48 protein-coding genes (1 of these 48 running past the window's edge) are annotated in these 57,671 nt (G+C 47.6%); 11 read left to right on the top strand and 37 right to left on the bottom strand.

Annotated elements, in window-relative coordinates; translation table 11 throughout:
- The 3 genes from nikA to cyoE form a co-directional block, all read right to left on the bottom strand.
- Nucleotides 1–966 carry the 5' portion of a nickel ABC transporter substrate-binding protein gene (gene nikA / locus C7R94_RS07930; protein ID WP_106779733.1) on the bottom strand. Its footprint begins 660 nt before the window's first position, so only the first 966 of its 1,626 coding nucleotides appear in the window; its start codon is at nt 964–966; the stop codon falls past the left edge of the window.
- A 164-nt stretch (nt 967–1,130) separates the two neighbouring features.
- Nucleotides 1,131–1,841, bottom strand: coding sequence for an alpha/beta hydrolase (locus tag C7R94_RS07925; protein ID WP_106779731.1), 711 nt, complete (start codon nt 1,839–1,841; stop codon nt 1,131–1,133).
- Between the two features lie 292 nt (nt 1,842–2,133).
- Complete coding sequence (gene cyoE, locus C7R94_RS07920) at nt 2,134–3,051, bottom strand: heme o synthase (RefSeq protein WP_106779728.1); 918 nt, start codon at nt 3,049–3,051, stop codon at nt 2,134–2,136.
- A gap of 180 nt (nt 3,052–3,231) precedes the next feature.
- Here cyoE and C7R94_RS07915 point away from each other — a divergent pair, with 180 nt between their 5' ends.
- Nucleotides 3,232–3,831, top strand: a complete 600-nt coding sequence (locus C7R94_RS07915; protein ID WP_047069198.1) for a TetR/AcrR family transcriptional regulator — start codon at nt 3,232–3,234, stop codon at nt 3,829–3,831.
- A gap of 13 nt (nt 3,832–3,844) precedes the next feature.
- On the opposite strand, the gene C7R94_RS07910 is transcribed toward C7R94_RS07915, so the two are convergent.
- The 5 genes from C7R94_RS07910 to C7R94_RS07890 are packed head-to-tail and all read right to left on the bottom strand — an operon-like array spanning nt 3,845 to nt 7,496.
- Nucleotides 3,845–5,041 carry an MFS transporter gene (locus tag C7R94_RS07910; RefSeq protein WP_106779727.1) on the bottom strand — a complete coding sequence of 399 codons (1,197 nt, stop codon included), beginning with the start codon at nt 5,039–5,041 and terminating at the stop codon, nt 3,845–3,847.
- A 23-nt stretch (nt 5,042–5,064) separates the two neighbouring features.
- Nucleotides 5,065–5,439, bottom strand: a complete 375-nt coding sequence (locus C7R94_RS07905) for a hypothetical protein (protein ID WP_106779724.1) — start codon at nt 5,437–5,439, stop codon at nt 5,065–5,067.
- 5 nt (nt 5,440–5,444) lie between these two features.
- Nucleotides 5,445–6,155: a DUF4274 domain-containing protein gene (locus C7R94_RS07900; protein ID WP_106779721.1), complete on the bottom strand. Its 711-nt coding sequence runs from the start codon at nt 6,153–6,155 to the stop codon at nt 5,445–5,447.
- 50 nt (nt 6,156–6,205) lie between these two features.
- Nucleotides 6,206–6,541: a hypothetical protein gene (locus tag C7R94_RS07895; RefSeq protein ID WP_047069194.1), complete on the bottom strand. Its 336-nt coding sequence runs from the start codon at nt 6,539–6,541 to the stop codon at nt 6,206–6,208.
- 10 nt (nt 6,542–6,551) lie between these two features.
- A complete protein-coding gene (locus C7R94_RS07890) occupies nt 6,552–7,496 on the bottom strand; it encodes a helix-turn-helix transcriptional regulator (RefSeq protein ID WP_106779718.1) in 945 nt (314 codons plus the stop codon).
- A 114-nt stretch (nt 7,497–7,610) separates the two neighbouring features.
- Between C7R94_RS07890 and C7R94_RS07885 the strand changes: the two genes are divergently transcribed.
- The gene (locus tag C7R94_RS07885; protein WP_106779716.1) at nt 7,611–8,426 is read left to right on the top strand and encodes an alpha/beta fold hydrolase; all 816 of its coding nucleotides are present in this window, start codon (nt 7,611–7,613) and stop codon (nt 8,424–8,426) included.
- 76 nt (nt 8,427–8,502) lie between these two features.
- Here C7R94_RS07885 and C7R94_RS07880 read toward each other — a convergent pair whose 3' ends face one another.
- The 23 genes from C7R94_RS07880 to C7R94_RS07770 form a co-directional block, all read right to left on the bottom strand.
- Nucleotides 8,503–9,993 carry an MFS transporter gene (locus C7R94_RS07880; protein ID WP_106779714.1) on the bottom strand — a complete coding sequence of 497 codons (1,491 nt, stop codon included), beginning with the start codon at nt 9,991–9,993 and terminating at the stop codon, nt 8,503–8,505.
- 83 nt (nt 9,994–10,076) lie between these two features.
- Nucleotides 10,077–10,856: a TrmB family transcriptional regulator gene (locus C7R94_RS07875; protein ID WP_106779712.1), complete on the bottom strand. Its 780-nt coding sequence runs from the start codon at nt 10,854–10,856 to the stop codon at nt 10,077–10,079.
- Nucleotides 10,857–10,925: 69 nt separating this feature from the next.
- Nucleotides 10,926–11,333, bottom strand: coding sequence for a nuclear transport factor 2 family protein (locus tag C7R94_RS07870; RefSeq protein WP_106779709.1), 408 nt, complete (start codon nt 11,331–11,333; stop codon nt 10,926–10,928).
- A gap of 163 nt (nt 11,334–11,496) precedes the next feature.
- Complete coding sequence (locus C7R94_RS07865; protein ID WP_158264658.1) at nt 11,497–12,369, bottom strand: helix-turn-helix domain-containing protein; 873 nt, start codon at nt 12,367–12,369, stop codon at nt 11,497–11,499.
- A 126-nt stretch (nt 12,370–12,495) separates the two neighbouring features.
- Nucleotides 12,496–13,842, bottom strand: coding sequence for an acetyl-CoA carboxylase biotin carboxylase subunit (accC, locus tag C7R94_RS07860; protein WP_106779705.1), 1,347 nt, complete (start codon nt 13,840–13,842; stop codon nt 12,496–12,498).
- A gap of 14 nt (nt 13,843–13,856) precedes the next feature.
- Nucleotides 13,857–14,306 carry an acetyl-CoA carboxylase biotin carboxyl carrier protein gene (locus tag C7R94_RS07855; protein ID WP_106779702.1) on the bottom strand — a complete coding sequence of 150 codons (450 nt, stop codon included), beginning with the start codon at nt 14,304–14,306 and terminating at the stop codon, nt 13,857–13,859.
- 20 nt (nt 14,307–14,326) lie between these two features.
- The gene (locus tag C7R94_RS07850) at nt 14,327–15,892 is read right to left on the bottom strand and encodes an acyl-CoA carboxylase subunit beta (protein WP_106779699.1); all 1,566 of its coding nucleotides are present in this window, start codon (nt 15,890–15,892) and stop codon (nt 14,327–14,329) included.
- Between the two features lie 4 nt (nt 15,893–15,896).
- A complete protein-coding gene (meaB, locus tag C7R94_RS07845; RefSeq protein ID WP_106779697.1) occupies nt 15,897–16,949 on the bottom strand; it encodes a methylmalonyl Co-A mutase-associated GTPase MeaB in 1,053 nt (350 codons plus the stop codon).
- Nucleotides 16,946–19,117, bottom strand: coding sequence for a methylmalonyl-CoA mutase (gene scpA, locus C7R94_RS07840; protein WP_106779695.1), 2,172 nt, complete (start codon nt 19,115–19,117; stop codon nt 16,946–16,948). Before scpA ends, meaB begins: the two co-directional genes overlap by 4 nt.
- Nucleotides 19,117–21,240 (bottom strand): methylmalonyl-CoA mutase family protein, encoded by a 2,124-nt coding sequence (locus C7R94_RS07835; RefSeq protein WP_106779692.1) that lies wholly within the window; start codon nt 21,238–21,240, stop codon nt 19,117–19,119. Before C7R94_RS07835 ends, scpA begins: the two co-directional genes overlap by 1 nt.
- A 31-nt stretch (nt 21,241–21,271) precedes the next feature.
- A complete protein-coding gene (accB, locus tag C7R94_RS07830; RefSeq protein ID WP_106779689.1) occupies nt 21,272–21,787 on the bottom strand; it encodes an acetyl-CoA carboxylase biotin carboxyl carrier protein in 516 nt (171 codons plus the stop codon).
- Between the two features lie 235 nt (nt 21,788–22,022).
- The gene (locus tag C7R94_RS07825; protein WP_197245082.1) at nt 22,023–22,670 is read right to left on the bottom strand and encodes a TetR/AcrR family transcriptional regulator; all 648 of its coding nucleotides are present in this window, start codon (nt 22,668–22,670) and stop codon (nt 22,023–22,025) included.
- Nucleotides 22,671–22,750: 80 nt separating this feature from the next.
- A complete protein-coding gene (locus tag C7R94_RS07820) occupies nt 22,751–23,653 on the bottom strand; it encodes a M15 family metallopeptidase (RefSeq protein ID WP_106779684.1) in 903 nt (300 codons plus the stop codon).
- 96 nt (nt 23,654–23,749) lie between these two features.
- Complete coding sequence (locus C7R94_RS07815; RefSeq protein ID WP_106779682.1) at nt 23,750–25,327, bottom strand: glutathione ABC transporter substrate-binding protein; 1,578 nt, start codon at nt 25,325–25,327, stop codon at nt 23,750–23,752.
- A gap of 96 nt (nt 25,328–25,423) precedes the next feature.
- Complete coding sequence (gene msrA / locus C7R94_RS07810) at nt 25,424–26,395, bottom strand: peptide-methionine (S)-S-oxide reductase MsrA (protein ID WP_106779680.1); 972 nt, start codon at nt 26,393–26,395, stop codon at nt 25,424–25,426.
- 173 nt (nt 26,396–26,568) lie between these two features.
- Complete coding sequence (locus tag C7R94_RS07805) at nt 26,569–27,948, bottom strand: M20/M25/M40 family metallo-hydrolase (RefSeq protein WP_106779677.1); 1,380 nt, start codon at nt 27,946–27,948, stop codon at nt 26,569–26,571.
- A gap of 14 nt (nt 27,949–27,962) precedes the next feature.
- Nucleotides 27,963–29,996: a S9 family peptidase gene (locus tag C7R94_RS07800; RefSeq protein WP_106779674.1), complete on the bottom strand. Its 2,034-nt coding sequence runs from the start codon at nt 29,994–29,996 to the stop codon at nt 27,963–27,965.
- Nucleotides 29,997–30,001: 5 nt separating this feature from the next.
- Nucleotides 30,002–31,804: a S9 family peptidase gene (locus C7R94_RS07795; RefSeq protein WP_106779672.1), complete on the bottom strand. Its 1,803-nt coding sequence runs from the start codon at nt 31,802–31,804 to the stop codon at nt 30,002–30,004.
- A gap of 80 nt (nt 31,805–31,884) precedes the next feature.
- Nucleotides 31,885–33,513 (bottom strand): peptide ABC transporter substrate-binding protein, encoded by a 1,629-nt coding sequence (locus tag C7R94_RS07790; RefSeq protein ID WP_106779670.1) that lies wholly within the window; start codon nt 33,511–33,513, stop codon nt 31,885–31,887.
- 36 nt (nt 33,514–33,549) lie between these two features.
- Nucleotides 33,550–34,497 carry an ABC transporter ATP-binding protein gene (locus tag C7R94_RS07785; protein ID WP_106779668.1) on the bottom strand — a complete coding sequence of 316 codons (948 nt, stop codon included), beginning with the start codon at nt 34,495–34,497 and terminating at the stop codon, nt 33,550–33,552.
- Complete coding sequence (locus C7R94_RS07780) at nt 34,498–35,517, bottom strand: ABC transporter ATP-binding protein (protein ID WP_047069171.1); 1,020 nt, start codon at nt 35,515–35,517, stop codon at nt 34,498–34,500.
- 28 nt (nt 35,518–35,545) lie between these two features.
- Complete coding sequence (locus C7R94_RS07775; RefSeq protein ID WP_106779666.1) at nt 35,546–36,490, bottom strand: ABC transporter permease; 945 nt, start codon at nt 36,488–36,490, stop codon at nt 35,546–35,548.
- A 3-nt stretch (nt 36,491–36,493) separates the two neighbouring features.
- The gene (locus C7R94_RS07770) at nt 36,494–37,426 is read right to left on the bottom strand and encodes an ABC transporter permease (protein ID WP_106779664.1); all 933 of its coding nucleotides are present in this window, start codon (nt 37,424–37,426) and stop codon (nt 36,494–36,496) included.
- 396 nt (nt 37,427–37,822) lie between these two features.
- Between C7R94_RS07770 and C7R94_RS07765 the strand changes: the two genes are divergently transcribed.
- The 3 genes from C7R94_RS07765 to C7R94_RS07755 all read left to right on the top strand — a co-directional run bounded on the left by C7R94_RS07765 (nt 37,823) and on the right by C7R94_RS07755 (nt 40,705).
- A complete protein-coding gene (locus C7R94_RS07765) occupies nt 37,823–39,133 on the top strand; it encodes a helix-turn-helix domain-containing protein (protein WP_106779662.1) in 1,311 nt (436 codons plus the stop codon).
- Between the two features lie 76 nt (nt 39,134–39,209).
- A complete protein-coding gene (locus tag C7R94_RS07760) occupies nt 39,210–40,148 on the top strand; it encodes an alpha/beta hydrolase (protein WP_106779659.1) in 939 nt (312 codons plus the stop codon).
- 29 nt (nt 40,149–40,177) lie between these two features.
- On the top strand, nt 40,178–40,705 hold the full coding sequence (locus tag C7R94_RS07755; RefSeq protein WP_106781216.1) for a GNAT family N-acetyltransferase: 528 nt from the start codon (nt 40,178–40,180) through the stop codon (nt 40,703–40,705).
- Between the two features lie 71 nt (nt 40,706–40,776).
- Here the strand turns inward: C7R94_RS07755 and C7R94_RS07750 are convergent, their stop codons facing one another.
- Together C7R94_RS07750 and C7R94_RS07745 are read right to left on the bottom strand one after the other, a co-directional pair.
- Complete coding sequence (locus C7R94_RS07750) at nt 40,777–41,664, bottom strand: DMT family transporter (protein WP_047069166.1); 888 nt, start codon at nt 41,662–41,664, stop codon at nt 40,777–40,779.
- Between the two features lie 173 nt (nt 41,665–41,837).
- A complete protein-coding gene (locus tag C7R94_RS07745) occupies nt 41,838–43,913 on the bottom strand; it encodes an acyltransferase family protein (RefSeq protein WP_106779657.1) in 2,076 nt (691 codons plus the stop codon).
- Nucleotides 43,914–45,226: 1,313 nt separating this feature from the next.
- On the opposite strand from C7R94_RS07745, the gene C7R94_RS07730 reads away from it, so the two are divergent.
- Nucleotides 45,227–46,843 carry a multicopper oxidase family protein gene (locus tag C7R94_RS07730; RefSeq protein WP_106779654.1) on the top strand — a complete coding sequence of 539 codons (1,617 nt, stop codon included), beginning with the start codon at nt 45,227–45,229 and terminating at the stop codon, nt 46,841–46,843.
- A 43-nt stretch (nt 46,844–46,886) separates the two neighbouring features.
- Here the strand turns inward: C7R94_RS07730 and C7R94_RS07725 are convergent, their stop codons facing one another.
- Nucleotides 46,887–48,851, bottom strand: a complete 1,965-nt coding sequence (locus tag C7R94_RS07725; protein ID WP_106779651.1) for an ATP-dependent DNA helicase — start codon at nt 48,849–48,851, stop codon at nt 46,887–46,889.
- Between the two features lie 169 nt (nt 48,852–49,020).
- Here C7R94_RS07725 and C7R94_RS07720 point away from each other — a divergent pair, with 169 nt between their 5' ends.
- Nucleotides 49,021–49,380 (top strand): Lin0512 family protein, encoded by a 360-nt coding sequence (locus C7R94_RS07720; RefSeq protein ID WP_106779649.1) that lies wholly within the window; start codon nt 49,021–49,023, stop codon nt 49,378–49,380.
- Here C7R94_RS07720 and C7R94_RS07715 read toward each other — a convergent pair.
- Both C7R94_RS07715 and pepF read right to left on the bottom strand, forming a co-directional pair.
- Nucleotides 49,377–49,706, bottom strand: a complete 330-nt coding sequence (locus tag C7R94_RS07715; protein ID WP_106779647.1) for an MGMT family protein — start codon at nt 49,704–49,706, stop codon at nt 49,377–49,379. The two genes, C7R94_RS07720 and C7R94_RS07715, sit on opposite strands and share 4 nt — an antisense overlap.
- A gap of 81 nt (nt 49,707–49,787) precedes the next feature.
- A complete protein-coding gene (pepF, locus tag C7R94_RS07710; RefSeq protein ID WP_106779644.1) occupies nt 49,788–51,587 on the bottom strand; it encodes an oligoendopeptidase F in 1,800 nt (599 codons plus the stop codon).
- 247 nt (nt 51,588–51,834) lie between these two features.
- Here pepF and C7R94_RS07705 point away from each other — a divergent pair, with 247 nt between their 5' ends.
- Complete coding sequence (locus tag C7R94_RS07705) at nt 51,835–53,061, top strand: aminopeptidase (protein WP_106779641.1); 1,227 nt, start codon at nt 51,835–51,837, stop codon at nt 53,059–53,061.
- Nucleotides 53,062–53,164: 103 nt separating this feature from the next.
- Here C7R94_RS07705 and cdaS read toward each other — a convergent pair whose 3' ends face one another.
- Entirely contained in the window at nt 53,165–53,779 is a 615-nt protein-coding gene (gene cdaS / locus C7R94_RS07700) for a sporulation-specific diadenylate cyclase CdaS (RefSeq protein WP_047069158.1), read from the bottom strand.
- 155 nt (nt 53,780–53,934) lie between these two features.
- Between cdaS and C7R94_RS07695 the strand changes: the two genes are divergently transcribed.
- The 3 genes from C7R94_RS07695 to C7R94_RS07685 are packed head-to-tail and all read left to right on the top strand — an operon-like array spanning nt 53,935 to nt 57,659.
- Nucleotides 53,935–55,410: a spore germination protein gene (locus tag C7R94_RS07695; protein ID WP_106779638.1), complete on the top strand. Its 1,476-nt coding sequence runs from the start codon at nt 53,935–53,937 to the stop codon at nt 55,408–55,410.
- Nucleotides 55,411–55,460: 50 nt separating this feature from the next.
- Complete coding sequence (locus tag C7R94_RS07690) at nt 55,461–56,504, top strand: Ger(x)C family spore germination protein (RefSeq protein ID WP_233220495.1); 1,044 nt, start codon at nt 55,461–55,463, stop codon at nt 56,502–56,504.
- Nucleotides 56,505–56,525: 21 nt separating this feature from the next.
- A complete protein-coding gene (locus tag C7R94_RS07685) occupies nt 56,526–57,659 on the top strand; it encodes a GerAB/ArcD/ProY family transporter (protein WP_106779634.1) in 1,134 nt (377 codons plus the stop codon).
- Nucleotides 57,660–57,671: the final 12 nt, after the last annotated feature.

The following is a 57,671-nucleotide window of genomic DNA, read 5'->3' as shown; positions in this document are numbered from 1 at the left end:
GATGCCTTCCACCATTGCTTGCTTGTTAAATCCGTGCTGGAGGGCCATGCGTACCCTCAGGTCAGCTAGCTTTTCATTGGAGGTATTCAAAAGCAAGCTTCTCGTTCCGACAGGGTCGGATAACTCCGTCACATATTTTCCCGATTCTTTCAGTTGATTAAAGGAATCCATGCTGATGGCTCCTTCACCATATATCAAATCCAACTCACCTTTTTCAAAAGCCATTACGCGCGTCTCTGCATCGGGAATGATCTTTACGGTTACTTTATCAATTCTTGGATTCTCGCCCCAGTAATTTGGGTTTCGGGTAAACACAGCATATTCGTCTTTCTTGTAGTCGGCCAGCACCCACGGACCGGTCCCAATCGGCTTTTTTAAGCCCTTGGAAGTGTCGCTGTCATCCGGAAAACCCGCTTCACCCAGGAATCGAACCGGACGGACTAGCGCCAAATCCTGCAATGTAGGGTAATAGGGTTCCTTCAAAGTCATTTTGAAAGTTTGCTCGTCCACTACCTCTGTCTTGTCAAGAGCATTAATAACGCCAAGCCAACTATGTAATTTGGGGTTCTTCATTACAGCATCAAAGTTTTTTTTCACAATAGCTGCGTTAAACGGGGTTCCGTCCGAAAATTTTACATTTTGACGGAGCTTGAAGGTATACTCTTTGCCATCCTTCGAGATCGACCATGATTCTGCAAGATAGGGTTCAATTTTGCCCCCTTCCTTATAGCTAACCAACGGTTCATAGATCATCGATTGAGCAAATAATTGTGAAGGGTTATATGTATGAGGATTCATCGGTCCGATATCCCTCGGCCAAGATAATGTGATTACCTTTTCCGCTGAAGCCGCCTTGTTTTCACCATTTGACTCTGTTTCCTGTTTCGTGCACCCCAATAGAGTTGTTGATAAGAGTAGAATAACAGCTACCATCAATAAAACGGCCTTCTTAGTTGATCCAAACATAAAGTGGTATCTCCATTCTTATATGTTAATAATGATTATCATTTACGTTTATATTAGTGAAGGGCACATTTTCTGTCAACAGAAAACATTTTCATATTTCGATTGACTTAAAATAATGTTGAAATTATATAACTTTTAAGGGAAGCCATTTTGACTTCCCTTAATCATTTAACGTATATATTCTTTTTTAACCATTGTCTGAAATACTGCAATTGTTCCGGAGTATGGAAATAGTGTTCTCCATTCTCCATTAGTTGCAAATTACAGTTAAAGCGGTTAGCAAATTCAGATACAATGTCAAACTCACATAAGCTATCTCCTGAACCATAGAGAATTGAAGTCGGATTATTCCAAGCTACAATAGGATGTTCTTTCACATAACAGTAGTAATCCCAATAGAGAGTTTGTCCAATAGGTGTTGAAATTTCTTTCTCTATTTTTAGTCTACTCTCACTTATGTTAAACCATGTCATCATGTTATCTATTATACGTTCCATATTTACCACAGGAGAGAGAAACAAACACTGATTCAATGGCTCATGGCAATATTCTAATAGGCTGAAATATACTCCCATGCTACAAGCAAAAATGCTTATATTGTTTGATAACGATTTTGCATATGTCATAATTTTATTAAGGTCTTGAACACAGTTTTGAACTTTACAAAGATAAGTATCATCTTTACGTTCACCATGTTGAGGCAAATCAAAACTAAGAACTTGATAACCTACTGCTGTCGCTTCTTCTGCAAATACAACAATCGAGTCATCTGCCTTATTTGACATGCTACCATGCACAACTATAAATAACTTATCTGATTTGTCCCCCCACAAAATTGCTGGAATATTTCCTATCACTAAATTATGTCTTATCATTACGTCTATCCTCCATGAAATATAAATAATTCGTGATTCCTAAATCCCGTCGTGCACATCCATGTATCTTAATGAATTGATTCTCGGTTCCGATTTGTACGTTGTACCGAGTTTGAGCTTTCCACTTCCCAAACAAGCTAAAGAAATTTTGTGTCCTTACTCTTTTCAAGCAAAAAAAAATGACACCGATGAGAAACTTATCGGGTCATCTTACTTTTATATTATAATATTTTCCAAATCTACATCAATCGATAATTATATACATATTTCGACATGCTTAATCTATTCATCTCTACAACTTGAAAATAATCCCCATCAGCGAGTAAATAATCACCGTTGAGAACAGCACCGTCATATGAATCAGCGAATAAATAAACATCGTTTTCGACCATTTCTGTGAATCCATTTTCCGGTATCCAAAAACACTCAGAACCAGCCATAAAACATTCAGGAGCAGGGCCATAAATGTAAGACCAGCGCTTAATGACCAAAATAGAAAACTGCTGGCAATTAAAATGACCAAATAAACATTTGTTTGAATGTAGGTACGTCTTGCACCTTTGACCACCGGCAGCATCGGAACCCCAGCCGCCTTGTACTCATCATGCTTGCGAATCGCAATCGCATAGAAGTGAGGCATTTGCCAAATGACCATGATGATAAAAAGACCGAGGATAGCTGGATGCGTGATATCCGGGTGAATGGCAGCCCAACCGATGAGCGGCGGCATTGCGCCAGAAATACTCCCTACCTCCGTGTTGTAAACCGTCCTTCTTTTGGTCCACATCGTATAAGGCACGACATAAAAAAACAGTCCGAGAAAACCCATGATAGCAGCCAACGGTGTTGCCAAGACAAGAGCCGCCAAGCCAAAAATCGTCATCAAGGAGGCGAGCCATAAAACAGTCTTCGTTGATATATCCCCTGTCACCGTAGGTCTGTTCTTCGTCCGCTCCATGATCGAATCGATATCGCGATCATACACGTTATTAAAGGCACCCGCTGCACCCATGATTAAAATAGAGCCGATTGTAGCAAATAAGATTTCTGGTAGCTTATCTAAAAGACTGAAGTGATACGTATATAAAGCCAATGTTAATCCGGCAAACATCGGAATCAAATTCGATTTGATAATCCCCGTCTTTACCGTTTGCGCCAAAATATTGGACATAGGCCGATTCCGCGTTGCTACGCTTTCTTCCCTCTGCATTCGTACACTGTCCCCTCTTACTAGATGATCTATATCTATCGTACTCCAAAATAGCATGACATAGTAGACGGTTAAATCCTACAAAACTGCCATTTGTATCTTACATACCGATAAGCATTTAAATACTATATGGAATGTTAATTCTATATGGTATGATTGTCAAGAGAAGGAGGCGGACGAATGAACAGACGCAGATTAACCCAAGCAGAGCGTAAACAGGAAACACGCCAATTGCTCATTGACTCAGCCATTGAGATTTTTGCTCAGTTAGGCTTCCACGGGGCTTCCGTTGATAAAATCGCAGACCATGCTGGTTTTACCAAAGGAGCTGTTTATGCTCATTTTCAGTCCAAAGAAGATCTCTTTCTCGCTATTTTGGAAGGGCAGATGCAATTACATGTGTCGAATATCCATCACGTAATTGATCACCAGCCATCATTATCGCATTTTATAGAAGCCATGGACGCCTATTTTATGTCCGTTCAGCAACAAAATCGCACGTGGAACATGCTGAACCTGGAATTTTTGCTTTATGCCATGCGCGAAGAGTCTGTTCGAAAGCGATGGTCGAACATGATCATCGAGTCGGTACAGCATCTTTCCAAGGCCATACAGACATTGATGCCAAAAGAAAGTGACTCTACTCTATCTGCTGATGAAATGGCATGGACGATTCTTGCTTTAGAGAATGGCATGGCCATCTTTTATTACATAAGCGGCGACCAGATGCCCCTGTCTTTATACGGAAAAGCTTTGCAAAACATGCTATCGTCAAAATAGCGAGTGCCTCAAGCTAGATCGTTTCTGACTGGGCAATCCGTTGCTTCATGATTCGATTGACTCTCTCTGAACCATATAGCATGAACACAATGTAGAAGGCTATAAAAAACGGTAAAATCGAAACGGTCGTCTGTGCAGCAAGCCACCCTAGCAACGGAGGCAGAAACGTGGCTCCCGTATACGCTACAGCCATCTGATAGCCCATAAGCTTTTGCGTTTGCTCTTTCCCAAAGCGTTCCGGGGTATCATGCAGCATACAAGGATAAATCGGAGCGAAGCCTAACCCGAGCAACAGTAAACCGATCAGCGAATAGTAGGTTGGTAATGGCAACATCAACAGCGATGCCCCGGCGAAAGATACGAGAAGTCCACTGCGAATCAGGACGCGGTTGCTCACTTTGAAGGTTACAAAGCCCGTGATAAATCGCCCAACAGTGATGCCACCGTAATACATGGCTACCCACACCGCTGCCAATGCCGCAGGTAGCTCTTTCACATTTACCAAAAAGCTGCTCCCCCATAATCCCACCGAAGCTTCAGCCCCACAATAGAAGAGAAAGGTCAGTAAAGTAAGCTTAACACCTTTCGTTTGTAACGGTTTTTCGCTCCGCCCACGAGACGGCTGAGCCTGTGACTCTTTGACTGCATGGCTCTGTATGTTCTCCATCCGCTTCCACAAAGGAAGTGTAAACGCTAGAAGTACGACTAATGCAAATTGAATAAGAGAAATGGTCAAGTAGCCATTCCGCCATAAATCATGATCCCGCATAAAGCCAGACATAATAATAGGACCAAGCGTAGCACCCACTCCCCAGAAGCAATGCAGCCAGCTCATATGATGGGCTTGATAATGCGTGGCGACATAATGGTTCAGTGCAGCATCTACAGAGCCAGCACCTAGTCCCAGCGGTAATGCCAATACCAGCAACCATAAAATCGAAGGGGCAAAAGAAAAGCCGAGCAAGGCTGCCGCCGTCATGAAACAGCTGATCAGCGTGATCTTTCCTGTCCCCAGTCGTTTTAATAATACACCGCTCATCAAGCTAGATACGATCGTTCCAGACGCAATCACAATGTTGACCACACCAGCCATACCAAATGCAGCCCCATATTCTGCTTGCATGACCGGCCAAGCTGCCCCCAGTAACGAATCGGGAAGTCCCAAGCTGATAAACGACAAGTAAATCATGATCAAAAAGAAGGTTGCCACGATCCCCCGCCCCCTGCTCGTTTTTACATTCTTACAGTGAGTCTATTCAGCAATTTCTCTCCCTCTGTGTTGAACCGCTTGTTCTTTTCAAGAAATTCGTTCACTTCCTGTAATTGGGCTGGCCGATAGCCTGGTCCACCACAGCCACAGGAATGATAGGTAAACCCATGCTCATAGAGGATTTCAACCTTTTTCCACTGCTTCACATCCGTTTGCTTTGGAGCCTTGAAATCATGCCCCATATCCTTCATTCCCTCACCGCATTGCGGGCAGCTATGCTTAATCTTGTTCCATTCTTCCTCCGTCATCTCAAACTTGGAGGTTTGCTTGAACACTTTTCGGCAAGGAAAACAGGCGTATATTTGTTTGTATGGACCATACATCCCATATCGACACATGATAATCAACCCCTATCCCATTCATCTGCAAGTTTCTCTGTTAATTGGATGGCGAGCATTCTCCAGCGGTTGCGTTCCTCCGATTCCGCGATTTCCTCCTCGTCCATTTCCAGCCAATAGTCGGCATCCATCAGTTCATACATATCCAAAAGAGTGATTGTTGCACAGGCAGGATTCTCAAAAGCCGCAATCATCGCCTCCGGTCCGTCATCCCAGTTGTAGCCATTCACGACAGCATGAAGGAGAACAGATGAATCAAGCAGTTTTATTTTTTGGCACCGCTTCTGCTCAGATTCCTCATATAAAATATCATCCACCGCATCCTCTTCCTCAGAAGACAGCGTTAGACGTACTGCGCCTTTCGTTTCGAGCAGCAGGTCTGCAATTGCTTTGTCCATCCTGGCCGCATTCCAGGCAGTTGCCAAAATGCCGTGCTTAGAGTCAAGCTCGGCTCCCTGTTTCAGCAATCGTTTTACGGCTTCGACTTGCTTGAATTTGACGGCTTTTTTCAACGCGGTTTCGCCCAGCTTGTCTTCCGCCTCCAGCTCTGCGCCTTTATCCAATAGCATCTGAATCGCTTCTGGCGGCATTCGGTTTGTGATAAAAAGCATCAGCGGTGTTCGCCCGCGTTGGTCTCGTTCGTTGATATCTAATTGATCCACTGCTGCTCGCACGATCTCAAGATCCTTTGTCTTGCTGACGATTGCCCATTCCATCCCACTTCTTCTCCTCTGCTTCTATCTAGACAACTCCAGTTCCAATATTGCTATGTATTCCCTTTTTTAACGAGCGTACTGCCGACGAAGTCAAAGCTCAGAGGCGCCCCTTTTTTGTCTGGCTGCCATCCCAGCTTGATCGCGTCTTCAATAATCGCCGCGACATCAGCTGGCTTTATCACTCTCATATCCAAATGCTGCACAAGTGGAAACTCCGCCCAAAAGTCATTCACATCGGATTTTACGTACACGCGAATTAATTGCCCTATCCCTTCATTGTGCTGAATCGTCAATGCGAGCAAACCCTTCGCTGCTGGGCTAATGACCCATCGATATCGCTGTTCTCCTACCGTTATACCCCTCGTGCCTTTTTTGGGTAATGCCATGGCTACCTCCTCATTGCGAATAAATGCTCATCAGTTCTGCCAAATACGCTTTTATTCCGTCTATTATTTCCGGTGAATGCTGTACACTCACTTCTTTCCCCAACCCAATCAAAAACTTTGCAAAAAACAAGATGTCACTTCTCGCTACATTTCCTTCCAACCAACCACTTCCATCCTGCCGCACATGCAGCATAGATGCAAGCCAAAGCTCAGCCTCACAAGCCTGCACACCCTCAGTCGTCAGCTCTGCAAATAAGTGGACCGTGTCCTGATCCTCGACGGTTTTGACCTGTCTATTTTCCAAGTGAATGTCTCGAAGATCCAACGGCGTCAATGCCGATGGTACGACGTCATGGATACGATCGCAGCGAAACACGCGAATATCTTTCTGTTGATAACAATATGCCGGACTGTACCATAGACCGTTTTTTGTATAAATTCCAATTGGCTGTATCTCCCGTGTGGATTGTTGTCCGCGCGTTTCATAAGTGATGCAAAGCACTTTTTGTTGGATGGCGGCATCCAGCAGAGTGGGTAAATGCGGAGAGCTTGCTTGCCGCTTCGGTGTCACGAAATCAACACGGCGTTTCATCTGATCAATGCGATCGCGAATATCCGGCGGCATGAACTGATAAAATTTGTTCAGCGCTGAGGAGGATTCTGTCTCAAATGGCAGAGAGGTATGGTGTCGAAGAGCATGGATCGCGAAAAAGATTGCGACCGCTTCCTCCTCTGAGAATGCAATAGGCGGCAAAATCCTTTCCTTCAAAACATGATATCCGCCATGCGGTCCGACCTCAGAGTACAAAGGCACCCCTAACTCACTCAGCTCTTGCAGGTCGCGGAGTATTGTTCGCCCTGAAACGCCAAATTCGTTAGCAAGCTCACTCACTGTAAACCTGCGCTTCCGGTTGACAGTCATCATCATTTCCAGCAGTCTTTTTGATTTTGGCATGGCATAACTCTCCAAATGTTTTTATTATGACAATTCCTGTCACTATTATCTGTTATTGTGAAGGAGAAGTCGAGTTGGACATGATGCTGATGATCACTAAGGAGGAATTGCTATATGCTTCAGCCACAAGAAACCGGTACAATAACGAGAAATTTTTTCCAATCAGGTAATGTAAAGCTATCTTACCTCGATTTCGGCGGGGACAGTCAAAGAGTTTTGCTCCTGTTGCATGGTCATATGAATGATGCACGGACCTTTACCGGGTTTGCTTCCAGATTCACAGATTGGCGCGTGATTGGATTGGATCAACGAGGTCACGGCTGGAGTGAGCATGCCCCAGATACGGACTATTCACGTGAAGGCTACCTCAACGATATTCTCGCCTTTGTTCAGAGCGTTTTAGATGGAGCTCCTGTTACGATCGTTGGCCATTCTTTAGGAGGCGTCAACGCTTATCAATTTGTGGCCCGTTATCCTGAGCTTGTGGACGCAGTCATTGTAGAAGATATCGGGGTAGAAATTAAGGCCGACCTATCCTTTGCAGAAAAACTCCCACATCGCTCCCCTTCTTTACACGACCTAAGGAAATCACTGGAAGAAGTCGGCGTTCGGGCGGTCGATTATTTTTCGGAAAGCGTGTTTGAGGATGAACAAGGCTGGGGATTCCGTTCTGATTTAAAAGGCATGCCTATCTCTCAGCGACACATTGACGGTGAATGGTGGAGCGATTGGCTAGCGTCTTCTTGCCCAATCTTGCTGATTCATGGAAAAAAAAGCTTTGTACTGGATGAAAGTCAAGCCGAGCGCATGGTGACCCAAAGGCCAAACACAAAGCTTGCAAGCTTTGCTGAGTGCGGGCATGATATCCATTCTACAGACCCTGATGGATACTATCAGGCTGTAAGAAGCTTTCTTGACGAGTTGAAATAATAGAATTAAGGCTCCTCCATAATAAACAGCCAACCCTCTTTGGATTGGCTGTCATTTACATGCTAGCTTTCTGTGTTTAATTCTCTTTTTGGTTGATAACGAGAGTCGTCTTCGAACTTGAAGCCACTGACTTCTTTTTTTGCAAACATAGGATGAGAGTAAATGTCACTGCCCCTAGAATGGCACTGCAAGCTAACGCTACAATAAAAGAGTGCCATTGTAGTTGAAGCGCTGATGTACCGGTGTATGTAGCCGCCTGGGACAGGACAGCAAAAAATACGCTTCCAATGGCTGCAATCCCAAGTGCATTGGCTGTCTGCATAAAGGTGCTTAAAATACCGGAGGCTGAACCTACATGCTCTTTCGGTACACCCGACATAATCGTCCCCATCAGTGGTGCCCCAACGAATCCTTGTCCCAAACCTATCAAGAAGAACGGCATGATCAACTGCTGCCAATGCAGATCGTTCCCGTAATAAGAACAAACTGCAATCACAGCTGCATATCCGGCTATTAATAATACTGCTCCCCATTTCAGCACGGATGTATTTGTTTTAACCCACTTGGGGCCTAACAGGGAGGCTATAAAAAAGGCGAAACCAATGGGAATAAAAGCAATGGCTGAGTCTATCGCCGAAAGGGATAGGGCGTCCTGAAGCGTCATTGAAACAACGAGAAAAAATCCACTGTTTCCAATTTGATAGGCCAAAATTGTAAACACACCAAGGGTGAAAGTGCGCTCCTTGAATATGTTTACACGTATTAACGGTTCATCCCCGCGTAGCGTCATCCGTTTTTCATGGAATTGGTATAGGAAAAATAAGGCTATCGCTCCCACAAAGCTCAAATAGATCCAGAGAGGCCATCCCGCTTCTCTACCGACGACCAAGGGATAAACAAGCAACAGCAAACCGCAAGTAAGAATGATAATGCCGCGCACATCTATTTTCTGATTCCCATTCGATGGGGTTTCTTTTAATAACGGAATAATCATGAGCATTGCCAAAATTCCAATAGGGAGATTAATCAGAAAGACGGCTCTCCATCCAAGCCCCCATAAATCGAAATGGAGTAACGTACCCCCAATGATCTGTCCCGCAATTAACCCTAGGCCGCTTACAGCGCCATAAAAACCTATAGCCTTTCCTCTCTCCTCAGGCGGAAAAATCACTTGAATTATCGACAGCACCTGAGGAATCAGTATCGCTGCCCCAATTCCTTGGATTACGCGTGAAAAAATGAGGAACCCCGCGCTCAATGAAAACCCACACAACGCCGAGGCCGCAATAAATATCCCCATGCCTACAAGGAACATCCTTTTTCTTCCTTGCCAATCTCCTAAACGAGCTCCGGCAATCAATAATACAGCATAAGACAGTACGTAAGATGCCACTATAAATTGTATTTGTGTTGTACTTGCATGAAGTTGTTCCTGGATCGTTGGAATGGCAACATTCACAATAAAAGAATCCAAGATAACCATAAACGTTCCGAGTAGTAAAACAAACAGTGCCCACCATCGTTTTGTGTCCAACGTCCTTGTCGTTTCTGAATGGGTGTAGTTCATACAAAAGTCACTTCCCTGCCATTGATTATAAGGAGTATTGATGAATACTACTATGCGTTAGTCAAAAAAAGGGGAAATACTCGTTATAAGTATTCCCTGTAAGGGGCGATAATGCTTACATAGTCACTCCCATATTTCTCTTCCAGCACTTGGCCGAAATCCTTCTCGATCTGACCCATGATGATGTCATGGTAGAACGCATTTTGCAGCAACTCAATAAGTGACGGGTGGTCGGTCTCCAGTATAGTGGGCTTGATCCCGCGCCCAAAGCTGCCCAGCAATGCCGAATGTGCATCGCAAAGAATAGAGAACTTCCTGGATTGCACTTGATTCCATTCCGCACTCCTTTTATGTACGACAACATTTTTTAGCCTTGCATGGCATTCGCCAATGGATATTAGCGTGACAGCAACCCCTTGTTTTTCTGCTTCTACCAGCGGTTCCTCTACCCAATGAACATCTTCAGACCAAATATCGACAACAATGCTTTTGTTTGCATTTGAGACGATACGCTTAATGGCTGTTTCAATCGCCTTGTCACCTTGCCAATTATAAAAGGAAGAAGACGTTCGGGGAGTGGATTTCAACTGTTCTTGAAGTACACGGGTTGTTTGATCAAATTCCGATTGTAACAAACGGATCAGCTGCTCGATCGGTACCGCATCATAAAGAACAGGCTCCGATTCGATCATGCGGCACATGCCCTTTTCGGTCAACGCTCGTAGTGCAGCGTATACGTTTGTCCTAGAGACGGAAACTTTCTTGGCCACTTCATATCCTGAAATTTTTGGTTCCTCGTGAAGCACCAAATAACATCTGGCTTCCAGGTCTGACAATCCGATTTTTCGGAGCTCATCAATCAAGATGTTACCTCCTTCCTTTTTAGTAGTATAAATGAATACTACTATCATTCCAAGATAAAGTCAACACTCCTATGAATCCAGCACCTTCTGCAGCTCAATCGGATTGAAATATTCCCTCCACAAGACTATCTCTCCATTGAAAACTCGTAACATACTCACATAGGATTGGGAATAGGCCAATCCACTCTCTTTGACGGTTGCCTTCCCGTCCATTTCAACAAAATACAGCTCCTGACAGCTTTCATTTACCTCATAGATACGAATGTTGGAGATTTCCCAAAACGAGTACAGACCATTTCCCTTTCCAATAAACTGGTCCAGTAATTGAATGAGTTTTTCTTTCCCCTCCACCCGATCTGCTTGAAGACTATACGGCATTTCATAGATGATATGGTTTGCCATGAGCATTCCCATTCCCCAGACATCCTGCCTTCCTTCTCTTTCAAAAAAAAGCCGAACAACCTCTTGTCCCTTCAAGACTTCTTCACTCCTTCTTGTATCTTTGGTGATTTTGCATTCTCAGTATAAGACCGATCCCACGTGAAAATATTGAACAAAATACGCATCTATTGGTCAAAAATGCTCACTAAAAAACCAGCAGCCTTTTACTCAACTACTGGTTTTTCGGGTCATGCATGGTTCAATCATTTCTACTGTGGGACGCATATTGCAGCGGTGACATGCCCGTCATTCTTTTAAACAGCTTCGTAAAGTGAGCCTGATCAGAGAATCCGGCATGCACGGCAATTTCCTTTCCACTCAAATTCCCGCAGCGAATCAACTGCTTAGCACGTTCAATCCGCAGTTGAATCAGATATTGATGCGGCGTCACTCCTGTATGCTTTTTAAACAGGCGAACCAATTGAGACAAGCTGATATTGCTCACCCGCGAAAGGTCGACGAGGGTTATACCCACCTCCACATTTGTCTTCATGTAGTCAATCATGGTTGTAACATGTTTGTTCATGGCGAAGGTGTCCGCACGGCTTTGCCGGTATCTGGTATAGTAGCGAAGTAAGTGAACGGCTGCCATATTAGCGAGTGAATGGTTATAAAGTTTTCCGCTCTGCCCGCCATTTTGAACTTCTTCTAGCATCCACTGGGTGAGTACGACGAGTTTGTCGTCACGAATGAGGAAGCCCAGATCCAGTTTCTTTTTGTCAGCATGCCAAAAACCGGATTCCTCCGCCACCTGCTCCAAAAAGAGAGGATCGAGCTCCAGTTTGACAAAGGAGAGTGGGCGCGTCCATTGACACGACCATTTTTCACCCGCAGGAAAAATCTGTACTTCTCCAGCTGTGACTTTCTTCTCGCGAGGGTGCCTGCCGTCAAAGAATTGCAGCAGCAGCGGTTCTGCTGTCCCATGGATGACAATCACGTGATTGGATAGCTGTGAGGCATCGTACATTCGTGCGGGGGGAATCTGCTCCCACTGTGTTACCTTTAAACCCGACCAACCCAGATAATCGCTGGACAATAAAGGCTGGTAATCACTCGCGCTGAAATCTGCCATCTTTTTCTCCATGAGACCGACCTCACTGTTCCTGTCACTCATTTCCAGTTGTTTGCAGCCTATTTCGGGTAAATGAAAAAAGAACTGTAACAAAGAGCCATTTCTGTTACAGTTCTTTCATGCTCGTTACAAATCCAGCGTATTTTTCTCCAGAAAATTCGTAGCGAAATTGCCTGCGACAAAGTCAGGGTGCTCCAGCAGCTTCTCATGGAAGGGAACCGTCGTATGCACGCCTTCGATGACAAACTCACCTAGCGCCCGCTTCATGCGCGCCAAGGCTTCGTTGCGATCTGTTCCCCAAACGATCAGCTTGGCGACCATTGAGTCATAGAAGGGAGAGATTTCGTAGCCGGGATAAACCGCACTGTCCACGCGCACACCGTAACCGCCAGGCGGTAAGTAATTGATGACCTTCCCTGGTGATGGCATAAAGTTTTTCGCAGGATTCTCGGCATTGATCCGGCACTCGATTGCCCATCCGTTGATTTTCACGTCTTCTTGTGAGAAGGATAACGGATTGCCTGCTGCGACAGATATTTGTTCTTTAATCAAGTCGATTCCTGTGATCATCTCTGTCACGGGATGCTCTACCTGAATCCGCGTATTCATTTCCATGAAGTAAAATTGGCCGTGCTTGTCGAGCAAAAATTCAACGGTACCCGCTCCGTGGTACGAAACCGCTTTGGCAGCCGCCACCGCAGCCTGCCCCATTTGCTCGCGCAGGGCTTGGTCCAGCGCCGGTGATGGCGCTTCCTCTACCAGCTTTTGATGACGACGTTGGATGGAGCAATCCCGCTCTCCCAAGTACACAGCGTTGCCGTGCTTGTCGCCCATGATTTGAATTTCCACATGCCGCGGCTCTTCCACGTATTTTTCCAAGTACACGCCGGCGTTGCCGAATGCCGTCTCCGCTTCTTTCTGGGCTTGCCGAATGGCCTTGGACAACTCATCGGCGTCAAAAGCGACACGCATGCCTCTACCGCCGCCGCCAGCCGTTGCTTTTACGATGACAGGATAGCCGATTTTTTCCGCCACCTGCAATGCCTCATCGATGTCTTCAATCAAGCCTTCTGTACCTGGAACTAATGGAACATTCGCTTGACTCATCGTTGCTTTTGCTACGGCTTTGTCACCCATTTTGGTGATCGCTTCGGGATCTGGACCGATAAAGGTAATGGAGCAATCTTGGCAAAGCTGGGCAAACGAAGCGTTTTCCGCCAAGAAGCCATAGCCCGGGTGGATAGCGTCTGTCTTCGTGTGAAGTGCGACCGTCATAATCCGTGCCATGTTCAAATAACTGTCCTTGGACGCCGTAGGTCCGATGCAATACGCTTCATCCGCCAATTCTACGTGCAACGCTTCCCGATCCGCCTCAGAAAAGACAGCGACTGTACGTATCCCTAGTTCCTGACAAGCACGGATAATGCGGACAGCGATTTCGCCGCGATTGGCAATCAATACTTTCGTAAACATAGGCGCTCTCCTTCCTACTGAGTTTTGACAACGATCAAAGCTTTTCCATAATCGACAAACTGACCATCCACGACGAGAATTTCCGTGATGATTCCGCTAACGGGGGTCGTAATATCGGTAGATAGCTGAAGAGCATCAGCCGTGCAGCGTCCAACCTTTTCGCCTGCTTGAACGGTCTGCCCTACTGTCACATCCGCATAGAACAGTCCTACTCCTAAAGACATGACTTGTTGTGTCACTTCCTTAGGTGCCTCAGCAGCAACATCGACGGACTCAGCAGTGGCGGCTGCCTCCTGATAACCATGCTCCACTTCGCCCACCTGTACAGGCGCATTAACAGCCACGGCTTCTACTGGTACGCTTTTCTTGATCACGATTCGGGTCTTGCCCTTCTCCCATTCCAGCTCCTCAATGGAAGACTGATTGACCAGCTTGATGAATTCACGCAGTTCATGCAGCTTCATAGCACGATCAGAGCTCCTTTCTAAAGCGGGATATTCCCATGCTTTTTGTACGGGCGATCTTCCTGCTTGTTTCTTAGCATTTCCAACGCTTGCGCCACCTTTTGACGGGTTTCGCGCGGATCGATGACGTCATCCACCATCCCGAGACTTGCCGCGACATATGGATTTGCGAACTTTTCACGGTAGAGGGCAATTTTCTCTGCGCGAGTCGCGGCTGGGTCCTCACTTTGTTCGATTTCCTTTGCAAAAATGACGTTGGCTGCTCCCTCGGGACCCATGACGGCAATCTCTGCATTCGGCCATGCATACACGACATCTGCTCCAATGGATTTGGAGTTCAGTGCCACATAAGCCCCTCCGTAAGCTTTGCGTAGAATCACCGTGATTTTGGGAACCGTTGCTTCTGAGTATGCATACAAGATTTTCGCCCCGTGACGGATAATCCCTCCGTGCTCCTGATTGATTCCCGGGAAAAAGCCAGAGACATCTTCAAAGGTTAGCAGCGGAATGTTGAAGCAGTCGCAGAAACGGATGAACCGTGCCAGCTTATCCGATGAATGAATGTCCAGACCGCCTGCCATGACCTTCGGCTGGTTGGCGATAATTCCGACACTGTGTCCATCGATACGCGCCAGACCGATAACGATATTGCGGGCAAAGTTTGGCTGTACTTCCATGAAATCACCGTGATCCACGATTTTTTCGATGACCTTGCGCACATCGTATACTTTCGTGCTTTCAGCGGGTACCAGCTCCAAAAGCTCCTCTTGCCAACCATTATTCTCCTCTGCTTTTACGACAGGTGCGCGATCGCGATTGTTTTGTGGCAGGAAGCTCAGCAGCCTGCGTACTCCTTCCAATACTTCCTGTTCGGTTTCTCCCGTAAAATGGGCATTGCCGCTTACCGTCGAATGGACTTTGGCTCCGCCTAGATCCTCCGCGGATATTTTTTCACCTGTAACGGTTTCGATCACTTTTGGACCTGTGATGAACATTTGACTCGTCTTTTCTACCATGAACACGAAATCCGTAATTGCTGGAGAGTAAACCGCTCCTCCTGCACAAGGTCCAAGGATGACAGAGATTTGCGGAATCACACCGGAGTAAATGGCATTGCGGTAAAAAATCGTGCCGTAGCCATCCAGCGAGCTTACCCCTTCTTGAATGCGTGCGCCGCCAGAGTCGTTCAGACCGATAAAAGGAGCGCCGTTTTTCGCTGCCAAGTCCATTACCTTGGCGATTTTCATCGCGTGCATCTCACCCAGAGCACCGCCAAATACCGTGAAATCCTGCGCGAACAAATAGACAGGGCGACCGTTGATTTTACCGTAGCCAGTCACAACGCCCTCGCCTGGTGCCTCCATCTGGTCGAGGCCAAAATGCGTAGCACGATGCTCAACAAACGGGTTCAGCTCCATGAAGGTGTCTGGGTCAAGCAGAAGCTCGATCCGCTCGCGTGCAGTCAACTTGCCGCGGTTATGCTGGGCATCGATGCGAGCATCTCCGCCGCCTAGCTGGATTTTATATTTGCGTTCCATCAATTCATCAATTTTTTCGTACATATTGTTGCTCATATCGGCCACCATCTCTCTATTCCTTTTTCATGATCGCATTCTCATAGATCGCCACTAATTGCTGTACAGCACTGGTCGGTGAAATCTCGCCACTCGCAACCGCTCCTTCAATCGAAGGAAGCACCTCGGCTACTTGCTGGTTGCCGAAAAAGGTCGCGCGCAAGTAGTCCTGAGCCATACTGTGCATCCAATCGAGTAGCTGTGCTTTGCGCCTTGCCTCGAAGCCACCCGTTTGAATGGTGGTTTCACGAAATTGACCGATGACCTCCCAAATATCTTCAATGCCTTCCCCTGTTAGCGAGGAACACATGTATGCTTTCGTCTCCCAGCCAGTGGTTGCCGGCTGCAAGTAATGCAGAACGCGATTGTACTCCCCTTTGGCGATCAAGGCACGCGTGCGGTTTTCCCCATCGGCCTTATTGATCAGAAGCGCATCTGCTATTTCCATGATGCCTTTTTTGATTCCTTGCAGCTCATCGCCCGCCCCTGTCAGCATCAGGAGTAAAAAGAAATCGACCATGGACCTGACTGTCGTCTCGCTTTGTCCGACGCCGACCGTTTCAACCAAAATGACATCATAGCCTGCTGCCTCACAGATCAGCATCGTTTCTCGTGTCTTCCGATTGACACCGCCTAGCGTGCCTCCCGTGGCAGACGGTCGGATGAACGCCTGTGGATTGCGTGACAAGAGCTCCATTCGTGTCTTGTCACCGAGAATGCTCCCGCGTGTAACCGTACTGCTCGGATCAACGGCCAAAACAGCGACACGATGACCTTTTTCGCAAAGCATACTGCCAAATGCTTCAATGAACGTGCTCTTGCCTGCACCGGGCACACCGGATATCCCAATGCGGATGGATTGACCTGTATGAGGAAGCAGCTGCTTGATCACCTCTTGGGCCATATCCATATGAGCAGGAGCATTACTCTCGACCAGCGTGATTGCCTGTGCCAAAACCGTTCGGTTATTCTCTCGTACACCTGCGACGTATTGATCCACGGATAAGCGTGGGAGACGTGCCTTGGAGGAAACGTTCAAGAAATTCTTGTCAGCCTTGCCCCCGGTCATTGTCCAGCAGCCTCCAGGCGATACACGATCTCTTGCAGAACGTGCTGGGCTGCTACAGGAATGACTGTTCCTGGCCCAAAGATAGCTGCGGCACCATGCTCTCGCAAAAAGGCGTAATCTTGTGCTGGTATAACACCACCTATAACGACGACAATATCCTCGCGTCCCAGCTTCTTGAGCTCTTCCACCAGTTGTGGCAGCAATGTTTTATGTCCTGCCGCAAGCGAGCTGAAGCCGATCACGTGCACGTCATTTTCAATTGCTTGTTTTGCTGTTTCCTCAGGTGTCTGGAACAACGGACCGATGTCAACATCAAAGCCCAAATCGGCAAAAGCGGTAGCAATCACTTTCGCGCCCCTGTCATGTCCGTCTTGACCCATTTTCGCGATCATAATACGGGGACGTCTGCCTTCCCACTGCTCGAATTCGTCTGCCATCTTGCGCACTGCCACGACCTCATCGGCATCTGCGTATTCGGAACTGTAGACGCCGCTAATGGAGCGAATGACCGCCTTGTGTCTCCCCACGACTTTTTCATAGGCATCCGATATTTCTCCTAAAGAAGCTCTTGCTCGCGCCGCTTCAATGGCCAGCTCCAACAGATTGCCTTCGCCCGTTTTCGCGCATTCCGTAATGGCCTGAAGTGTTGCTTGCACTCTCGCCTCATCCCGGTTACTGCGCAGCTCCTGCAAACGCCTGATTTGCGCTTCCCGAACCGCCGTGTTGTCGACTTCAAGAATTTCCAGCGGGTCTTCCTTGTCCAGACGGTATTTGTTCACGCCAATAATGGCTTCCTTCGCCGAATCTATATGTGCCTGACGGCGTGCAGCCGCTTCCTCGATCTTCATTTTCGGCAATCCCGTCTCAATTGCTTTCGCCATACCGCCAAGTGCTTCGATTTCTTCGATGTGCGCCCACGCTTTTTCCACGAGCTGCGCCGTCAAGGACTCGACGTAATAAGAACCAGCCCACGGATCGACGACCTTGGTTATCTCGGTTTCGTCCTGCAAAAACAACTGCGTATTTCGCGCGATCCGAGCCGAAAAGTCTGTCGGCAACGCAATCGCTTCATCCAGTGCGTTCGTATGCAGAGATTGGGTATGCCCCAGAGCAGCCGCCATGGCTTCGATGCACGTCCGCACCACGTTGTTATACGGGTCCTGCTCTGTCAAGCTCCATCCAGACGTTTGTGAGTGTGTCCGCAGTGCCATCGACTTTTCGTTTTTTGGATGGAACTGCTTGATCAGATTGGCCCAAATCAAGCGACCTGCACGCATTTTCGCCACTTCCATGAAGTAGTTCATGCCAATCGCCCAGAAAAACGATAGCCGTGGCGCAAACGCATCGATGTCAATACCTGCTGCAAGTCCAGTGCGAACGTATTCCAACCCATCTGCCAACGTGTAAGCCAATTCAATATCCGCGGTCGCACCCGCTTCCTGCAGGTGGTAGCCAGAAATGCTGATGCTGTTGAATTTGGGCATGTGCTTGGAGGTGTAGGCAAAAATATCGGAAATGATCTTCATCGACGCTTTTGGCGGATAAATGTAAGTATTCCGAACCATGTATTCCTTCAAAATGTCATTTTGGATCGTTCCGGTTAGCTCCGCTTGTGATACCCCTTGCTCTTCAGCCGCCACGATATAGAACGCCATAATCGGCAAAACCGCTCCGTTCATCGTCATGGAGACGGACATTTTATCGAGGGGGATGCCGTCGAACAAGATTTTCATATCGAGAATGGAATCAACTGCCACGCCTGCTTTCCCGACATCACCAACTACCCTGGGATGATCGGAGTCATAGCCGCGATGCGTCGCGAGGTCGAAGGCAATCGACAGCCCTTTTTGTCCCGCAGCCAAATTCCGTCGGTAAAAAGCGTTACTCTCTTCCGCCGTAGAAAATCCGGCATATTGGCGAACCGTCCATGGCTGAGTAACATACATCGTCGGATACGGCCCACGCGTATACGGTGGCAAACCAGGCATGTAGCCGAGGTGATCCATTCCCTCCACATCTTCCATTGTGTACAGAGGTTTAACAGGGATCTGCTCCAGCGTCTGCCACATTTGCTCCATTCCTTGTTCGTTCTCACCCAATTGGGGGAACAAATCAGACACATCTCGTTTGGACTGATAAGCCATTTTTGAAAAATCAGGTCGCTTCATTATGAGCTCACTCCTATCCGCTCCTGAAGTTCTCGCAGCATCTCGTAGCAATTGGAACGCATGTGGATACAGTCATCTACACCGGCCGCCTTGTAAGTAGTCAACTGCTCCGCCTCAGGCAAGCCAGCCAACAGAACCGTCATTTGAGGTACACGTTGCTTGATTTCATGAGCCAATGGAGGCACCTGCTCCGGATAACTCGCATCGTCCGAACAAATGACCGTGATCATTGCACCTGATGCCACCGCGGCTTCAGCCGCCTCTTGAGTTGTAGAGAATGCTTGCTTGCGTATAACATCAAAGCCGCCAACCGCAAAAAACTCTTCTGCGAAGTCTGCCCGGGCCTTATGCTTTGCCACTGGCCCCATCGTCGCTAAGAACACGGTCGGTCTTTTTCCTGTAGCTTTCAAGAAATCATCTGCCTGTATCCGAAGGGCTTCAAAGCGTTCGGATGCCCGGTGAATACGGAGTGGCTGGATGATTGTCTGCACGGAATCTTCACGGCTCATGGCTTTGGCGATATCCCCCACAGTCGCACCATGAAGCACAGCTTTTACTGCGCGTTCCACGAGCTCATCGGTATGTTTTGACAACTCGTCGAGCGCTGCGGAGACGAGAGTCGCGTTCTGTTTTAGCCGATGGGATCGTGCTTCCGCTGCTCGCTCTTCGTGAATACTCGGAAGGCTCTTGGCCTCTAGTGGCAGCTCAGCCGTATTGGCATACATGTTGGTTCCAACCAAACGCTTTTTACGGGTATCAATGCTCGCCGCTTTTTGATCCGCGATTCTAGCGATCAAGCCTTGTGGGAAGCCTGCCTCTAATGCGCTCAGCATGCCACCCTGCGCTTCTACCTGCTGGAACAACTCCCATGCTTTTTTCGCTAATGCATCTGTTAGCCATTCTACGTACCAAGAACCTCCCGCAGGGTCAATCACTTTTGCCAAATGCGCTTCTTCTTGCAAAATGATTTGCGTATTTCTGGCGATTCTTCTCGAAAACTCATTGGCAGGGCGGATGGCTTCGTCAAACGCGGATACATGCAGACTGTCTGCTCCGCCAATGACTGCTGAGAACGCTTCTGTTGTGGAACGAAGCATGTTGACATACGGATCGTAAATCGTCTTCGTCCAGGCCGAAGTTCTGGCGTGAATCGTCATCTTTTGAGCTTCCGTTGATCCTCCGTAGGCCGCCACGATGTTTGACCAGAGCATTCTTGCCGCACGCAACTTCGCGATTTCCATGAAAACGTCTGAACCAATCGAGTACGCGAACTGCATCCGTGCTGCGATATCCTCTATGGAAATCCCCCGCTCAAGCATCGCCTGCAAATAGTCGACCCCTGTGGCCAGTGAAAAAGCCAGTTCGTTAACTGCGTTTCCGCCGCCGTCCTGATAAGGATTGCTTTGAACCAGGATCGTTTTCAGCGCAGGTGCATGATCCTTTGCCCATTTCACCCCGCTTGCCATAGCGTTATAAGCTGCCTGCAAGGAACAAGGGAGCTTGCCCTCTGTGAGCAGAACCGCTACAGGGTCTTGGCCGATGCATCCGCGAAGCTCGGAGAATTGTTGGCCTGTCGCTTCAACATTTGCCAAAATGAGCGAAAGAATGGGCAAGCCCAGCGCTCCCGTGTTCACGTAAAGAGGGACCTCGGAAAGCTTCACCCCTTGAAATGCCTGCTCTATATCCTCTCGGCAAAAAACAGAAACGCCTTTGTGACCAATCGTTTCTGGCAAAGCTTCGTCAGGGTCAAGCCCAGCCAAAGTTGCTTGATCCACCATCAGATGCAGCATGGTTTGTCCTCGAGCTAAATCGTTTATGGCTGCCTGATTGAAAGTCTCTGCACTCGGTGCGATGATCTCCTGACAGACATGCCATTTGTGTTCCTTATGCTCGCCAGGCTGCTGATTCCCTCTGTGAAAAGGTGCCTCTCCTGGTAGCGCTTCCAGATGCGGCAATGTTTTGACATCTTCGTATCTATATATTGGCTGGCGAACAATCCCTTCGTACGAATGCGTCAGGAGCTTGGCATCAAAAGATGCACCCTTTAGCGATTTCTCTGCCGCTTCCCGCCACTGCTCGTACGTCGGAACGGAGAATTCCTTGAACCATGTATGTTTGCTCACTCTTCCAGTCCTCCCCTTAAAAGCTGCTCCATTACGCTTGCTTCACCAGGAATAACGGCTGTCCATGCTCGACCAGCTGACCGTTTTCCACCAAAACCTGGACAATCTCTCCTTTTACTTCTGCTTCAATCTCGTTAAACAGCTTCATGGCTTCGACAATACAGACAATGGTAGTTGGCTCTACCCGATCATTTACGGATACGTATGGTGCTGCGTCAACGGCAGGTGCTGCATAGAAGGTTCCGACCATAGGTGAAGTAATTTTGTACAAGTTTTCTGTCACTTCCCCCGATTTCTGAGGTACTTCCACTGGAACGGTTGCGACCGGGCGCTCAATCGTTTCTTTTTTAGGCAAAAGAACAGCGGGTGCCGCCGTCAAGATTGGCGCGCTTTTGGTTTGTACGGGGGGCTGATGTAGGGCTGTGACTTGATTCCCATTTCTTCGTTTGATACGCAAAGAAGAATCTTCGTCATTTACCTCAAAAGATTCTATGTCCGTCTGCTCCAATAGCTTTACAAGTTCTCGTAATTCGTAAATGGTAAGCACGACTATTCCTCCCTAATCCGAATCTGACTACACAATCTCCGAACCGACTAGTTGGTCTGTGGTGATTGTGCAAGACCGACCAGTTGGTCTTTTCGATATTATAACAAATGTCAGAATACTAGTACAGACCAACTAGTTGGTCTGACCTTGTTATTTTAGATGGGACCATCAAGCGACTATGCCCCTGTCTCCTATCGAAAAGCTTGAGTGTAGCCGCATGATCCTTGTTAGCCCCCTACAATGACTTGAAGGGATTTTCTTGTGATTGCAGGAAAAAACGCTGAAAGGCCGGGTTTTCCATCGATTCTGATTTCAAAACGGAATGAAGAACCATATCTGCATAAATCTCCGCGATTTGCTCGATCGAGTACGTCCCTGACTTTTGATACCATTTGTAAATCCAGTTCACCATGCCAAAAATAGCCATGGACACAATCGGCACGGGCAGCTCCGGGCGGAACTCACCCGATTCGATCCCGTCCGAAATGACGGTGAACATAATTTTTTTATAGCGATCCCGTTTCGTCTCAATATCCGTGTAGTACTCCGGAGCTAAAAACAAGCTTTCCTGATAAAAAATCGTAACCTGAGAGCGGTACAGATCAATCATCATGACGAAGGATTTTACGATGGCCTGCAGTCGTTCTGTCGGGGTATCCCACTTCTCGTAAGCTTCCTCTGCTTTCTCCAGCACATACGTAATGAATTGATCATGAATGATGTAGAGGAGTTCATCTTTTGATTTGAAGTTGTGATAGAATCCTCCCTTTGACGTGCCGCTTTCTTTCACAATTTGATCCACAGTCACTTTGTGGTAGCCATTTGCTTCAAACAAGCGCATGGATGTTTCAATAATACGTTCTCTGATTGATTTTTCGACCATTATCTTCACCCGTGAACATTATAGCATAACTGCCTAGCAAAAACGCCGATTCTCTTCGGTAAGAGATCGGCGTTGCTTCTTTAATTCGTTGGTGTGGAAACAGGTACAGCACCTGAATATTCTTCGAGCGTAATCCCTTTTTCTCCGATTTCTTGCGCGATCTCGACACCTACATAGCGCAAATGCCACGGCTCATAAATATAACCCGTAATCGCGTCTTTTCCCTCTGGGTAGCGAATGATAAATCCAAACTTCTCGACGTTTTCATCCAGCCACTTCGCTTCCTTGGTTCCGGCAAAGCAGCTCGTTGCTGCGCATTTGCCATCCTTACCAGAGACGTCAATCGCGAGTCCCGTCTCATGCTCACTCGTCCCAGGAACTGCACTGTAAGTCCGTGCCTTCTCTACCCCGTCTTTTTTTACATATCGATTAAACAGCGCTTTCTGGTAGGCGTGGGAGCGATAGGCAGAAACGCCCGCCAACTGAACACCATCAGCCTGGGCTGCCGCAAATAACTGCTCAAGCGCACCCGCTGCTTCTTTGCGCATTTTTCGTTTCTCGCTCTTTTCTGGGAGCAAGTAAGGAACATTTGGGAACACTAAATCATTTGGCTGATAGTTCTCCGGAAGCTTGCGCTGTTTGTTCACCAGTACAGCAATACTCTCAGGCTCACCCACGACCTCGATGTCCGGGAACAACAGCTCAGGCGGCTGACCCGCTGGCGGCTTTTCTGCCGGTTTCGTTTCCGTTGGCTTCGCTTTCTGGGGTTGCTCCGGTTGTTCTTGCTTTGGTGTTTCAGCAGGTGGAGGCGTTGTCTCCTCCTTTGGCTTCGCTTCTTCCTTCTTTGGAGGAGTTGGTGTCTCCACGGATGGTGGTGTCTGTGATTCTTGAGGAGCAGCTATACTGTTACATCCAGACAACACAAATGTCATTGCCGTTACGAGCACGAGTGGATGCAAAAGCCGGTTTCGAAAACTTCTCATTGTAACGTTCCTTTCGTTTGGGAGCTGATCCAATTATGTAGGTAATAAAAGTACGTACCTATTATGACATAATTGACCGGCTTTTCGTTACATGTTTTATTGAGAAATCACGACCTGATCGAGATTCAGATAACCCGCTGGACTGATGGAGAAGCCCTGAATACGGTTGCTGATCACAGCCAAATTCTCCAGATTGCGAATCGGAACAACCAAAGCGTCTTGCAGCTCCACTTCTTGTGCCTTTGCGTAGATGGCAAGTCTTTTGGCCGGATCTGTTTCGATACGACCAGCCTCGATGAGACGATCCAGCTCGGGATTGCTGTATTGAAAGCTGTTGCCCGCCCCGCCACCCGATGTATGAAACAGATTGTACTGATTGTAGTCGGCATCCCCAGTTGCATTTGCCCAGCCACTGACAAAAATCTCATGATCCTTCGTTTGCTCAATGGTTCGGACAAACTCATCGTAGCTGACGACTTTTAGCTCCGCGTCTATGCCGATCCCTTTTAATTGCGACCGTATCACTTGGGCAACCAAGATTCGATCCTGTCTATTGAAGGTAATCATTTGAATAGGAAAACCATCTGGATAGCCTGCCTCTGTGAGCAACCGACGCGATTGGTTGATGTCGTACGGGTAGCTTTTCACAGTTGGACTGTAGCCGAACACATGCGGTCCCATCGGGGAATTCGCCTTTGTTCCCACGTTGTTATACACCCCTTTAATGATCGCTCCCGTCTCGATCGCCATACTGATGGCTTTCCTCACACGGATATCGTTCAGTGGTGGACGTGATACATTAAACCCGATAAACTCCGTCCCGAGCGCATCACTGCGGTACACGCGCATCTGGTTGGAGGCTTGAATTCGATCCAGCTCCATGACAGGGATGGACTCCGCGACATGTGCTTCTCCCTTCTCTACCATCGCGATGCGAGCCGCACCATCCGGAACAACCTTGAAGACGACATGATCAAGCGTAGCGGCTTCACCCCAATAGGAATGGTTTTTGCTCAACGTAATTTGACTGCCATGCTCCCATGATTGGAACTGATAAGGGCCAGTACCAACCGGGTGCTGCGATAATTCCCGTCCGTATTTATCGATTGCAGTAGGGCTGAGGATGCTCCCCTCGTGACTGGCCAAAATAGAAAGCAAAGGCGCAAATGGCTTATGAAGAATGAATTGCACTCTGTACGGATTGATGACCCTAACCTGCTTTACTTTTTCGAACATCGCTGCTCGAGGAGAAGCCACCGCTGGATTTAATACGCGATCAAATGTTTTCTTGACTGCCTGTGCATGAAAGGGGGTCCCATCGTGAAAAATAACGCCTTGTCGGAGAGTAAACTCCCAAGTAAGATCATCGATTTGTTCCCATGCCGTCGCGAGCTGTGGCTGAATATTCATGTTCCGATCACGTTTGACGAGCCCCTCATACACTTTTCCTTGGACGACACTCGCCTCATTAATCGTCAAAATAAAATGGGGATCGAGATTGGCTGCATCCGACATACGTGCAATGATTAACGTGCCACCCTCAGCAACGTTTTGCGGTGTCGGTACGATTTGGTTGTTGTGAGAAGGCTCTTGACCGAAAGAACAGCCTGCTATGGTCATGAGTGCTGCGAGTAACAGTCCAATTCGTCTGTGTAAGGATGTCTGTGTGTACATTGGACCCTCCCTGCATGCTCTTATGTTTCCCTCGTTGTATGTCTAGCAAAAAGACCGCCCTTCTCCCATGTTTCCCGGAGAGCAGCGGTCCACACTTTATTCTTTTTCAAACAATCGCTTATACCCCCCGAAGCCTTCTTCTTCCAAACGATCCTTCGGAATAAAGCGCAATGCGGCTGAATTGATGCAGTAGCGCAATCCATTTTCTCCTGGACCGTCCTCGAAAACGTGGCCGAGATGAGAATCTGCTTCTTTGCTGCGAACCTCTGTGCGAATCATATTATGTGTCAAATCCACATGCTCGGTTACGTTTTCCTCCTGCAATGGCTTGGTGAAGGATGGCCACCCGCAACCGGAATCGAACTTGTCCAAGGAACTGAACAAAGGCTCGTTGGAGACGATGTCAACGTAGATGCCCTCTTCTTTGTGATCCCAGAATTCGTTCGTAAACGGACGTTCTGTCCCGTTATTTTGCGTGACCTCGTACTGGAGCGGGGTCAAGATTTTTTTCAATTCTTCTTGCTTCGCACGGTCGCGCCATGCTTCCTTGGTGAATTTCGCTCTGCCTGATGCCGCGCGGTAGTATTGGTAGCGAACCGGATTTTTCTTATAGTAGTCCTGATGATACTCCTCCGCCGGATAGAACGGTTTGGCCGGCAAAATCAGCGTTGCAATGGGCTTTTGGAAACGACCGCTCGCTTCCAGCTCTTGCTTGGATTTTTGCGCAAGCCTTTCTTGCTCTTCATTATGATAGAAGATCGCCGGCGCATACGATTGACCTCGGTCACCAAATTGACCACCAGCGTCTGTCGGGTCGATTTGTCTCCAAAACATTTGCAGCAATTCGTCGTATGAGATGAGGGACGGATCATATGTGATTTGGACAGCTTCATAGTGTCCCGTCGTATCAGAGCATACCTGTTCATAGGTTGGGTTTTCGACATGACCGCCTGTATAGCCGGAGACGACTTTTTGAATGCCTGGCATCTTGTCAAACGGACTGACCATGCACCAGAAGCATCCGCCAGCAAAGGTTGCGATTTCGAATGGATGTGTATCGCTGTTCACGCTTTTCGCCTCCTCTAAATGTATGTACACTATTATCTACGATTGTACATGGTTTGCAAAAGCAAAGTCCACTCTAGAAGTGCTGCGAGGGGTTCCAAATAAAAAAGGAGACCTTTTTATAAGAAAGGCCCCTTTTTCGCTATCAGATTGCATAATCCTTTACTCGTATGCTGCTACTCTGACAGGGCTTTGGCAAACCCAGAGAGCATGACAACCATATGGGCAATTCCTTCCTCGAAGTCTTTCAAACGGATAGATTCGTTCGGCGCATGTACTTTGCAGCCAACCCAGCCTACCCCTGTACTGACGACAGGAAGCTTCAGCTGTTCACCAAAAATATACATCGGACCTGTACCTGCCGCGTTTGGCGAAAGCACGGGTTCATGATCATATATGACGCGAGCCGTATCTAGTACATGAGCAACAAATGGATGGTGGAAATCGGAGCGATACGCTTTCTGTCCGTTGATCATGGTGACGGTAATATCCGTAAAACCATGCTTCTCCAAATGATTCTCGATGCATTTCATGATGTGCTGTGGATCTTGTCCTGGGACAAGGCGGCAATCCAGCTTGGCCTTCGCGCTTTTCGGCAGCACCGTCTTCGCGCCCTCTCCTGTATAGCCGCTATCCAGACCGCAAATGGTCATGGTCGGGTGGAATACCATAGCTTCTCTCGGGTCCACGTTGTTTGAAGCGGTAATCAGTGGGCGTTTCAAGCCGTATAGTGCTGCTGTCGCCTCTTCACTGAACGGCAATTCGGAAACGACTTTCTTTTCATCCGCTGTCGGTTCCTCGATCCCATCGAAGAAGCCTTCGACCAAAATCTCGTTTTGCTGATTCTTCATCGTCGCCAATGCCTGTACGAGGCGCCATGCTGCATTGTCTACATAGGCACCGACAGAGGAGTGCATGTCGATATCTGCCCCTACGCAGGTCAGCTCAAGGTAGGCCATTCCTTTGATCCCGGCAACCATGCTGATTCGCTCATTTTCGTCCTTTCCACCGAATTCCCAAATGCAGGCATCCGCCTGGAAAAGCTCCTTGTACGCTCGAAGATATGGCTCCAGATTCGGGCTGCCGATCTCTTCTTCTCCTTCGATCAGAAACTTGATGTTGCAAGGCAAACCGCCCGCTTGCTGCTGCAAAATCTGAATCGCCGTCAGACGTGCGACGAGATCACCTTTATTGTCGGCAGCCCCACGCGCATACAGCTTTCCATCGATGATCGTCGGGTCGAACGGCTCCGTGTTCCACTCATCAAACGGTTCAGGTGGTTGAACATCGTAGTGATCGTAAAACAGGATCGTTTTGCTGGCGTCTCCCTCACTGCCTGCTGCAAAAAACGCATACACCACTGGATTGCCCCCGAGATTATCGAGTACCTTTGTCTCACCGCCAACCTCATGAATCATCTTGACCACGTATTCAACCGTCTCTGGGATGGCCTTATGCTGTGCGGATACGGTAGGAAAACGCAAATATTGCTTCAGCTTCTCGATTGCATGCGGCAAATTTTCTTGCACGATGCCTATAACTTGTTCTTTGTTCACGATTCGGGCACCTCCTACTGGCATTTACATGGCTTTTCGACTTTCTCTTTTTGGTGTACAACCAAATAACTGTCAAACCAATCTGTCGTATATTGCAGTCTCAACACACGTTGCTCAGGATCACCACTGCGGGAAAGCTCATGACTGGCACCCGGGAAACGGACAAACGATACCGGAGCCTTGCCTTGATGCTTCAATGTTACATATAGCTGCTCGGCCTGTTCGATCGGGCAACGGTAGTCATGTTCTCCATGCATGATCAGCAGAGGCGTCTCGATGTTCTCTACCAAGCGAATCGGTGAATGCTGCCACATTTTTTCTGGATTCGTGAATGGATTTGCCTGAATCTCTTCGGCAGTGAAGAAATACCCGATATCACTGACACCGTAAAAGCTTACCCAGTTGCAAATACTCCGATCGGTTACTCCGGCTTTGAATCGATTGGTTTTACCGACGATCCAGTTCGTCATGAAGCCACCGTAGCTGCCCCCTGCGACACCCAAGCGGTCCTCATCGACAAAATCGAAATGATCGCATGCAAATTGCACAGCCGTCATCAAATCGCGGTAATCGTTCCCGCCATAGTCACCGCAGCACGCCTGAACAAAACGCTCTCCGTAGCCAAAGCTCCCTCTCGGATTCGTATAGAGTACGGCGTAGCCTTTTGCAGCGAGCAGCTGGAACTCGTGGAAAAACGTATTTCCATACATGGAATGAGGCCCGCCATGAATTTGCAGAACCATCGGGTATTTTTTTCCTTCTTCAAAACCGACAGGCTTGAGCATCCAGCCGTGCAGCTTCCAGCCATCCTTTGCGACAAACTCGATTTCTTCTGGAACCGGGAGCTCCATGCCCGCAAATAGCTCTTTGTTCAGTGCTGTCAAACGTTTTTCTTCCCCGTCCTTCAGACTTACTTGATACAAGTCACCTGGCGTAAACGGGTCACTGATAGCAGCAACCACCGTTTGTTCGTTTTCATGCAGCGAAAAGCCGTAAATATTCCGGTTCCCCGCTACGACATGCGTGACTTGTCCGTCCAATGTCACGTGATAAATGCCGGAATTTCCTCGTTCGCTTGCGATAAAATACATGCCTTTTCCGTCCGCTGTCCATACAGCACCTGGGTTGGGGTGACCAGGCGAGCGCATGTCTCCGATGGTGGAATCGCCAACCTGTACATCCCAATCCGCTGTGATGCACGTATAGTCGCCGTTTTCAAAATCATATACCCAGATGCGCTTCTGTGCTGCGTACAAATGCGTATCCAATTCACTTCCGATATACGCTAGCTTCTTACCGTCGTTTGACCAGGTTGGATAGGCAAAAATCCCTTTGCTGTTGGTCAGCTTTTTCCATTCTCCCCCTTCAAAAGGGATGAGAAAAACGTCAACACTATGCTGAAAATCAGGGTCTTCTGCTCGGTTCGCCGTAATCGCGAGCCATTTTCCATCCGGAGACCAGGAGCCAATCGTATGGTTGTATGGGCCATCGCTGAGTGGCGTAACCTCGCCTGTTTCTACATGAGCAATGGCCAACTGCTTGTTTTTCTCATAAATAAACCCGAGATCATCGGATTTGTACTTTAATCTTCCGACATGAATAGCTTTGGCATTTCCTTTTTCCTCGGTTCCCTCCTGGTCTGCGAATGTTTCCCCCTCATCCAGGATCGACGAAAAGACAATGTATTTGCCATCAGGTGACCAAATCGGGTTACTGACGCCGTTTTTGCAACACGTGAGCTGCCTTGCTTCCCCTCCGTTAGCATCGATCAGCCAAATTTGTGGTTTTCCAGATCGATTCGAGACAAAGCTAATCTTAGAACCATCCGGCGACCAGCGCGGAAAGGTGTCGCGGAAGCCAGAAGTTAAAGGCTGTGGATCGTCTACATCCAATCTGCGTAAATACAAGTGATTTTGGTATGCGTGGGACTCATCGATTTGATTTTCCACATAGGCAAGCGTTTTTCCGTCCGGTGATAGCTGCGGATCGCTCGCGTACCGCATTTGATACAAATCTTCAGCCGTTATGCCTCTTTTTGCTTGCGTCATGCTACTCACTCCTCGATTTTATTGGTGGATCCAAGCTTCTCCAAGAAGAACTGGGAAATTTTTTGATTCAACGTGATGTGATTGTCCAGTTTTTCGGTAAAGTGACCTTCATCCTCAAAAATGTGCAAATCGACTTCTTGTCCCCTGCCTCTCATGTCTGCTACAAGCTGTTCTGCTTCGCTGACAGGAACACGCGTATCATTGCGCCCATGGAATACGAGAAGCGGAGCCGTGATCTTATGGGAATGATTCAAAGGAGCAATTTCTTCAAAAAAGTCATCGTCTTCGCCGAGGAACCCGTACTCCACCTCACGCAATCTCCTTCTCCATGCGCCGGTGTTCTCCAGAAAGGTTTTGAAGTGGGAAATCCCGACAATATCAACACCCGCGGCCCACAGATCAGGGTAATGCGTAAGCGCAGCCAATGTCATGAAGCCTCCGTAACTGCGGCCCATAATGCCGATCGCATTCGGGTCAACGCTTGGGCGGTTGCGTAAATCTTTGACCAGCCAAGCCAAATCTGCTACAGAATCCATCCGCTTGCGGCGATCATCGAGTTGGACATATTCCCGACCGTAGCCCATGCTGCCGCGAACATTCGGTGCTACCACTGTAAAGCCTTCGTTCGCTAAAAATTGAAAAACGGGATGATATTCCGGGCGAATTTGGCTCTCTGGACCGCCATGGACGTAGACGACGACCGGTTTTTTCTCAGAATGTTCAGATGCATCTTTGGCATAAAGGAAATACGTAACTTCCAAGCCATCAAAAGAGTGAAAGGTGCACAATTCCGGCTCGATGAGTTTATCCTCCAGAGCATCAGATTGACCAATGTTCGTCACACGCCTGCTTGTTTTCTCCGAAATGGTGTACGTCCAGATGTCGCCTGGAAGTGCAGGACTTTTCAGTGTAAAAGCGAGCTGATCATCATCCACCCACGCCAAAGAAGAGATCACTCCACGTGGCGCTTCCTCCACCCGCTCCCAGCGTTGCTCTGTCAAGGAATAGAGAGCAAGAGCAGAATAGCCTCCTTCATTGATCGTAAAGGCAAGCAGTCTCTCGTCGGGAGATAATTTGGCAACCTCAATGTCCCATTTTGGGTCGTGCACCAGTTTGTTCAGCTGTCCTGTATGCAGTGAAAAGCGGCACAACGCTTTCGTGTTTTCATCGCGGTCAGTTACGAGATATCCCGTTTGGCCGTCTATAGACAGTACCAAGGAATGGTAGCGCGCATGTTTGCTGCAAATGGCGAGCTTTCGTGCTTCCTTCGTTTGCAGATTCAACAAATACAGGCAATTGTCAATGTTGGTCTCCTGCACGCTGAAAATGAGTCCTGTCCCGTCTGGCAGCCAGCAAATTGGATCTGTGCGCCCATCATAACGGAAGACTTCTTCATACGCACCGCTCTCGACATCCTGTACAAAAATATCAAAGCTACGCGGATTCCGACGATTGCTGGACCACGCGATCTTTTGCCCACAAGGTGACCAGCCACCCAAATAGTGAAAATAAGCAGGAGCGTCCGTCAACGGTTTCACAACTGCTCCATTTTCTGTTAGCAAAAAGAACTGCTGCCGCTCATCTCCCTTGTTGTCCATACCGACAATCGTTTTCGTTCCACACGGAGAATGGTCAACTTCTACTACTCGATCAGGGAAAAAGGTCACTTGCTCCGAGCGGTTGGACTCTTCATTCCAGCGCCACAACTGCGCGATGCCTGTCAGCTTCGTTAAAAAGGTAATCTCTCTACGCTGCGGTACCACCTTCAACTGATACGCGGATTTCACTTGCAGATAGTCCAAAATCACGAGAAATCATCCTTCCCTCATTTGCTAGATGCTCGTTGGAGTATGTAAAGAGAAAAAAGAGGAGAAGCTCCTCTTTTTTCCTATTTTTTTGTTGCCCAGCGAGCGCTTGGGAACGCGTTAACTGGATAAGTGAGCCCTTCCAGATTCGGTTTCACCAAATAGTTTTGCTGGTAGTGGTAAACTGGAATGAACGGCATTTCATCCATCAAAATGGCTTCTGCCTGGTGAAGCAATTCCATACGCTTGTTCGGGTCTTGCTCAACTTTTGCCGCCATATTCAACTGATCATACTCTTTGTTCACCCAACCAGTACGGTTGTTCGGACTTTCACCCAAATAGTAGTCAAGGTTAAACGCAGGGTCGTTGATTTGACCTACCCAGCCCATACGGCCCATTTGGTAGTTCTTTTGTTTCGTTGTATCCAGATATACTTTCCACTCTTGGTTTGTCATTTTCACTTCTACGCCCAAATTTTTCTTGAGCATTTCTTGGATCGCTTGCGCTATTTTCTTGTGGCTTTCATCGGTGTTGTACATGAGTGTAACTTCTGGAAGTGTGGACCAGCCTTCTTCTTGCATACCTTCAGCCAGCAACTTCTTCGCTGCTTCGTAATCTTCTTTGAAATAGTCTCCGCCCTCTTCGCGGAAGTCTTTTCCGTTTGGTTGCATCGCTCCACGCGGAACCATAGAATAAGCTGGTGTCTCTCCACCTTGGCTAACCATTTCTGACAGGGCATTACGGTCAAGCGACATGGCGAATGCTTTACGAACTTTTTTATTCGTAAATGGCTCTTTCGTTACGTTAAACATGTACATATAGGTACCGTAGTAAGGAACGGATTTAAAGTCTGGACTCGATTTTTCTTGGGCGAGGATGTCAGATGGCATCTCTTTGTTGAAGTCGAGCTCACCGCTCTTGTACATCTGATAAGCAGTCGTGGCGTCATTCACCATTTTCCAAGTGATCTTCTCCATTTTTACGTCCGCTTTGTTCCAATAATGCTCGTTCTTTTCGATAACGAGCTCAGAGTCGTGCTTCCAGGATACGAGCTTGTAAGCACCGTTAGAGATGTAGGTATCTGCATTTGCTGCCCATTTTGGAGTGGCTTCTGCCTGCTTCTTGTTGATTGGGTGCCAGTAACGGGTAGCCAGCATTTTGTCAAAGTACGACGTAGGAGCAACCAGCTCGATTTCGAGCGTTTTTGCATCCACGGCCTTGATGCCCACATCTTCTGCTTTTCCTGTGCCCTTGTTGTAAGCCTCTGCTCCTTTAATGTAATAGAGCAAGTAAGCCGTAGTCGAAGCAGTTGCTGGATCCAGATGCTTCATATACGTGTAAGCAAAATCCTCGGCTGTCACTGGCTCGCCGTTGGTCCATTTCACATCATCGCGCAAAATGAACGTGTACTTCAGCTTGTCATCCGACAGCTTCACTTCCTTGGCTTGTCCCAGGATCGGATTGCCGTCCTTATCCTTGGTGTACAAGCCTTCCCCCAAGTGATCCATGATCCAGAAGGACGTGGTATCCGTCGAGGTGAGCGGGTTCAAGTCTGGCGGCTCAGACTTGGCATTGAACACAACTTCTTGTTTGACAGCAGCGCCTGGGATAGTGGTACCTCCAGTCGATGCTGACTCACCACTACCGCCGCATCCAGCCAGAGCCGGAATGACGAGCGAGAGTGACAGGGCAAAGGCAGCTATTTTCTTCACGTTGTTTCCCCCTATATTTTAAGATTGAAAATCGAACTACTGATAGAGATGACAAGCAACCCAATGGTTCGGTGCGGCTTCCTGCCATTCAGGAACCTGTGCTGCGCATTGCTCCATGGCCTTTGGGCATCTTGTTCGGAAAACACAACCGCTTGGAGCGTTGGCAGGACTCGGCAAATCGCCCTGCAAAATGATGCGCTCCCGCTTGATCGTCGGATCAGGAATCGGAATCGAGGACAATAACGCTTGTGTATATGGATGAAGCGGCTTTGCGTACAGCTCGAAGCTGTTTGCCATTTCTACCATTTTGCCGAGGTACATCACTCCGATTCGAGTAGAAATGTGCTTCACCATGGACAGATCGTGGGCAATAAACAAGTAAGTCAGCCCCCTGTCCTGCTGCAAGTCTTCCAAAAGATTCACGACCTGCGCTTGGATCGACACATCAAGCGCCGAAATCGGTTCATCTGCGATGATAAATTCCGGCTCGACCGCAAGTGCCCGGGCAATCCCGATCCGCTGCCTTTGGCCTCCGCTGAATTCATGGGGGAATCGGTTCGCATGTTCCTTCGACAAACCAACCAGCTCCAGCAATTCTTTGACCCGATCCGCTCTTGCGCCACGAGACAGGCCGTGAATATCCAACCCCTCTGCAATAATGTCCATGACGGTCATGCGCGGATTCAAACTTGCTTGCGGGTCTTGAAAAATCATTTGGACGTCTCGGTGAAACTGCTCTGCCTCTTTCCCTTTTAAGCGGTGTGCATTTTTACCTTTGAATAAAACTTCTCCATCTGTATTTTCATAGAGACGAATCATCGTTCTGCCCAACGTCGACTTACCGCAGCCACTCTCTCCTACTAACCCAAGCGTCTCGCCGCGATTAATCGTGAAGGTAACGCCGTCGACCGCCTTTAGCGTAACTCCATTACCGATTTCAAAATGCTTTTTTAGATTTCTGACTTCAACCAACGCTTGGCTCATCTACGTCTGCCTCCCTGCTGCCACCAGTTCTTCCAGCTTCGGTGCCCGTGGATCATGTAGCCAGCATGCAGCTTGATGACCCTCAGTGAATGTGGAAGCTTCCGGCATTTGCTGCTCGCATATCTCCATCGCAAACTGACAACGCGGAGCGAACGGACAACCTTTTGGTGGGTGAAATAAATCTGGCGGCGTTCCCTCAATCGGTACCAGGCGTTCCTTTTCCACACCATCGATCCGCGGCAGAGAGCGCATCAAGCCCCATGTGTACGGATGCTTCGGATTTGCGAAAATATCCTCTACCTTGCCTGTTTCCACCACAATTCCTGCATACATGACCACGGCCCGATGCGCGATTTCGGCTACGACACCCAAGTCATGTGTAATCATCACGATGGAGAGCTGCTGCTTTTCTTGCAATTCTCGAAGCAAGTCCAAGATTTGTGCTTGAATCGTTACATCCAATGCTGTCGTCGGTTCATCTGCTATGACGAGCTTTGGATTATTGGCGAGTGCAATCGCGATGACGACACGTTGCCGCATTCCCCCGGAAAACTCATGCGGGTATTGATCAACCCGTTTCTCCGGATCGGGGATACCGACCAATCGAAGCATCTCCATCGCTTTTTTCCGTGCCTCTTCTTTGCTGACCTGCTGGGTACGAACAAATCCCTCGACGATTTGGGCTCCGACCTTCATCGTCGGGTTCAGTGCCGTCATCGGGTCCTGGAAGACCATCCCGATCTCAGCTCCACGAACCGAAAGTAATTCCTTCTTACTCATCCCCGTGATGACCTTTCCGTCAAAACGAATCTGACCATCCACGATTCTTCCCGGCGGGTTCGGGATCAAGCCCATGATCGCTTGGGCGGTTACACTCTTTCCACAGCCGCTCTCTCCCACTACCGCAAGCGTCTCGCCACGATCAACATGAAAGGTAACTCCCCGTACAGCCTGTACCTCTCCACCGTACGTTTTGAAATGTACGCGGAGGTTTTCTACTTGTAGCAAATGATCCGCCATGTCTGATCCTCCTATCTTCGTGGCGTGGTTACTCGCGAATTCTTGGGTCCAATGCGTCCTGCAAGCCATCACCAAAAACGTTGAAAGCAAACATCGTCAAAGAAATCATCAAGGCCGGGAAGAAAAGTCTCCACCAATCCCCTGTCAAAATGACGCCGAGTGCATCGTTTGTCATCGTGCCCCAGCTAGCGATTGGCGCTTGCACACCCAAGCCCAAAAAACTGAGGAAAGATTCTGCAAATATCGCCGACGGAATGGTAAACGTCAAGTTCACGATGATGACTCCGATGGTATTCGGAATCAGGTGGCGTAACAGAATGCGAGGGAATTTGGCACCCAGCACTTGCGCAGCCATGATGAACTCCTGGTTTTTCAATTGCAGGATTTGTCCTCGAACGAGACGAGCCATCCCTACCCAACCGGTTGCGGACAACGCGATGATGATAGTAACAATTCCAGGCTCCATGACAACCATCAGCATGATCACCACGAGCAGGTATGGCAGTCCGTACAAAACCTCGATCAATCGCATGATAATGGTATCGATTCGGTCTCCCTTTTTGCCTCGACCGGCCATGTATCCGGCAATACCGCCGACGGTCACTCCGATGATCAAGTCAATTAACGCTGCCGATATTCCGATAATAAGTGAAATCTGCGCTCCGTACCAAGTCCGTGAAAACATGTCGCGACCCAGCTCATCTGTTCCAAACCAATGCTCGCTCGAAATTTCCTGATTCGCATTCAAGAGACTCTGATCGGAATAGCTGTACGGAACGAGATGTGGTCCAATGATCGCCATGGCAATCAGCAAAACAATCAGGGTCAAACCCACCATGGCCAGCTTGTTTCTGACGAGCTTTCTCGTTACTTGTTGAAAATGAGTCAGGCTCGGTCGCATCTGGGCGATCTGTCCATCTGCTTTTTGAGCTTTAGGTCGAAACAACTCATTTACTGATTGATCTACCGCCATTGGCTACCTCCCCCTACTCGATAGTTTGATTCGTGGATCGATGAACATATAGGCCAAATCAATCAAGAAGATAATGAGCACCAGGATGGCACTATAGAATACTGTCGTTCCAAGAATAACGGGATAATCTCGATTGAAAATGCCATCGACGAAGTACTTGCCAATCCCTGGTACCGCAAAAATCTTTTCGACGACGAACGTTCCAGTTAACAACCCTGCGATAAGCGGTCCCATAAACGTGACAATCGGCAAAATCGCATTGCGGATTCCATGCTTGACTACTATCAGAAAAGTCGGAATTCCTTTTGCCTCAGCGGTCCGTATGTAATTCTGATTCATTACGTCGATCATGCTCGTCCGCATATAGCGTGTAATAATCGCTAACGGTCCAAAAGCAAGTGCGAGTGAAGGCAGAACCGAGTGTTTCCAGCTGGTAAGCGTTGCTACTGGGAACAACGGCCATTTGATTGCCAAGTAATTAATAAGCAATGGCGCCATGATGAAGCTGGGTACAGCAATCCCCAATACTGCTAAAACCATTGCCGCATAATCAATCCAGGTATTTCGGTTTAATGCCGCAATTGTTCCGAATAAAAGTCCGAAAAAAAGGGCAACCGCTATCGCCTGCAAACCGATCAGTGCAGATGAACCGAAGCCATCTTTGATCATATCATTGACACCGCGTGTCTCCGACTTAATAGAAGGTCCTAAATCGAGCATGACCAAACTTTTTAGATAAAGCAAATACTGCATCGGCAGCGGTTCATCCAAATTGTATTTGGCACGCAAATTGAGCAATATTTGCTCGGGCAATTGATCTGATTCCGACGCGAATGGATCTCCAGGGATCATATGCATCAGGCTAAAAGTCAACGTTACAATGATCCACAATGTGAGTATCATCATCAGAATTCTTTTAAGTAAATAACGCGCCATCTATTCGAGCCCCCTAGTCCAGACTTGCAAAAAGATTAAGAAAATTAAACGCACCCTCCTTTTGAGAAATCTTTAACGGAAATTGACCTAAAACATTCCTTAATTCAACAATATAGTGCTGTGATTATTTAATGTCAATTCTGATTTTTTTATTTTTTACATCGATTCTTAAAGGAATTTGCTGAAAGTTGTCAAATATAAAATAATTAATACGGAAATTTTCCCTAAAACATCCCTTTTTAAATCCTCGCGGTCGCTACAGCTCGCATACCCATTCGATGGGTTATACTCTATTTATATAAGAATGACTGGCATACTAAAATGCCGAAAAAAGGATGGATTTCCTTCCTGACGAATTGTTTATCCCGTAGTTTAACTTTTTTGGAGGACATTTTGATGATAAAAGTTGGCATAGTCGGTCCAAAAGATTCAGTAGATGCAATGGTAGCTGTGGGACGAGAGTTTTCCGACCAGATCCTGCTCACCTCCTTTATTTATCAAGGAGTGGAACAAGTACCTGCCTATGTAGCCGAAAATGATATGGAAACAGACATCTGGTTCTTCTCTGGAGTCGCCCCCTACTCGATGGCAAAAGCGCATATTGGCAAGAAAAAAGCCTTTTATCCGCAAGTCAATTCAAGTGTCCTGACAAAAGTATTGCTCGAATTGGTGTACCGCGATGGCTTGTCTTTGGATCGCGTGAGCTTTGATACCGTTTCGGAAGCGCATTTTCGTGAGACTTTAGAGGAATTGGGCCTGCACTGTGAGAATCCATACCTAAAGCCGTATAAAGAATTCAGAAAGAGAACTGAATTGGTTGCTTACCATACCCGCCTTATCCAGGAAGGCAAGGTAGACGCTTGTGTCACGGGAACGCTATTCGTCACAGAAGAATTAAAACGACTGGGAATCAGAGTATACCGAATGGGCTTTACGCGCTTCATATTTCGAGAGATTTTCAAGCAGATTTTGCAAGAGGGTGAAACGCTCCACTTCAAGCGATCCCAAATTGCTGTTCAATTGATTGAGGTATCCGACATGGAAAAGCTCGTAAATGAACCTGCAAACGCGTACGAGCTGCGCCGCCTCGACTTGAAGCTGCAAGAGCTCGTCCTCGATTACACAGAGTCGATTTCCGGTAGCTTCGTCGCGGTCGGCAATTCCAAGTTCATTATTTTTTCCACCCGCGGATCGTATGAAGACAATCCAGATTTTCACCCTACGATCCTTTTGGAAAAAATCAAGCTGCTCACCCATTCGCATGCGAATATGGGAATCGGCTTTGGTGTAACAGCATTGTCTGCTGAGCGCAATGCACAACTCGCTCTCGGTCACGCCAAAAACCATAGGGATGCCGTGATCCTCGTTGACTATGACGGTTCGATTGAAGGACCGCTGCGTCAGCCGAACAGCATCAGCTACGAATATTGGACACAGGACAAAGAAATCAGCGAAAATCTGAAAAAAGCTGGTGTCAGCATTACGACGTTTAACAAAATCCTCTCTGTCCAAAAAGCGCTGGGGCAAAAATATATCAGCGCTTCGATGATCGCGGAATGGATGGGTATGACCCCTCGCAATGCGCGTAGAATCTTAAGTGACTTGGCAGAGCACAACATTATCGAGCTCATTGGGGAAGAGACGCCAACGAACCGGGGGCGCCCACGGAAAATTTATCGTATACTCCCCTCCCCACAAACCACGTAAATGTTTCTCCATGAAGAAGGCGTAAGCCGAGCACATAGCCTATCTAATATCCAACGATCAAAAAGGAGGTTGTCATATGCCCGTTCATCCACAGATTCAACAAATTTTAGACGTCTTCAACCGCTCACGTCATGATGTTGATTTTAACCAATTGACCCCACAGATGATGCGAATGGCGACTGATCAAAATCGAGATTCAAGCGTGGAACGCGAACTGGTAAAAAAGGTCGAGAATCTATCGCTTCCCTTAGAAGGTCGTTCCATTCCGATTCGCATATACACACCAGAAGGACATGCCCCCTTCCCTGCACTCGTTTACTATCATGGAGGCGGATTTGTAATCGGCAATCTCGAAACGGTAGACTCAGTATGTCGCAACTTCGCAAATAACGCAAAATGTGTGGTCATTTCTATTGATTATCGGCTCGCTCCTGAACATCCCTTCCCTGCTGGATTGGAAGATGCCTATGATTCTCTCCTATATATTTCGGACCATGCCGATCAGTTTGACATTGACCCATCGCGGATAGCGGTAGGGGGAGATAGCGCCGGAGGTAATTTTGCCACCGTCGTGAGTCTCATGGCTAAAGAACGACAGGGCCCGCCTATCGTATTTCAATTACTAATATATCCAGCCGTAGGAATTGTGGACACCGCTCCCTACCCATCCATGCTGGAAAATGCAAGTGGCTATTTGATGGATGTGGAATTATTGAATTGGTTCCTCTCTCATTATCTACCGCCAGCCGATCTACAAAATCCATATCTTGATCCGATCAACGGAGCCGATCTCACTGGACTGCCTCCTGCCATGGTGATTACAGCCGAATACGACCCTTTGCGGGATGGCGGAAAAACATATGCGGACAAGCTACGCAATAGCGGTGTCGATGTCGTCTATCGGAATGAACAAGGCTTGATCCATTCCTTCATTGGATTCCATACTACTATCAAGCAAGCGCAAGAATCGTTGGATGAAATGTCGGCGCAATTACGAAAAGCTTTCAAGGTGTAGGCATCACCATGGTAGGAAGGATGAAATCATTGACTAGAAATAAAGACGACAAAGTGACCATTCGCTTCGTTCGTATCGAGGATGCGGCAGCCATTTTATCTTTGCAGCGTGAAGTGGTTTGTGAAGGTGAATTTTTTATTGCTGTTTCCGAAGAGTTCAACAAAACCATGGAGCAGCAGGTTGAGTGGATACAAAACATCATCGACAATGACAGGGAAACCATGGTCGTAGCGGAAATAAACGGTGAGTTGGCTGGCATGGTCGTGTTCGTATCTCCGGCTCGCAAACGTTTGTCCCATACAGGTTCGATCACGATGATGATCCAGAAAGCTCACAGAAATAAGGGCATCGGCAAGGTTTTACTGAAGGAGTTGTTAGCATGGACTGAGCAACATCCGCTCATTGAAAAAGTGAGCTTGGGGGTGTTCTCCAACAATCTGAGAGCGATTGCCTTATACAAAAGCCTTGGATTTGTGGAAGAAGGACGAAAAGTGAAAGAATTCAAGCTGGCTGAGAATGAATACGCAGATGATGTCCTGATGTACAAATTCGTATAGCATCCATTCGTTTTCCTTCCATGCAAAAAAGGACCTTCCCATCAGGTCCTTTTCTTATGAGCAAGTAAGCCCTATACCGATTTCGATGGCTGAACAGATTGTTTCTTTTGAACACTGGCAACAATCACACCCACGACGATCAACAAGGAGCCTCCCACCTGAATCGAAGTCACCTGTGAACCAAGCAGCAAAAATCCGACCAGCATCGCTACAAAGGGCTGCAAGTTAAGAAAAATAGCTGCTTTGCCCGTCCCTACCACTTTTAATTGCTGATTCCAGACGATTCCACATATTCCTTGCATGAGGATTGCGGTCAAAATGAGCATCGCCCATGCCCACACTTCATGGCTGATCTGCGCCCCGGGCTCGATCGTCAACAACGCCGCAGGAGTCAAAAACAAAGTGCCAACCGTTGTCGAGTACACCGTGGCAATAAACGGCTGGATCGTTTGCGTCAGTTTGCGAATGATGATCATGGAGGACGAGAATGTGACCATGGCAATCACAATGAGTAAGACTCCCTTGGAAATGGAGAGTCCAGCCCCAACACCGACTACGAAGAATGTTCCCATAAGCGCCAAGCCAGATCCAATCTTCATGCGCAAGGTAAACTGCTCCTTCAAAAACAAGGAGGCCAGCACTGCGGTGACGATCGGTGACAGGGAAAGAATCAACGATGCCGTTGTCGCGTCTGTCGTCAAGAGCCCATTGAAATACGCCGTTTGATTCGCCAGCGTCCCAATCAAGCCGAGCAATACAAGAAGTCCTAACTCACGAGCTGTGATTTTTACGAATTTTTTGGTCAGCCACGCGTAAATGATGAGAAACATAGATGTGAAAAGCAAGCGTACATCTGCCAAAAACAACGGAGGAAACTCTTTAACCAGCATGCTTCCGAACACAAAATTACTGCCCCACAGCGTCACACAAAAAAGCAACAGCAAGTACGACCGAATCATGATTGTTCCTTCTTTCACCCGATACATTATTCTTCCGTTAGCTATCGTACAGGAGAGTGCGAAAAAAGTCCATGAGCGGATCTGCTATTGTTTGATGGAAATTATGTTTGGTTGTACGCACTGTCACATAAAAAAGACCAGCGAACGACTTGGTTCACTGGTCTTCCCTTGTTTTATTGTACCATTTCTTCCAAAGGGGCTTCCTCAGTTGCTTCTAGTGCCCCTTCCATCTGCCCTGCCTCTTCTACAGCCGGCTCTTTCTCTTTCGCCTTCTCTTCCTCTTTCACTTCCGGCTTCTTCTCTGGCTCCGTCGGCGCGATTGCACTCGCCACGAGTGCCGCGTATTTTTGCGAGCCTTCCTTATTCGGGTGAACTCCGTCTTTGTAAAAGTAAGAGCTTTGTCCTTCACTTGCCGTATACCAATCCACAAGAACGACATGCGGATGGGCTGCAGCCGTTTCCGCCAGCATCTTATTCACGACGCTTTCCCACGGTTTAGGTACGCGAGAATTGACGAGAATAATTTGCTCTGCGCCATCGAGTGATTGCAGCAGCTTGTCGAGCTGCCCTTTACTAAAGGCACCGTTCGAGCCCAATTCAATTACGACGCGGTTTCCCAATTGCCCTTTTGCCTTGAGCTGGGCAATCACCTCAGGAGCTTGCGCCATTTGCCTTCCGATTTTGGCATCCACGACGATTCCTGGCAAAAGCTTCTCCAGGTAAGGAGCCACGTCTATCATGACAGAATCACCAATCACAGTGATTCCTTTACCGGAGCCAATTGCTTTTATCGGCTCTTGTTTTGGGTTAGGCTGTTTGGAAGCATTCGAATCTTTCTGCTTCTCCACAGGCTTCTGCTTTTGTCCGTTGTTATTTGTCTTCTGCTCGTTTTTCGGCTTTGTTGGTGGAGTAGCTGGTTTTTGAACCGTCTCCGGCTTCTTCTCTACGATTGGCACCTCAGGACCATGGGGCTTATCAGGAACCTTTGTCTCCGTGACCATTTGAGTTGGCTGTGTCACATTTCCAGCGGTCGCATCTGACGTGAGCGAAGCGATCCCATAATACGTGACACAAAGAGCAATCGCGCAACCGGTTGCCAATACACGGTTTAACCGTTTTGTTTTCTGCCCCGCCTTATTGGAACGATGCCAGATTCTCCCTAACGCACCGTAACGAATAGGCTCTTCGAGATATTTAAATGACAACGAAGCTAGCAAAATGCTTGCGACGAGCTGCAAGACCGCTCCAGGTACCGCCATCCACTCTCTTTCCGCTAAAAACGGATTCGTCCAAACGATAACAGGGTAATGCCACAAATATATCCCGTAAGATCGAACGCCGATCCAGCGCAATGGCTTGCAGCCCATCCAGTTCGCCAAGCTGCTTGCCGGATGTGCGAGTACGGCGACCAACACGGCACTGACGACAGACAGAAGGACAAGCCCGCCCTCGTACAAATAATCATCATATTGATTCGTGTTCCAAATGCTGTACAAAAGAATTCCTAAGCTCAAGAGACCGCTTAAATCAAGCGTAATTCGCGCTTTTTGCGAAATGTTCGTCGTTAGCAAGCGACTCGGCCACATCATGGCGAGCGCGGCACCGATCAATAACCCGAATACCCGTGTGTCCGTTCCGTAATAAACGCGACTCGGATCAAGACCTGGCTCATACAAAACGGCCATAGAGATGGCGGATAGTGCAGCCAGCACCAGAGTAATGATCATAATTGGACCCCTGCGTTTCAGGAAGCGTAGTCCCAGCGCGAGCACCAGCGGCCAAATGACATAGAACTGTTCTTCTACTGCCAATGACCACAGATGACCTAATGGTGAAGGCGGTCCGAATTTTTCAAAATAAGATACGTCATGAAAGACCAGCCACCAGTTACTTACGTACAGAACGGCTGCTCCTACATCTCCGCGGATCGTTTTCAACTGGTCTGGCGAAAAGATGGCTATTCCTGCCATCACCACAAACAGCATGAGGAAAAGTGCTGGGAGCAGTCTTCTGGCACGGCGCAACCAAAAGTCTTTCATGTCGAGTCTTCCATTCCGATTCCATTCTGCAATTAATAAGTCTGTAATCAAATATCCCGATAAAACGAAGAAAATCCCGACACCCAGCAATCCCCCGGGTGCCCAGTCGTAATTCAAGTGATAAATAATGACTGCGAGTACCGCCAGCGTACGAAGCCCGTCGATCCCAGCCATGTATCGACTGCTGGAGCCTTTGATCGGTTCAGGCATGCTGGTGGCCTCCTATCGTTGCATGTTGGCGAGTGATAAATTCGTTCTGATTATTAATTCTTTTCGTACCCATCGTCCTTTTCATTTTTTTATGGTGATTCTTCGTGCTCGCCATGCAAAACATCTAACATTCTCCCCTTTTTACTTCCGTTCTGCTTTCATCATTTGTTGTTGGGGGCAGTCATTACACATCGGGAATTGCGTGCTCTATGAATGCAAAAACCCCTGTTTTTTGGAATCGTGCGAAAACGGGGGTTGGTCTCGTTCATTATCTTTATGGAAAATGAATTCTTCCCATCATCGTTGCCCGTATTCAGGATGTGATGAACTACTCACTATCTCGTTGTTTTTTGGTTCTCTTACTCCCTTATATATGCACCACACCTTCCTTATAGTGGATGGTTTCACAAGGAAATTACCCGGTCCTTGTCTTACGTTAGACTCTTGCTGAATAGTTGTTTGTAACCTGATTATATGACGATTTCGGGGGATAACTCGTTACAAACTGTTTACATTCTGACCATGTTTTTTCCCGGAAAAAACGCGGAACAAAAAAGAAGCTGCTGGTATACTTTCCCCCATCAGCTTCTCGATCGTAGATCATCGCAGACCACCACTGTCAGATGCAAAATGCAACGTGTTTACTTGTCACAAAAGATTTACGGATCAACAGCCTGGATCCGTTCGTAAATTTTGCGAGTTGTATTGACATTCCTGATTGTCATTTGTTGATAAACCTTTGAGCCAATAAGTTTCTGCATGATGTAAGACCAAATCCAAAAGCTAATATGTATAGCGTCTTCTAACGGTTATTCCCCTGTCACTACCATTTTCTCCAATTGAAACAGGAAACACAAGACAAAAATAAAATCCCCATCGATTACCAGCACCGACGAGGATTTTCGCTTAATTTATCCCAATTTAAATATGATGAGTAAACAAATAATTTAAGAAAAAACCACCGCTGACAACCGCAATCACCATGCATACAATGCCGCTTTTCACCCGTTCGGAAAGCAACCGCATAAACCCAAGACAGAAAAAGACTCCTGTGACCAAAAAATAAGCGACTCCAACCCAAAAAACATTCCAAGGCAAGCTCGCAAAATCTACGTTACCCAAACGTGAACACCATCCCTGTCCGATTCTACTGATTACTTGTATGTACGATACTCCATTATAGCATTTGTTCACGCTTACTTTCCCATTTTTGCAAAATGCGTAACAGAAGTGTCATACATCTATGTCTTCATGTTTTCTACACAATCGTTTGGTACGCTTTCTCCAATAGCTCAAAGGAGGAAAAATTGCACATGAACAAACGGAAAATACGCCCGTGGGCTTATCCCTTGGTTCTAGGTGGCGTTTTGCTGTTATCCGCATGCTCCACTACCACTGACAATACCACGATGGATCATAATGGACACAACATGAATTCTTCACCACAAGCACCAGCAGAAACGCAGCCGCAGCAAATGTCTGCTTCCAGCGACTCGTCGATGGAGGTGCTTACAGGCAATACCTTTACCCTTACGGCAAAGGAAACTATGCTCCACCTCGATGATAAGACCATGAAAAACGCATGGACGTACAATGGGACCGTTCCAGGCCCACAGCTTCGTGTCAAACAAGGAGAAACCATCAGCGTAACGTTGAAAAACGAATTGCCCGAGCCGGTTACCATTCACTGGCATGGCTTACCCGTCCCGAATAATATGGACGGAATCCCTGGTGTGACCCAAAATGCCGTAAAACCAAACGAAAGCTTCACCTACAAATTCAAGGCGGACGTTGCCGGGACATACTGGTACCACTCACATCAAAACAGCGCCAAGCAGGTAGACAAAGGCTTGTACGGTTCACTCGTGGTAGAACCGACTACGCCAGAGCCAGCTGACAAGGACTTTACCCTCGTTCTCGATGAATGGATGCAGGACGATAGCATGGCGGAAATGCACGGAAGTGGCATGAGTCACGGCACGAGTTCCTCTTCTTCCGATAGCTCGTCCTCTGGTGGTCACAACATGGCCGGTATGGAGATGCCCATGAGTGACGCTGAGATGATGCCGTTGATGTATACGATCTTTTCCGTGAACGGAAAAACAGGCCCGGCAATCCTGCCGCTATCTGTTAAAGAAGGAGAGAAGGTCAGAATCCGCCTGATCAATGCCGGATACTTGAACCACAAGCTGCACCTGCAAGGTCATGAATTTAAAATCGTGGCAACAGACGGGCAACCTATCAATAATCCGCCCCTCGTAGGCGGCCAGCTCCTCACTATCGGGCCGGGAGAACGATATGATCTCGAATTCGTCGCTAACAATCCGGGCAAATGGTTATTGGAGGAGCGCAGCACAAATCCAGGCGCCAAGTCGCTGGTCGTGCCTATCCTCTACGAAGGCTCGGAAACAAAAACAGCCAAATCCGAAGCTGGCGATATGCCGACGATAGACATTACCAAATACGGCGAGGCGGCAAAAAGCAGCTTTACGCTGGAGCAGAAATATGACATCACGTATCAAATGGATCTGAACACGGAAACGGCAGATGGAAAAATGGCCTTTACCATCAATGGAAAAACGTTCCCAGATGTCCCTCCGCTCAACGTCAAAAAAGGAAATCTGGTCAAAGTCACGCTGGTGAACAAATCACCAAAAGATATCCACCCGATGCATTTGCACGGACATTTCTTCCAAGTATTAAGCAAAAACGGACAGCCTATCACAGGCTCCCCTCTGGTCAAGGATACGCTGAACATTTTACCGGGTGAATCCTACGTAGTCGCATTCGAAGCAGACAATCCAGGAGATTGGATGTTCCACTGCCACGATTTGGGCCATGCCGCGCAAGGGATGGTATCCGAAGTAAAATATGAAGGCTTCCAGCCAGATTTCGTTGTCGACCCAACAGTAGGCAACATGCCGGAATAGCCATAGAAAAAAGCAGGAGCCTTCATGGCTTCCTGCTTTTTCATTACGTCAACACACCGTCCAAAGACGTTTTCCATTCTACGCCAGCTGGGAAAACATCCTTTACTTGCTGTCTCAGCTTGTCGTTTTGGCTCAATTGCGGACTCAAGATCGACACCAGACCGCTATCCTCTCGCGAACGGATCAAGCGCCCGATGCCTTGACGCAGTCTCAGCAGCATGTAAGGCATATCTACCTCGTCGAAAGGATTCGCTGCACTTTTTCGTTTTGCTGTAAACACCGGATCATTCGGCGGGAATGGCAGTGACCAAATGATCACATTGGACAGCGAAGGCCCCGGAACGTCCAGCCCTTCCCACAGGCTCACCGCACAAAGGCTGCTTTTCTCGTCGTTTTGGAACTGAGAGATCAGATGGCTGATTTCTGCATCTCCTTCAAACAAGAATCGCAGATCCGTACAGGTAGGATCGTTTTTGATAGCGGCCTTGAATTGCTGTAATTCCTCCATGGAGGAAAACAGCAGAAGCGCACTACCTCCTGATTTTTGCAGCAATTGGCTAGCCTGGCTCATTTTTTCCGCAAAGGAGTCGGTCGCAGAGAGTGTCGGTACGTATACCTCCATTTGCTTGTCGTATTCGTATGGAGAAGCCACCGAGAACGACAGGTATTGCTCTATACCCAAGCTGTCCGCCACATACTTGAACGATCCATCAACAGATAGAGTCGCTGAGGAAAAGACAATCGGCATCTTTTGTGAGAATACGCGCTCTTCCAGTACCTCCTGCACCTTTTTTGGCATGACGACCAAGGTTGGGCCTGTAATCTCTTCACTCATCCAGGAAATGACGTGATCCGGGTCCTGGAAAAGTCCCAGAGCCAACTGCATCATTTCCAGATGCTCCTCGACAATCCGCAGCTGGAACTCGTCCAACGTATACAGACCACCCTCTAGCGCCAGCTCTTCTTCAATCCAACTGACGAGATTCGTAAAACGGTGGATGGTTGCAATGAGTTCCGGATGAAAATGGATTTCTTTGCGGTTGGAGCCCTTCACAGCCTTGCTCTCTTCGTTCAATCGCGAGAACATCTCCTCGCTCTGAGCAATGGCTTCTTCAATAGCAATAGCTAGCTCTTCCCTGATCTCACCCTTCAACACTCGCGTAATCGTTTCTTCGAAGACGGAGTGATTCAGCTTGTACGTCAATGCTTTTTGGGCAGCAGGCTCCAGCAGATGACCCTCGTCAAAAATGACGGAGCTATGCGGTGGCAGCAACGGCAGTTGACCTCCGCGCTTGCGGATCTCATAGGTCCACACATGCTCCATATAAAAGTCATGGGAGCAAATGATTAAATCGGCTGATTGACGATAATGATTTCTGGAAAGGGTCTGCCCACAGCGGTGCTGTCTGTCGCACACAAAGCAATCCTGAAAAGTATCCCAGTTCATCTGCGCCCATTCTTGATCATCCAGGTCAGGATAAGTGCTACGATCCCCGTACGGATAAAACGACTGCAAGGCCTCGTGTGTATGAACAAATGAAGGCAGCTCTTGATAAATATACTGGAAAGCTTCGCCTGTCTCAGGCTGGAATCTCGCCTCATCCAGCTTGCGCAAACAGAGATATTGGTCCGGAGATTTTCCGAGTCTCGCGTCAATCGTCAGGTTGAGATGACGAGCCAGTTTGGCGATATCGCCTTCCGGTTTTACGAGCTGCTCAATCAGCGACTCATTGGCACAGGCAATAATCGCCGGTTTTCTGGTATATCGTGCATAACAGATGGCGTACAGCAAGTAAGCCAATGTTTTCCCCGTACCAACTCCCGCCTCTGCAAAAATCGTTTGCTTTTCTATAAAAGCCCGTTCAAGCTGAAAGGCCATGTAGATTTGCTCATCACGCACCTCGAATCCAGCCTCAGGCAATACTTCATAAAAAACGTCCGCTACCCAATCACTCACCTGAGGGATGAACGGTTGGGACGGATCGTAGGCAAAAGGATAACGTTCCAATTGTGACCTGCCTCCAATAATGAAAAGAATCGTCAAGCATAGAATTGCCAAAATGTAATGATGACATGTCTTGACGATAAACACAATATAGATGAGAGAAAAAACCACTCCATTTCGTGGTAAGATAAGGATGGTAAAAAAGTAGAATGAAATAGGAGTGAACAAACCTATGGAAAAAGTAATGTTTATTGAAATAGGAATGGGCATCGACATGCATGGACAAAACGTCACCAAAGCCGCAATCCGCGCTGTACAAAATGCTATCCATCATAATTCGATGCCTGGACTGCGTTCTGTCCTGCCAGGAAACGATATCCATAACATGAAAGTAAATGTGAGACTGGCCGTTCCTGCTGACAAGGACAAGCTCGACTTGGAAACGGTTCGTAAAGCACTGCCTTACGGGGAAGTCTCCTTCGATATCGTCGATGGCGGCATGCTGACGAGCAGTGGGGTCGTGATCGCTGAAAAAGAGGACAAGAACGATCTTGCCTATATCGTCATCGCTTCGGTAGAGGTAGGATACTAGAATCCCGGCTCATCAACTACATGTGGGTGAAACTGATAACGCTCCAACTCTATTTCTCCTGCTACTGACACAACTATCCCTTCGCTTTCCAAGGCCATTTTTTGCAGCGTGAACGAATCCAAATCTTGCAGTCCTATCTTTCCTTGGGCGTTGATAACCCGATGCCAAGGAAGCTTGTGCTTTTTGGACATGGAATGAAGGATGCGAACGATTTGTCTGGCAGCTCTCGGACTCCCGGCCAACGCAGCAATTTGCCCGTAAGTCATGACATGGCCCGCTGGAATCCCGTCAATAATTTTAAGTGCGCGCTGCGTAAATTCGGTCATGATGACTACTCCTTCTTGCTTGATCCAATCAAAAGGCTTGTGACTCCTCGAAGATCACAAGCCTTTTCTTCTTATTTCAGGTTAAAACAGTCTTTCCAGCTCGTCAACCAGACTGCCGACGTAGGCGACTGCCTCACGGATTGGCTGCGGATCTGACATATCCACGCCAGCTTTTTTCATCAACTCCAGCGGCGTTAGTGTTCCCCCGGCTTTGAGCACCTCGATCCAACGGTCAACGGCAGGCTGTCCCTCTTGCTTGATGCTCGCTGCCATTGCTGTAGAGGCGGTCAAACCAGCTGCGTACGTGTATGGATACAACCCCATGTAATAGTGCGGTTGGCGCATCCATGTGAGACTTGCTGCCGCGTCCAGCTCCACTGCATCACCCCAGAAGTCTGCGAGCACTTGCCCTTTCCATTCAGAGAGCTGTTTAGCAGTCAAAGGTACGTCTTTTTGCGCTCCTTCGTACACTTTTCGTTGCATTCTCGCTTCTAGCAGATGCGTGACAAAGTTGTGGTAATACGTATTCATCAATTGCAAAATGACCCAACGCTTCAGACGAGGATCGTCGGATTGCTCCACGATGTGCTGCGCGAGCAAGAGCTCATTGAGAGTGGAAGGCGCTTCGATAAAGTACAGCGATGGACGAGAGTTCGTAAAGCTTTGCTCTCTTGTCGCCAGCATAAAATGTCCGCAATGCCCCAGCTCATGAGCCAGCGTGAAAGCACTGCGCATATTTCCCGACCACGTAATGAGAATATAAGAATGCTTGCTATAGGTCGTTGAGCAGAAAGCACCTGTCGATTTGCCCACGTTGTCTACGTAGTCGATCCAGCGTTCATTCAGCGCTTTTTCCATAATGGCTGTATATTCAGGCCCCATCACTTGCAAGGATGCCAGTATCTTTTGCCCAGCTTCTTCAATCGTAATTGGCGGGCTGAATTCTGGATCTAGCGGTGCCTTCAAATCACAAAAGGCAAGTTTTTCGAGACCGAGCTCTTTTGCCTTGAGCTTCGCATAGCGCCGCATGTGCGGAGCGAGTTCATTTCCGATGATATCCAGGATATTGTGGTACATATCCAGTGTAACCTGCTGTGGCTTCAGCAGCATGTCCGTTACGGTTTCATAACCACGCAGGCGGGACATGACGGTTTGTCTTTTCACCTCTGACGCGTATACCGCAGCGAAGGAGTTTTGGTAAGAAGCGAGTGTCTTCGAAAAGGATTCGTACGAAGCACGGCGCAGCGTCGTATCGGAAGACATCTCATAATCAGTCTCAAACAGCGCGAAGGATACAGGACGCTCATTTCCCTCCCCATCATGGACAGGAACAAATGACATGTCCGACAGCTTTCCGCGCAAATAAATGTTGTATGGTGCACCGAAAACCTCGCCCATAGCCGCAAATGCTTCCTCGGTCTCAGCCGACAGTCGGTAAGGCTTTGTTTCCAGCAAATCATTCAGGCTTTTGCGGAATATTTCGAGTCCTGGCTCTTCCTTCAAGAAGCTCTCGATTTTTCCTTCAGGCAACGCCAAAATCTCGGAGGGTATAAAAGAAAGCGCAGCGTTTAGCTGAGACACGACATCCCCTACTCGTGCAGAGTTCGCTTGGTTTTGTGGATTCGTCCCGTCTTCAGACGACCGCAGTCTGGCATAAGTCGCTGCAATATTCGCCCGAACATTGATCGCCTCATTTGCCTCTAAGCATGCCAACAACGTCTCTCCACTCTTATGCAGCTGACCTTTGAATGCTGTGACGACAGGCAGATGCTGTATAATTTCTGCTAATTCTTGCTCCCACGCTTCCTGGCTCTCAAACAGATCGTTCAGGTTCCACGTATACTCGACAGCGACTTGATCACGTGTCTGTCTTGTCTTCACTATGACTGCCTCCTTTAATTCTGCCAATAAAATATTTTTTATGTAATAAATTTGCCTTTTCATTTGAATTTTCCTACAATTAATCAAAATAAACAAGTGGATAACTTGCTCGAATTAGGCCGTAATCTGTCTTTTTCTGCGCTTTCCTAGGAAATTCTTTCAAATCATAAGCAGGTGATTTCGGGGAGGAAGGTAAAATAGATAGAATGCAAGTAAGCCTTTTGTTGTTAAAAGGAGGAAATGAACGATGTCTTTTGAAACCTTGTTTGACCGTTACGCTGATCTCGCTGTAAAAGTCGGCGTGAACGTACAGCCTATGCAAACGTTAGTAGTAACAGCTCCACTATCTACTGCTCCTTTTGTGAGAAAGGTAGCAAAAAAAGCGTACGAAGCGGGTGCCAAGCACGTACATATTGATTGGACCGACGATGAACTCACACGGATGAAATATGATTTGGCTCCTGATGAAGCGTTTCGAGAATACCCGCAATGGAAGGTACAAGGGTTAGAGGAAATGGCGGAAAATGGCGCGGCGTTTCTCTACATTTCTGCAGCGAATCCCGATTTGCTGAAGGGTGTAAATCTAGACCGCATTTCTACTGCCAACAAAACAGCGGGTCAAGCTCTCCATAAGTTCCGCAGCTATACCATGTCCGATAAAGTGAGCTGGTGCGTGCTGGCAGTTCCATCACCTGCATGGGCTGCCATGGTCTTCCCGCATTTGCCACAAGAGGAACAGGAGCCTGCCCTGTGGGATGCGATCTTCCGCGCCACTCGCGCAGATATGGATGACCCTGTCCAAGCTTGGCATGACCATCATGCGACATTGAACAGCAAGGTGGATCAGCTCAACGCCAAACAATACCGCTACCTTCATTACGAAGCTCCCGGCACCAATTTGACGATCGAGTTGCCTGCCAACCACATCTGGATTGGCGGCGGTAGCGTAAATAAAGAAGGTGTCTCCTTCATGGCCAACATGCCGACAGAAGAAGTATTCACCGCGCCATTAAAAGAAGGTGTCAACGGAACCGTTCGCAGCACCAAGCCTTTGAGCTATCATGGCAATTTGATCGAGAACTTTACGTTGACGTTTGAAAACGGAAGAATTGTCTCGGCAACTGCTGAAAAGGGAGAAGAATCCCTGAAGCAATTAATTGAAACAGATGAAGGCTCTCATTATTTGGGGGAAGTGGCTCTGGTTCCTCATCTGTCCCCTATCTCGCAATCAGATATCATTTTCTATAACACGCTCTTTGATGAAAATGCGTCCAACCACTTGGCGATCGGGAACGCTTATAGTGTGAATATTGAAGGTGGCGCTGACATGAGCAATGAAGAATTGGCTAGCCACGGTATCAATATCAGCCTCACTCATGTCGATTTCATGATCGGCTCTGCCGAGATGAACATTGATGGAGAAACAGCTGACGGCAAGCGTGAACCATTATTCCGCAACGGAAATTGGGCTTGAAGCTAACGTGAGAATGGCATAGCGAGAGGCTGGATTTCTGTCATCCATGACAAATCCAGCCTCTTTCTGTTCTCGGATACAACATTTTTTCCCCGGAGCACTTTCATGAAGGGGAAATTATCGGATACAAGTGTCCCTGCATGGCAAAGGACGCTTTCCCCGTTTCCTCGGAAACAACGACGATCAGCGCATCGCTTTTTTCACTCAAGCCCAACGCAGCACGATGTCTGGTTCCCAGCTTTTTTTCCCCTACCACAACCTGAGATAATGGCAGGACATTGGCCGCGGAAACGATATGATTTTCCCGAATCAGGACGGCCCCATCATGTAAAGGGCTGCCAGGATAAAAGATCGACTCCAGCAAGGAATGGCTCATCGCAGCCTCAATCGGTATGCCTGCTTGTAGCAGCTGATCAAGCGGGTCCTCACGCTCAACGACAATCAATGCTCCTTGGCGCCTTTTGGCCAGGTGCTGCACGGCCTTGGATAAATCCAAATATTTTTCCGTATAGGGTGAGAGATAGCATTGTAAATAAAAGGAGGCTGCTACTGTTTCGAGTCGGCTAAACTTCGTCCGTATTTGATCAAACGTCCCGAGCACACATTCGTTTTCATTTTTTAACGCATGGATGCTCTCATCTAGCGTAACGGATATTCCCCTCAGCTCTTGCAGCAATTCCGCCTTCAGCGATGATGTGTCACAGTTAACTTCCAGCATATGAACCCCTCAATTTCCATTTCTCTTCACGCTTCGTTCTTTGTTTGATTGTTCCCCTCCCTATAGGAAATCATTCTATTTCTTAGATGATAATTCCACTGTTAACCGGACATAGTAAAACACAAATGATCAACAGCTTATGGAGCGAAACCGACATGATAACGGAATGGAATGAGTTTCTTTCCATCGCACAAGAATCGAATGATTTTAAGCATTACCCCCTGATCAACGAGGAAAGTCCTTTTGTTATTTCATACTATCAAACCTTGATTAAAACAGAGCTGCTGCAAAAAAATCTCTTGCGCCCCCTTCAAGAGCGTATGGAAGCAAATGAAGCGATTACGGACCTGCGCCACTTTTCCCGCTTTCTCCATGTAGAGGATATGATTTATACAGACGACATACAGACAGTCGTCTCAAAAATCATGACAGGCTATGCAGCCATCCAATCGAAAGACAATCTACAGTTCTTCGCCCTTATCAATTTAGCCAATCCGACTGAAGGACTGCGAACTGATAACGACACGGAAAATGAGTTTAGTGTTGTTGGACCAAAGGTAGGCTTTGTTGAAAACATCGATATCAACCTGCATCTTATCCGTCAACAAATCAGCACACCCAAATTAATCATTCGAGAATTAACCTTAGGTACGCTCTCTCATACCCGCATCGCCGTCGTTTATTTGTCTGGCATAACGAATCCTCAGCACATTGAAACCGTTGAGCAAAGACTACAGACGATCGACTTCGATATCATTTTTGATTCATCACAGCTCGATCAAATCATGAGTGATAATTCGAATACCCCTTTCCCACTGTTTCTGTCTACAGAAAGGATTGACCGGGTCATTTATGCGTTAACTCTCGGGCAGATCGTGATTATTTCTGATGCATCTCCGTATGTCATTACCGGTCCAACCACGATCTTTGATTTCTTCATTTCTCCCGAGGATTATTATTTACCGTGGATTTTATCGTCCTTGTTTCGGTTGATTCGTATTTTTGGTGTGCTTTTTTCTATCTTGATGACCCCTGCCTATACGGCGGTTCTCACTTTTCATTTGGAAATGATTCCGCAAGACATGCTGGCTCCCATCATTTTATCGAGGAAGTACGTCCCTTTTCCTCCCGTCTTGGAAGTGCTTTTCTTGGAGCTGACGATCGAGTTCTTGCGAGAAGCAGGTGCCCGGCTCCCGACAAAGGTCGGACAGACTCTTGGAATCGTAGGTGGAATCGTCATTGGTCAAGCATCAGTAGAAGCAGCCTTGACCAGTAATATATTGCTGATCATCGTTGCTCTGTCGGCGCTTGCCTCTTTCACTACTCCCATCTACAAAATGTCAAATACGATCCGTTTCCTGCGCTTCCCGCTCATTATTTTGTCTGGAATATGGGGCGGGCTTGGGATTGCCATCGGTCTCATGTTCATGCTGACTCATCTTCTTCAGCTTAAATCATTAGGAACACCTTACCTTGCTCCGCTTTACCCTTTTCGCAGACGCAGCTTCGCGGACAGCTTCATTCGCTCTTCCTATAGCAGAACGGCCAGAAGGTCTGCTATTATGCGCGTCATCTCACAGTGGAGATACGATCCTGACAAGGCCACTCAGAAAAGAGATATTGATGAATAGATGAAGGAGCCATCGAAGAAACCATGGTTGCAAAGAGGAAATGGATTCTGGTGTTATTGATATGGATCATGACTGGCTGCTCTTCGACTCGAATCGTCAGCGAAGTACAACTGATTCATTCACTCGGTCTCGATCTCGAAGACCAAAAAATAAAAGGGGCAGCTATCACTCACGTGTATGGAAAGGAAAAGACACAGATAGAGCTGCTGGAAACAAAAAGCTCGAATTTATTTACAATCCTCCCTGATTTTAATGCCCTCACACCTTCTCAAGTAGAGCTAGGGCAATTGCGTTCCGTCATTGTTGGGAGAAAATATGCTGAAAACGGAGTGGAAGCGCTGGTACATACACTTTGCCGCGACCCCTCTATTGGTTTTCGCCTTCAACTCGCTGTGGCGGATACAAAGGCATTGACGATTCTGAAAGGCATCCGTCATATGCAAATTCCTTTTTTCATCTCCGATAGCATCGCTCAAAATATCAAAACACTGAATTTGCCCAAGACCAACCTGCATATTTTCTTGTTCAATTTATACGGCGAGGGCCGTGATCCTTACCTTCCCTATTTCGTGATGCATAATGACAGAGTGAAGCTGGATGGTCTCGCGCTTTTTCGAGATGACAAATTCGTGCATCGCATCAATTCGAAAGAAAGCTTTTTGTTAAAAATCATGGTTGAAAAAGCCAAGAGTGGCCAAATTCCATTTGAGGTGACGATCAAGAATCGAAAAGAAACAGGGATGTTGAAAAATCTGCATTCCCATGCCGCCTTCGATGTCAATATGACAGAATCTGTTCCCAGCATCAGGGTAAAGCTCATAGTAAATGGGCAAATCAGCGATTATTCGGAGTGGCTGCAATTATCCAATCCACAGGTATTGCGCCAAATGGAAAAAGAGCTTTCCTCCTACCTGCAAAAGGAGGCGACGATTTTTGTAAAGCATTTGCAGAAGCTTGAAGTTGATCCGGTTGGATTTGGTGATTTCGTGCGCAGTCGAAGCACGTCATGGGACAACTCCCACTTCAAAAAGATGTATCCACAGATGAAAATCGCCGTGACGGCCTCAATTAAGCTGGAGCAAACGGGTGAGTAATGAATAACCAGGAGGGATCAGGTGAGTACTTCCATTCGGGAAAGCGCGATGGTTTCACCTTTTTTTGTATTCTTTCTTGTGCATGCCAATATCGTGGGGATCGGGATACTGGGCTTTCAACGGACAATCGTAGCCCATGCTGGATACGATGCCTGGATCTCCCTTCTACTTGCCGGGGCAAGCATCCATCTCATTATTTGGATGCTCTATTTTATGTTGAATGCGGGCAGCCAAGATCTGTTCTCCCTTCACGAGCTCTGCTTTGGAAAATGGCTAGGAAAGCTGATGAGCTTTGTCGTATTGATCTACGTCTGGATGGCTGCTTTTCTCATCTTGCGTTCTTACGTCAGTATTGTGAAGCAGTTTATTTTCCCTCTCATGCATACGTGGAGTACGACGCTAATAATCTTGCTCCTCATTTTGTACATTGTTGCTGGCGGTTTTCGCACGGTTACGGGCGTCTGTTTTTTAGGTGTGGTGATTCCGGCGATTTTAATGCTTCCTTTATTTCTATTCCCTTTCGAGTACGCTCACCCAAATAACCTGTTCCCGATGTTTTCACATAACCTCACCGCTTTGATCGCATCTGCCAAAGACGCTGTTATCAATTATATGGGCTTTGAATTAGTGCTCTTCTACTACCCGTTTATCAAGCGAGCAGCTCACTCGCAAAAATGGGCCCACGCTGGCGTCCTTATCAGCACGCTTCTATATGTAGCCGTCGCCATCGTAACATTTCTCATGTTTAGCCACGGTGAACTGGATAAGATTATTTGGCCGACGTTGACCATGCTCAAAATCGTCGAAATTCCGATTTTGCAGCGATTGGAGTTCATTGTGATCTCTCTATGGCTGTTCGTGATTTTGCCAAACATCTGTCTCAATCTATGGGGGGTTACCCGCGGAATGAAACAACTATTGGGCATCAGTCAAATCCGCTCCCTTTTGCTTCTCCTCATATCTTTGGCAATGGGTTCCTATCTGCTCGAAGGTACGACTCCATTGCTCGTGGCACTCGATTTTTATGGGAAAGTGAGCCTCGTTTTCATTTATGGCTATATCCCGCTATTGTTCTTGCTCTTCCTTCTCTGGGGGAAAAAGCGAAGTACCGCACGACACCAGACTCCCGGGACAGAAACAGAAAATGCCCGATAGATATCTATCGGG

Origin of the sequence: Brevibacillus sp. NRRL NRS-603 (assembly GCF_003013445.1) — a bacterium.
GTDB lineage: Bacteria > Bacillota > Bacilli > Brevibacillales > Brevibacillaceae > Brevibacillus > Brevibacillus formosus.
Note: the sequence above shows the minus strand (reverse complement) of the source record. Positions and strands in the feature narration are given on the sequence as shown.

What these genes read in the sequence shown, in the direction of transcription:
- meaB (WP_106779697.1), bottom strand. Translation starts at nt 16,949, where the DNA reads ATGACCGGGGGCAAGGCTGACAAGAATTTCTTGAACGTTTCCTCCAAG.
- C7R94_RS07915 (WP_047069198.1), top strand. Translation starts at nt 3,232, where the DNA reads ATGAACAGACGCAGATTAACCCAAGCAGAGCGTAAACAGGAAACACGC.
- C7R94_RS07730 (WP_106779654.1), top strand. Translation starts at nt 45,227, where the DNA reads ATGAACAAACGGAAAATACGCCCGTGGGCTTATCCCTTGGTTCTAGGT.
- scpA (WP_106779695.1), bottom strand. Translation starts at nt 19,117, where the DNA reads ATGAAGCGACCTGATTTTTCAAAAATGGCTTATCAGTCCAAACGAGAT.
- cdaS (WP_047069158.1), bottom strand. Translation starts at nt 53,779, where the DNA reads ATGCTGGAAGTTAACTGTGACACATCATCGCTGAAGGCGGAATTGCTG.
- C7R94_RS07775 (WP_106779666.1), bottom strand. Translation starts at nt 36,490, where the DNA reads ATGGCGGTAGATCAATCAGTAAATGAGTTGTTTCGACCTAAAGCTCAA.
- C7R94_RS07900 (WP_106779721.1), bottom strand. Translation starts at nt 6,155, where the DNA reads ATGGAATGGGCAATCGTCAGCAAGACAAAGGATCTTGAGATCGTGCGA.
- accC (WP_106779705.1), bottom strand. Translation starts at nt 13,842, where the DNA reads ATGTTTACGAAAGTATTGATTGCCAATCGCGGCGAAATCGCTGTCCGC.
- C7R94_RS07765 (WP_106779662.1), top strand. Translation starts at nt 37,823, where the DNA reads ATGATAAAAGTTGGCATAGTCGGTCCAAAAGATTCAGTAGATGCAATG.
- C7R94_RS07760 (WP_106779659.1), top strand. Translation starts at nt 39,210, where the DNA reads ATGCCCGTTCATCCACAGATTCAACAAATTTTAGACGTCTTCAACCGC.
- C7R94_RS07890 (WP_106779718.1), bottom strand. Translation starts at nt 7,496, where the DNA reads ATGCCAAAATCAAAAAGACTGCTGGAAATGATGATGACTGTCAACCGG.
- C7R94_RS07925 (WP_106779731.1), bottom strand. Translation starts at nt 1,841, where the DNA reads ATGATAAGACATAATTTAGTGATAGGAAATATTCCAGCAATTTTGTGG.
- C7R94_RS07695 (WP_106779638.1), top strand. Translation starts at nt 53,935, where the DNA reads ATGATAACGGAATGGAATGAGTTTCTTTCCATCGCACAAGAATCGAAT.
- C7R94_RS07880 (WP_106779714.1), bottom strand. Translation starts at nt 9,993, where the DNA reads ATGAACTACACCCATTCAGAAACGACAAGGACGTTGGACACAAAACGA.
- C7R94_RS07800 (WP_106779674.1), bottom strand. Translation starts at nt 29,996, where the DNA reads ATGACGCAAGCAAAAAGAGGCATAACGGCTGAAGATTTGTATCAAATG.
- C7R94_RS07905 (WP_106779724.1), bottom strand. Translation starts at nt 5,439, where the DNA reads ATGTGTCGATATGGGATGTATGGTCCATACAAACAAATATACGCCTGT.
- C7R94_RS07770 (WP_106779664.1), bottom strand. Translation starts at nt 37,426, where the DNA reads ATGGCGCGTTATTTACTTAAAAGAATTCTGATGATGATACTCACATTG.
- C7R94_RS07750 (WP_047069166.1), bottom strand. Translation starts at nt 41,664, where the DNA reads ATGATTCGGTCGTACTTGCTGTTGCTTTTTTGTGTGACGCTGTGGGGC.
- cyoE (WP_106779728.1), bottom strand. Translation starts at nt 3,051, where the DNA reads ATGCAGAGGGAAGAAAGCGTAGCAACGCGGAATCGGCCTATGTCCAAT.
- C7R94_RS07850 (WP_106779699.1), bottom strand. Translation starts at nt 15,892, where the DNA reads ATGGTGGCCGATATGAGCAACAATATGTACGAAAAAATTGATGAATTG.
- C7R94_RS07885 (WP_106779716.1), top strand. Translation starts at nt 7,611, where the DNA reads ATGCTTCAGCCACAAGAAACCGGTACAATAACGAGAAATTTTTTCCAA.
- C7R94_RS07820 (WP_106779684.1), bottom strand. Translation starts at nt 23,653, where the DNA reads ATGAGAAGTTTTCGAAACCGGCTTTTGCATCCACTCGTGCTCGTAACG.
- C7R94_RS07865 (WP_158264658.1), bottom strand. Translation starts at nt 12,369, where the DNA reads ATGGCAGATTTCAGCGCGAGTGATTACCAGCCTTTATTGTCCAGCGAT.
- C7R94_RS07780 (WP_047069171.1), bottom strand. Translation starts at nt 35,517, where the DNA reads ATGGCGGATCATTTGCTACAAGTAGAAAACCTCCGCGTACATTTCAAA.
- C7R94_RS07785 (WP_106779668.1), bottom strand. Translation starts at nt 34,497, where the DNA reads ATGAGCCAAGCGTTGGTTGAAGTCAGAAATCTAAAAAAGCATTTTGAA.
- C7R94_RS07705 (WP_106779641.1), top strand. Translation starts at nt 51,835, where the DNA reads ATGTCTTTTGAAACCTTGTTTGACCGTTACGCTGATCTCGCTGTAAAA.
- C7R94_RS07745 (WP_106779657.1), bottom strand. Translation starts at nt 43,913, where the DNA reads ATGCCTGAACCGATCAAAGGCTCCAGCAGTCGATACATGGCTGGGATC.
- C7R94_RS07855 (WP_106779702.1), bottom strand. Translation starts at nt 14,306, where the DNA reads ATGAAGCTGCATGAACTGCGTGAATTCATCAAGCTGGTCAATCAGTCT.
- C7R94_RS07895 (WP_047069194.1), bottom strand. Translation starts at nt 6,541, where the DNA reads ATGGCATTACCCAAAAAAGGCACGAGGGGTATAACGGTAGGAGAACAG.
- C7R94_RS07815 (WP_106779682.1), bottom strand. Translation starts at nt 25,327, where the DNA reads ATGTACACACAGACATCCTTACACAGACGAATTGGACTGTTACTCGCA.
- C7R94_RS07720 (WP_106779649.1), top strand. Translation starts at nt 49,021, where the DNA reads ATGGAAAAAGTAATGTTTATTGAAATAGGAATGGGCATCGACATGCAT.
- C7R94_RS07825 (WP_197245082.1), bottom strand. Translation starts at nt 22,670, where the DNA reads ATGGTCGAAAAATCAATCAGAGAACGTATTATTGAAACATCCATGCGC.
- C7R94_RS07715 (WP_106779647.1), bottom strand. Translation starts at nt 49,706, where the DNA reads ATGACCGAATTTACGCAGCGCGCACTTAAAATTATTGACGGGATTCCA.